This window comes from Flavobacterium luteum, assembly GCF_008806775.1.
Lineage (GTDB): Bacteria > Bacteroidota > Bacteroidia > Flavobacteriales > Flavobacteriaceae > Flavobacterium > Flavobacterium luteum.
On record NZ_WAEM01000002.1, the window covers coordinates 634,387 to 692,057 of the forward strand.

Annotated in this window: 56 protein-coding genes (1 of these 56 running past the window's edge); 15 read left to right on the top strand and 41 right to left on the bottom strand. The window is 32.3% G+C overall.

The window, feature by feature from the left end; all coding sequences use genetic code 11:
• From F6464_RS06570 to hemA, 8 genes are all read right to left on the bottom strand, one after another.
• Positions 1–97: the start of a methylated-DNA--[protein]-cysteine S-methyltransferase gene (locus F6464_RS06570; protein ID WP_151106997.1), read on the bottom strand. It extends 374 nt beyond the left edge of the window; the window shows 97 of its 471 coding nt (coding positions 1–97); it begins with the start codon at positions 95–97; the stop codon falls past the left edge of the window.
• Positions 98–159: 62 nt separating this feature from the next.
• Positions 160–534 carry a c-type cytochrome gene (locus F6464_RS06575; protein ID WP_151106998.1) on the bottom strand — a complete coding sequence of 125 codons (375 nt, stop codon included), beginning with the start codon at positions 532–534 and terminating at the stop codon, positions 160–162.
• Positions 535–537: 3 nt separating this feature from the next.
• Positions 538–1,527 carry a porphobilinogen synthase gene (hemB, locus tag F6464_RS06580; RefSeq protein WP_151106999.1) on the bottom strand — a complete coding sequence of 330 codons (990 nt, stop codon included), beginning with the start codon at positions 1,525–1,527 and terminating at the stop codon, positions 538–540.
• Between the two features lie 82 nt (positions 1,528–1,609).
• Positions 1,610–2,512: an oxygen-dependent coproporphyrinogen oxidase gene (hemF, locus tag F6464_RS06585; RefSeq protein WP_151107000.1), complete on the bottom strand. Its 903-nt coding sequence runs from the start codon at positions 2,510–2,512 to the stop codon at positions 1,610–1,612.
• A complete protein-coding gene (gene hemE, locus F6464_RS06590; protein ID WP_151107001.1) occupies positions 2,512–3,537 on the bottom strand; it encodes a uroporphyrinogen decarboxylase in 1,026 nt (341 codons plus the stop codon). The genes hemF and hemE overlap by 1 nt, the downstream gene beginning before the upstream one ends.
• 7 nt (positions 3,538–3,544) lie before the next feature.
• On the bottom strand, positions 3,545–4,222 hold the full coding sequence (locus F6464_RS06595) for a uroporphyrinogen-III synthase (RefSeq protein WP_151107002.1): 678 nt from the start codon (positions 4,220–4,222) through the stop codon (positions 3,545–3,547).
• A complete protein-coding gene (gene hemC, locus F6464_RS06600; protein ID WP_151107003.1) occupies positions 4,222–5,142 on the bottom strand; it encodes a hydroxymethylbilane synthase in 921 nt (306 codons plus the stop codon). The genes F6464_RS06595 and hemC overlap by 1 nt, the downstream gene beginning before the upstream one ends.
• The gene (gene hemA / locus F6464_RS06605; protein ID WP_151107004.1) at positions 5,139–6,395 is read right to left on the bottom strand and encodes a glutamyl-tRNA reductase; all 1,257 of its coding nucleotides are present in this window, start codon (positions 6,393–6,395) and stop codon (positions 5,139–5,141) included. The genes hemC and hemA overlap by 4 nt, the downstream gene beginning before the upstream one ends.
• 239 nt (positions 6,396–6,634) lie before the next feature.
• On the opposite strand from hemA, the gene F6464_RS06610 reads away from it, so the two are divergent.
• From F6464_RS06610 to F6464_RS06630, 5 genes are all read left to right on the top strand, one after another.
• On the top strand, positions 6,635–7,507 hold the full coding sequence (locus F6464_RS06610; RefSeq protein WP_151107005.1) for a helix-turn-helix transcriptional regulator: 873 nt from the start codon (positions 6,635–6,637) through the stop codon (positions 7,505–7,507).
• An 87-nt stretch (positions 7,508–7,594) separates the two neighbouring features.
• Complete coding sequence (hemH, locus tag F6464_RS06615) at positions 7,595–8,611, top strand: ferrochelatase (RefSeq protein WP_151107006.1); 1,017 nt, start codon at positions 7,595–7,597, stop codon at positions 8,609–8,611.
• A 3-nt stretch (positions 8,612–8,614) separates the two neighbouring features.
• Positions 8,615–9,160, top strand: coding sequence for a CopD family protein (locus F6464_RS06620; RefSeq protein WP_151107007.1), 546 nt, complete (start codon positions 8,615–8,617; stop codon positions 9,158–9,160).
• Between the two features lie 2 nt (positions 9,161–9,162).
• Positions 9,163–10,635 carry a sensor histidine kinase gene (locus F6464_RS06625; RefSeq protein WP_394349396.1) on the top strand — a complete coding sequence of 491 codons (1,473 nt, stop codon included), beginning with the start codon at positions 9,163–9,165 and terminating at the stop codon, positions 10,633–10,635.
• A gap of 9 nt (positions 10,636–10,644) precedes the next feature.
• Positions 10,645–11,427 carry an enoyl-CoA hydratase/isomerase family protein gene (locus F6464_RS06630; protein ID WP_151107008.1) on the top strand — a complete coding sequence of 261 codons (783 nt, stop codon included), beginning with the start codon at positions 10,645–10,647 and terminating at the stop codon, positions 11,425–11,427.
• Positions 11,428–11,456: 29 nt separating this feature from the next.
• Here the strand turns inward: F6464_RS06630 and F6464_RS06635 are convergent, their stop codons facing one another.
• The 4 genes from F6464_RS06635 to F6464_RS06650 form a co-directional block, all read right to left on the bottom strand.
• Entirely contained in the window at positions 11,457–12,110 is a 654-nt protein-coding gene (locus F6464_RS06635; RefSeq protein ID WP_151107009.1) for an HD domain-containing protein, read from the bottom strand.
• A gap of 96 nt (positions 12,111–12,206) precedes the next feature.
• Complete coding sequence (locus F6464_RS06640; protein WP_151107010.1) at positions 12,207–16,649, bottom strand: T9SS sorting signal type C domain-containing protein; 4,443 nt, start codon at positions 16,647–16,649, stop codon at positions 12,207–12,209.
• Between the two features lie 523 nt (positions 16,650–17,172).
• Positions 17,173–18,162: an acyl-ACP desaturase gene (locus tag F6464_RS06645; RefSeq protein WP_151107011.1), complete on the bottom strand. Its 990-nt coding sequence runs from the start codon at positions 18,160–18,162 to the stop codon at positions 17,173–17,175.
• A 9-nt stretch (positions 18,163–18,171) separates the two neighbouring features.
• The gene (locus tag F6464_RS06650) at positions 18,172–18,906 is read right to left on the bottom strand and encodes a lysophospholipid acyltransferase family protein (RefSeq protein WP_151107012.1); all 735 of its coding nucleotides are present in this window, start codon (positions 18,904–18,906) and stop codon (positions 18,172–18,174) included.
• A 139-nt stretch (positions 18,907–19,045) separates the two neighbouring features.
• Here F6464_RS06650 and recA point away from each other — a divergent pair, with 139 nt between their 5' ends.
• Entirely contained in the window at positions 19,046–20,077 is a 1,032-nt protein-coding gene (gene recA, locus F6464_RS06655) for a recombinase RecA (protein WP_151107013.1), read from the top strand.
• 35 nt (positions 20,078–20,112) lie between these two features.
• Here recA and F6464_RS06660 read toward each other — a convergent pair whose 3' ends face one another.
• On the bottom strand, positions 20,113–20,862 hold the full coding sequence (locus tag F6464_RS06660; protein WP_151107014.1) for a lysophospholipid acyltransferase family protein: 750 nt from the start codon (positions 20,860–20,862) through the stop codon (positions 20,113–20,115).
• Positions 20,863–20,932: 70 nt separating this feature from the next.
• On the opposite strand from F6464_RS06660, the gene trpS reads away from it, so the two are divergent.
• Positions 20,933–21,913, top strand: coding sequence for a tryptophan--tRNA ligase (gene trpS, locus F6464_RS06665; RefSeq protein ID WP_151107015.1), 981 nt, complete (start codon positions 20,933–20,935; stop codon positions 21,911–21,913).
• Here the strand turns inward: trpS and dprA are convergent.
• Positions 21,910–23,010: a DNA-processing protein DprA gene (gene dprA, locus F6464_RS06670; RefSeq protein WP_151107016.1), complete on the bottom strand. Its 1,101-nt coding sequence runs from the start codon at positions 23,008–23,010 to the stop codon at positions 21,910–21,912. The two genes, trpS and dprA, sit on opposite strands and share 4 nt — an antisense overlap.
• Positions 23,011–23,112: 102 nt before the next feature.
• Here dprA and F6464_RS06675 point away from each other — a divergent pair, with 102 nt between their 5' ends.
• Both F6464_RS06675 and F6464_RS06680 read left to right on the top strand, forming a co-directional pair.
• Complete coding sequence (locus tag F6464_RS06675; protein WP_151107017.1) at positions 23,113–24,054, top strand: HU domain-containing protein; 942 nt, start codon at positions 23,113–23,115, stop codon at positions 24,052–24,054.
• Between the two features lie 4 nt (positions 24,055–24,058).
• Positions 24,059–24,568 (top strand): acyl-CoA thioesterase, encoded by a 510-nt coding sequence (locus F6464_RS06680; protein ID WP_151107018.1) that lies wholly within the window; start codon positions 24,059–24,061, stop codon positions 24,566–24,568.
• Positions 24,569–24,580: 12 nt separating this feature from the next.
• Here the strand turns inward: F6464_RS06680 and F6464_RS06685 are convergent, their stop codons facing one another.
• The 18 genes from F6464_RS06685 to porW form a co-directional block, all read right to left on the bottom strand.
• Positions 24,581–25,885 (bottom strand): murein hydrolase activator EnvC family protein, encoded by a 1,305-nt coding sequence (locus F6464_RS06685; RefSeq protein ID WP_151107019.1) that lies wholly within the window; start codon positions 25,883–25,885, stop codon positions 24,581–24,583.
• 20 nt (positions 25,886–25,905) lie between these two features.
• Complete coding sequence (locus F6464_RS06690) at positions 25,906–26,697, bottom strand: DUF4292 domain-containing protein (RefSeq protein WP_151107020.1); 792 nt, start codon at positions 26,695–26,697, stop codon at positions 25,906–25,908.
• Between the two features lie 92 nt (positions 26,698–26,789).
• Entirely contained in the window at positions 26,790–28,133 is a 1,344-nt protein-coding gene (locus F6464_RS06695) for a tetratricopeptide repeat protein (RefSeq protein WP_151107021.1), read from the bottom strand.
• A gap of 46 nt (positions 28,134–28,179) precedes the next feature.
• Complete coding sequence (locus F6464_RS06700) at positions 28,180–29,190, bottom strand: sugar phosphate nucleotidyltransferase (RefSeq protein WP_151107022.1); 1,011 nt, start codon at positions 29,188–29,190, stop codon at positions 28,180–28,182.
• 40 nt (positions 29,191–29,230) lie between these two features.
• Positions 29,231–29,497, bottom strand: a complete 267-nt coding sequence (locus tag F6464_RS06705) for a GIY-YIG nuclease family protein (protein WP_225318043.1) — start codon at positions 29,495–29,497, stop codon at positions 29,231–29,233.
• Positions 29,498–29,641: 144 nt separating this feature from the next.
• Complete coding sequence (dut, locus tag F6464_RS06710) at positions 29,642–30,076, bottom strand: dUTP diphosphatase (protein ID WP_151107023.1); 435 nt, start codon at positions 30,074–30,076, stop codon at positions 29,642–29,644.
• A gap of 141 nt (positions 30,077–30,217) precedes the next feature.
• A complete protein-coding gene (locus tag F6464_RS06715; protein WP_151107024.1) occupies positions 30,218–31,684 on the bottom strand; it encodes a lipopolysaccharide biosynthesis protein in 1,467 nt (488 codons plus the stop codon).
• 258 nt (positions 31,685–31,942) lie between these two features.
• Positions 31,943–32,263 (bottom strand): heavy metal-binding domain-containing protein, encoded by a 321-nt coding sequence (locus F6464_RS06720; RefSeq protein ID WP_151107025.1) that lies wholly within the window; start codon positions 32,261–32,263, stop codon positions 31,943–31,945.
• A 26-nt stretch (positions 32,264–32,289) separates the two neighbouring features.
• Entirely contained in the window at positions 32,290–32,637 is a 348-nt protein-coding gene (locus F6464_RS06725) for a heavy metal-binding domain-containing protein (RefSeq protein ID WP_151107026.1), read from the bottom strand.
• 117 nt (positions 32,638–32,754) lie between these two features.
• A complete protein-coding gene (gene atpG, locus F6464_RS06730; protein ID WP_151107027.1) occupies positions 32,755–33,615 on the bottom strand; it encodes an ATP synthase F1 subunit gamma in 861 nt (286 codons plus the stop codon).
• A gap of 73 nt (positions 33,616–33,688) precedes the next feature.
• Positions 33,689–35,266: a F0F1 ATP synthase subunit alpha gene (atpA, locus tag F6464_RS06735; protein WP_151107028.1), complete on the bottom strand. Its 1,578-nt coding sequence runs from the start codon at positions 35,264–35,266 to the stop codon at positions 33,689–33,691.
• A 16-nt stretch (positions 35,267–35,282) separates the two neighbouring features.
• Entirely contained in the window at positions 35,283–35,816 is a 534-nt protein-coding gene (atpH, locus tag F6464_RS06740; RefSeq protein WP_151107029.1) for an ATP synthase F1 subunit delta, read from the bottom strand.
• Positions 35,817–35,818: 2 nt separating this feature from the next.
• A complete protein-coding gene (locus F6464_RS06745) occupies positions 35,819–36,319 on the bottom strand; it encodes a F0F1 ATP synthase subunit B (protein WP_151107030.1) in 501 nt (166 codons plus the stop codon).
• 78 nt (positions 36,320–36,397) lie between these two features.
• Positions 36,398–36,589, bottom strand: a complete 192-nt coding sequence (atpE, locus tag F6464_RS06750; RefSeq protein WP_151107031.1) for an ATP synthase F0 subunit C — start codon at positions 36,587–36,589, stop codon at positions 36,398–36,400.
• Between the two features lie 100 nt (positions 36,590–36,689).
• On the bottom strand, positions 36,690–37,838 hold the full coding sequence (gene atpB / locus F6464_RS06755) for a F0F1 ATP synthase subunit A (RefSeq protein WP_151107032.1): 1,149 nt from the start codon (positions 37,836–37,838) through the stop codon (positions 36,690–36,692).
• Positions 37,839–38,357: 519 nt separating this feature from the next.
• Positions 38,358–38,597, bottom strand: a complete 240-nt coding sequence (locus F6464_RS06760) for an AtpZ/AtpI family protein (protein ID WP_151107033.1) — start codon at positions 38,595–38,597, stop codon at positions 38,358–38,360.
• Positions 38,560–38,970 (bottom strand): bactofilin family protein, encoded by a 411-nt coding sequence (locus tag F6464_RS06765; protein ID WP_151107034.1) that lies wholly within the window; start codon positions 38,968–38,970, stop codon positions 38,560–38,562. Before F6464_RS06765 ends, F6464_RS06760 begins: the two co-directional genes overlap by 38 nt.
• Before the next feature lie 4 nt (positions 38,971–38,974).
• Positions 38,975–41,857: a type IX secretion system periplasmic lipoprotein PorW/SprE gene (gene porW, locus F6464_RS06770; protein WP_225318036.1), complete on the bottom strand. Its 2,883-nt coding sequence runs from the start codon at positions 41,855–41,857 to the stop codon at positions 38,975–38,977.
• Positions 41,858–42,066: 209 nt separating this feature from the next.
• Between porW and F6464_RS06775 the strand changes: the two genes are divergently transcribed.
• Positions 42,067–43,119, top strand: coding sequence for a 2Fe-2S iron-sulfur cluster-binding protein (locus tag F6464_RS06775; protein WP_151107035.1), 1,053 nt, complete (start codon positions 42,067–42,069; stop codon positions 43,117–43,119).
• 49 nt (positions 43,120–43,168) lie between these two features.
• Here F6464_RS06775 and F6464_RS06780 read toward each other — a convergent pair whose 3' ends face one another.
• Together F6464_RS06780 and F6464_RS06785 are read right to left on the bottom strand one after the other, a co-directional pair.
• Positions 43,169–44,179, bottom strand: a complete 1,011-nt coding sequence (locus F6464_RS06780) for a glycosyltransferase family 9 protein (RefSeq protein WP_151107036.1) — start codon at positions 44,177–44,179, stop codon at positions 43,169–43,171.
• Between the two features lie 48 nt (positions 44,180–44,227).
• Positions 44,228–44,833 (bottom strand): DUF4254 domain-containing protein, encoded by a 606-nt coding sequence (locus tag F6464_RS06785; protein ID WP_151107037.1) that lies wholly within the window; start codon positions 44,831–44,833, stop codon positions 44,228–44,230.
• 100 nt (positions 44,834–44,933) lie between these two features.
• On the opposite strand from F6464_RS06785, the gene upp reads away from it, so the two are divergent.
• Positions 44,934–45,587: a uracil phosphoribosyltransferase gene (upp, locus tag F6464_RS06790; RefSeq protein WP_151107038.1), complete on the top strand. Its 654-nt coding sequence runs from the start codon at positions 44,934–44,936 to the stop codon at positions 45,585–45,587.
• Here the strand turns inward: upp and F6464_RS06795 are convergent.
• Entirely contained in the window at positions 45,582–46,511 is a 930-nt protein-coding gene (locus tag F6464_RS06795; protein WP_151107039.1) for a DUF6427 family protein, read from the bottom strand. The two genes, upp and F6464_RS06795, sit on opposite strands and share 6 nt — an antisense overlap.
• Before the next feature lie 62 nt (positions 46,512–46,573).
• Between F6464_RS06795 and F6464_RS06800 the strand changes: the two genes are divergently transcribed.
• The gene (locus tag F6464_RS06800; RefSeq protein ID WP_151107040.1) at positions 46,574–46,804 is read left to right on the top strand and encodes a DUF6341 family protein; all 231 of its coding nucleotides are present in this window, start codon (positions 46,574–46,576) and stop codon (positions 46,802–46,804) included.
• Here F6464_RS06800 and purD read toward each other — a convergent pair.
• Complete coding sequence (purD, locus tag F6464_RS06805; RefSeq protein WP_151107041.1) at positions 46,796–48,070, bottom strand: phosphoribosylamine--glycine ligase; 1,275 nt, start codon at positions 48,068–48,070, stop codon at positions 46,796–46,798. The two genes, F6464_RS06800 and purD, sit on opposite strands and share 9 nt — an antisense overlap.
• Before the next feature lie 123 nt (positions 48,071–48,193).
• Between purD and F6464_RS06810 the strand changes: the two genes are divergently transcribed.
• The 3 genes from F6464_RS06810 to F6464_RS06820 are packed head-to-tail and all read left to right on the top strand — an operon-like array spanning position 48,194 to position 51,784.
• Positions 48,194–49,507: a phenylacetate--CoA ligase family protein gene (locus F6464_RS06810; protein WP_151107042.1), complete on the top strand. Its 1,314-nt coding sequence runs from the start codon at positions 48,194–48,196 to the stop codon at positions 49,505–49,507.
• A gap of 4 nt (positions 49,508–49,511) precedes the next feature.
• A complete protein-coding gene (gene wecB / locus F6464_RS06815) occupies positions 49,512–50,600 on the top strand; it encodes a non-hydrolyzing UDP-N-acetylglucosamine 2-epimerase (protein ID WP_151107043.1) in 1,089 nt (362 codons plus the stop codon).
• Positions 50,600–51,784, top strand: coding sequence for a glycosyltransferase family 4 protein (locus tag F6464_RS06820; protein WP_151107044.1), 1,185 nt, complete (start codon positions 50,600–50,602; stop codon positions 51,782–51,784). The genes wecB and F6464_RS06820 overlap by 1 nt, the downstream gene beginning before the upstream one ends.
• On the opposite strand, the gene F6464_RS06825 is transcribed toward F6464_RS06820, so the two are convergent.
• The 5 genes from F6464_RS06825 to F6464_RS06845 all read right to left on the bottom strand — a co-directional run bounded on the left by F6464_RS06825 (position 51,781) and on the right by F6464_RS06845 (position 57,610).
• The gene (locus tag F6464_RS06825) at positions 51,781–53,145 is read right to left on the bottom strand and encodes an undecaprenyl-phosphate glucose phosphotransferase (protein ID WP_151107045.1); all 1,365 of its coding nucleotides are present in this window, start codon (positions 53,143–53,145) and stop codon (positions 51,781–51,783) included. The genes F6464_RS06820 and F6464_RS06825 overlap by 4 nt on opposite strands.
• 1 nt (position 53,146) lies before the next feature.
• The gene (locus tag F6464_RS06830) at positions 53,147–54,130 is read right to left on the bottom strand and encodes a UDP-glucuronic acid decarboxylase family protein (protein WP_151107046.1); all 984 of its coding nucleotides are present in this window, start codon (positions 54,128–54,130) and stop codon (positions 53,147–53,149) included.
• A 450-nt stretch (positions 54,131–54,580) separates the two neighbouring features.
• Positions 54,581–55,726: a glycosyltransferase gene (locus F6464_RS06835; RefSeq protein ID WP_151107047.1), complete on the bottom strand. Its 1,146-nt coding sequence runs from the start codon at positions 55,724–55,726 to the stop codon at positions 54,581–54,583.
• On the bottom strand, positions 55,723–56,784 hold the full coding sequence (locus F6464_RS06840; protein WP_151107048.1) for a glycosyltransferase family 4 protein: 1,062 nt from the start codon (positions 56,782–56,784) through the stop codon (positions 55,723–55,725). The genes F6464_RS06835 and F6464_RS06840 overlap by 4 nt, the downstream gene beginning before the upstream one ends.
• The gene (locus F6464_RS06845) at positions 56,777–57,610 is read right to left on the bottom strand and encodes a hypothetical protein (RefSeq protein ID WP_151107049.1); all 834 of its coding nucleotides are present in this window, start codon (positions 57,608–57,610) and stop codon (positions 56,777–56,779) included. Before F6464_RS06845 ends, F6464_RS06840 begins: the two co-directional genes overlap by 8 nt.
• Positions 57,611–57,671 lie beyond the last annotated feature (61 nt).

Consider the following 57,671-nt stretch of genomic DNA (forward strand, 5'->3'; position numbering starts at 1 on the left):
TAATGCCTTCTTCTAAAATTGAAATTGCTGAAATACCGTTATCATCACCTACAATTTTGGTAATTCCAAGAGGTGAATTTATAAAACAGGTTTCCATGAATGTGAAAATTTAACCGCAAAGTTTGCAAAGTTTTTCGCAAAGAGCACCAAGAAATTATTTTATTTTGAATGCGAGTAAATGTACGTTTCAATGGCACTCAACTCCTCGTCTGACATTGCTTTGGTAATGGTAAAATTGGTTTTCATGACTTCATACTGACTTGGATCAACAATAGGTTTGGCATCATTTTTAAGAAAATCAATTATGTTACCCTTTTGATCTTTATATATTTTTGCAATTTCTTGAATACTTGGTCCAATTACTTTTTGATCTACTAAATGGCAGGCAACGCAATTCCCTTTTCCTTGAAAAAGTTCCTTACCTAAATCAACTGAATTTTGAGGAACTTTAGTTGCAGTTTCTTTCGTTTCTTCTTTTTTACAAGACACGAAAATTAGTGAACTGGTGAAGCAAATAAAAATAATTTTTTTCATTTTTTAAGAAATTAACTTCACCACATCTTTTGCAAAATAACTAGCTATTAAATCGGCACCAGCTCTTTTGATAGCCGTTACCTGTTCCATCATAACCGCATCGTGGTCAATCCATCCTTTTTCGGCGGCGGCTTTAATCATGCAATATTCTCCCGATACTTGGTAAACCGCAACTGGAACTTCTGACATGTTTTTCACTTCACGAACAATATCCAAATACGCGATTCCTGGCTTGACCATTACAATATCGGCACCTTCCTCTATATCCATTCGGGTTTCACGAATCGCTTCAAGTCTGTTATGATAATCCATTTGATAGGTTTTTTTATCTTTTGGAATGTTTTGCAAATCTACGGGAGCGCTGTCTAAAGCATCTCGAAAGGGACCATAATGTGCTGAAGCGTATTTAGCTGAATAGCTCATGATTCCGGTATTGCTAAAACCATTGTCTTCTAAAGCTTCGCGTATTTCCAGAATTCGGCCGTCCATCATATCACTTGGCGCTACAATATCTGCTCCAGCTTGAGCATGAGCAACACTCATCTCTGCTAAAAATAAGGATGTTGCATCGTTGGCTATTTGTCCGTTTTCGATAATTCCGTCATGACCATAAATTGAATAGGGGTCTAAAGCCACATCGGTCATCACAATCATTTCTGGACAAGCATTTTTTACGGTTTTGATGGCGCGTTGCATCAATCCATTGGGGTTCAAAGCTTCTTTTCCTTGATTGTCTTTTAAATTATCTGGAACTTTTACAAACAACAATACCGATTTTAAACCCAATTTCCATAATTCGTTGACTTCTTTTTCGAGTTTGTCTAAACTCAAACGGAAGTAATTTTGCATGGAAGGAATTTCTTCTCTAATATTTGAGCCCTCCACTACAAAAAGTGGCACGATAAAGTCGTTTGGCGAAATGATAGTTTCACGAATTAGACTTCTGATGCTTTCGTTGGCTCTTAATCTTCTGTTTCGTCTTAGTGGGAACATATTATTTAGTTTTTGAACCATTAACATATTAAGTTTTATGAAGAGTTTGTCTTATTATTTCTTACTGCCTTAATGGTTTAATTTATATCCAATCTATAGGATTTTCTAATACTTTAATTAATTTTTCTTCTTCGCTTCCTGCTTCTGGGTGATGGTCATAAACCCATTGCACATGTGGTGGCAAACTCATCAAAATGCTTTCGATTCGACCATTGGTTTTGAGTCCGAAAAGGGTGCCTTTGTCGTGAACCAAATTGAATTCGACATATCGCCCACGACGAATTTCTTGCCACATACGTTGCGCAGCTGTGTATTCTAAATTTTTTCTTTTCTCTACAATAGGAATATAAGCTTCCAGAAAACTGTTGCCCACTTCTGTTACAAAATTAAACCAATTTTCCATTGTTGTGTTTTCGTTTGCTTTGCAATAATCAAAGAACAATCCGCCGAGGCCACGAGCTTCATTTCGGTGTACATTCCAAAAATAGTCATCGCACTGCTTTTTAAATTTTGGATAAAACTCTGGATTGTGTTTGTCGCAAGCCGTTTTACAGGTTTGATGAAAATGTTTTCCGTCATCTTCAAACAAATAATAAGGTGTAAGATCTTGTCCACCTCCAAACCAACTGTTGATTACGTTTCCGTTATCATCATACATTTCAAAATAACGCCAATTAGCATGCACTGTAGGCACCATTGGGCTTTTAGGATGAATAACCAAACTCAATCCGCAAGCAAAAAAATCGGCTTCACCTACGTTAAACAATTTTTGCATACTGTCAGGCAATTTGCCATGAACGGCTGAAATGTTTACACCTCCTTTTTCAAAAACTTGACCGTTTTCAATCACACGCGTTCTTCCGCCACCACCTTCTGGTCGAGTCCAAATGTCTTCACGAAATTGGGCTACACCATCAACATCTTCCAATCCTTTACAGATTTGGTCCTGAAGATTTAGTATGTATTGGTAGAATTTATTTTTCATTATTGATTGTATTCTTTCACAGCGTCAATAAACGCTTTGGCATGATCCACAGGAATATTGGGTAAAATACCATGGCCTAAATTTACAATGTATTTGTCTTTTCCGAATTCGTCAATCATTTGATGCACCATTTTCTTAATGGTAGGAATTGGTGAAAGCAATCTTGACGGATCAAAATTCCCTTGCAAAGTGATATTTCCGCCAGATAAATAACGGGCGTTTCTTGGCGAGCATGTCCAATCTACTCCAAGAGCAGAAGCTTTGCTTTTTCCCATTTCGTTAAGTGCAAACCAACATCCTTTTCCGAAAACAATTACAGGAGTCATATCTGCCAAAGCTTCTACAATTTGATTGATGTATTTCCATGAAAACTCTTGATAATCTACTGGCGATAACATGCCTCCCCAAGAATCAAAAATTTGGATGGCATTGCAACCTGCTTTAACTTTTTCTTTCAAATATAAAATAGTGGTATCGGTGATTTTTTGCAATAAAACATGTGCTGCTTCTGGATGTGAAAAACAAAATCCTTTAGCCGTATCAAAGCTTTTAGAGCCTTTTCCTTCAACAGCATAACAAAAAATGGTCCATGGTGAACCTGCAAAACCAATTAATGGCACCTCATCATTCAACATTTGTTTGGTTAATTTGATGGCATCAAAAACATAACCCAAAGTCTCGTGAACATCGGGAACAACTACTCTTTCAACGTCTTGTATCGTACGAATAGGATTGGGTAAAAATGGCCCTACACTTTCTTTCATCAACACTTCAATCCCCATTGCTTGTGGCACAACAAGAATATCCGAAAACAAAATAGCCGCATCAGGAGCAATTCTTCGTATGGGTTGCACTGTTATTTCAGCGGCCAATTCTGGCGTTTGACAACGAGTGAAAAAATCATATTTGTCCCTCAATGCAATGAATTCTGGTAAATATCTACCTGCTTGACGCATCATCCAAACTGGTGGGCGTTGTACAGTTTCTCCTTTTAAGGCTTTTAGAAAAAGGTCGTTTTTGATCATTTTTGGCTTATTTAAATTCTTCAATTACTTCTAAAATCACGTCTTCAATTGAAGGGTTTTCAGCAATTCTTATATTTTTTGTTACTGTTGCTAATGCTTCCGCTGTGGTTTCGCCAATGCAAAAACAAACTTCTTTTTTTATTTTATTTTCAGATAAATAACTTTCAACTCCAGAAGGACTAAAAAACAGAAGTCCTTCAACTGGTACTTCTAATTTGTGTGGTGTCAAAGTAGTTTCGTACACTTGAATCTCATTGAGTTGAATATTGGCTTCTTTTAATGCTTTGGGTATAGTTTCTTTTCTCAAATTACCACTAAAAAAAGTATAACTCTCATTACTGTAAATTAAAGTGATTATCTCTGCTAAATCGGAAGCATAATCAACATACACAACAACATTAAATCCATTTTCTTCTAATAAAGCTTTGGTTTTTATCCCAACACAAAAAACATTTTTTTCCCGAAGCTTCGGGATTAAATCTTCGTGTTTTGAATGGAGCAAGACACTTTGAGCAGCATTTTGGCTTGTAAAAATCAAATTGTCATTAATAGTATTAAAATCAAAATCGATACTGGTAGTTCTGATAAAATCGGCTTCATAAACTTCAAAGTTAGTATTCAATAATTCCTCCCTTTGACTGCTAGAAAGTATTTTGGTGGAAGCTATTTTGATTGGATCGCTCATTATTTTTTCAGACTTTCTTTAATGTTTTTCATCAATTCAGCGCCACCATTATTCAAAATTTCTTGGGCTAAATGGTAACCCAATTTCTTCCATTCTTGAATAGGAACTGTTCTTTCGATTTCTATTTTTTGCTTTCCATCAATAGATAATAAAATTCCTTTAAACAAAATTTCATCTTCCCAAAATTTTGCTAGAGCCCCAATGGGTGCCGTACAACCGCCTTCAAGCGTTTTTAAAAATTGTCTTTCAATGTAGGTACAAATATCGGTTTCAAGATCGTTTAACTCTGCAATAGCTTCTTTACAAAATTCGTCATTTAACATAGCATGAACCACCATTGCCCCCTGAGCTGGCGCGGGAATCATCCAATCTAAATTCACAAAATTAGACGGTTTGATATTTATTCGTTCTAATCCTGCAGCCGCAAAAACGGCTCCATTCCAGTTATTTTCTTTTAATTTTTGCAGTCTTGTGTTTACATTGCCACGTAAATCTTCTACTTTGTGATTGGGGTATTTGCTTAACCAAAGCGCCTGGCGTCGCAAACTTCCTGTTGCTATTATTCCTTCCGTTTCCAGAAAATCGAGATTGTTATTATAAACTAAAATATCTTTTTCGTCGGCTCTTTGTAAAACTGCTGCTTGTACAATTCCAACAGGCAAGGCAGTTGGTACATCTTTCATAGAATGAACTGCAATGTCAATTTGCCCATTAATCATAGCAACATCAAGAGTTTTGGTAAAAATCCCTGTAATTCCTAATTCGTAAAGTGGTTTGTCAAGAATGATGTCTCCTTGTGATTTAACGGCAATAATTTGAGTTTTATACCCTAAATCATTGAGTTTTTTTTCGACATGATGCGCTTGCCAAAGTGCTAGTTCGCTATCACGAGTTCCAATGCGTATCGTTTTTTTCATTATTTGGCAGAAGCTTCAATTTGAAATATTTTTTCAATCCATTCAATACTTTCATCCACAATGGTATCATCCGCTTTGAGATGATTGGCAAAATGATTGGTGATTTTTTGGATGATACGATTGCTAATGATTTCAGCTTGTTCTTCATCAAAATTAGACAATTTTTTACGTTGAAAATTAAGCTCAGAATCTTTAATTGTATTGAGTTTTGCTTTGAGTGCATGAATTGTTGGTGCAAATTTTCTTCCTTGTGTCCAAGTTATAAACTCTTCTTTTAATTCATCGATAATCGCTTCTGCAGCCGGAATATGTAATTTTCTGTTTTCTAATGTTTCATCCGTAATTTGAGACAAATCATCTAAATGAACTAAAGTAACATTATTTAAATCTGTAACATTTTGATTGACATTCTTAGGAATTGACAAATCCAAAATCAACAATGGTTTTTTTAAATTCAAAATGGCTTTATCAATAGTTGGATTTTGAGCTCCAGTTGCCACAACAACAACATCTGTTTTTTGAAGTTCCAATTGCAAATCGGCATAATCTTTTACAATAAGATTTAACTTTCCTGCTAATTTTTCTGCTTTGTCTTTGGTTCTATTGATTAGGGTAATGTGTTCGTTTTTGGAATGTTTTACCAGGTTTTCGCAGGTATTTCTGCCTATTTTTCCAGTTCCAAAAAGCAAGATGTTTTTTTCTCCTATTTGTTCTACATTTTTCATGATGTATTGCACGGCAGCAAATGAAACTGATGTTGCTCCAGAAGAAATCTCAGTATCGGTTTTTATTTTTTTACTCGCCTGAATAACGACGTTTATTAAACGTTCTAGAAAACTATTTACTAAACCTAATGATTTACTTGCTACAAAAGCAGCTTTAAGTTGGCTAATAATTTCAAAATCTCCTAAAATTTGACTGTCTAAACCTGTTCCAACTCGAAACATGTGTGAAACGGCTTCTTTATTTTTGTATACATAAGCCACTTTTTGAAACTCTTCTACGGTGCCTTTACTATTTTCACATAGCAATTTTATGAGTTGAAATGGATGTTGGGCAAAACCATAAATTTCGGTTCTGTTACATGTAGAAGTAACAATCAAACATTCGATTCCTTCTTGTTTGGCTTGAAGCAATAACTGCGATTTAGCTTGAGTATCAACACTAAATTTTCCTCTTATATCAGCATCTGCTTTCTTATAACTCAAACCAATGGAGTAGAAAGTGGTATGCTTTGATATAATTCCGTTTTCCATAAAATTCTATTACTACTAATACAAGACAAAAGTATCGCTATCCTTTTTATAAAAGTAACGCTATAAGTTCTTTTTGTGTCGCTGTGAGATATTTTGTCAATAAATATGATTTCTATCGTTAAATATTTTATTTTTGTACTAAAATCAATGCTTATAAACTTTTTAGTTTAGATTAATTCTAAATAAATAGAAAATAAAAATTGGTTCTTTTCCGTATTCAACGTAAAAAAAATATCGCTATGAGTTCTCAAGAAGTAATAACAGTTGAAAATGATTTTACCCTAATTCGATTTCAAAACGACAGTGATGAAATGATTATTGTTGAACGTCAAGTAGATATTGGTTTGATTCAATTTCATTTTGGACTAAAAGGAAGTGCGAAATTTATTTTCAATCAAGGCAATTATACTTTGGAATTGAAAGAAGAAAAATCTTTGCTTTTTTACAATCCTCAAAAAGAATTACCATTGCACATAGAAATTGCTCCAAAATCTTGGTTGATTACTATTTTAGTTTCTATCAAAAAGTTTCATGGATTATTTTCTACACATTCCGATCATATTCCTTTTTTGAGTGCCGAAAACCGAGACAAAAAATATTATGGCGAAGAAAATATCAGTCCATCAATGGCAATTGTACTCAACCAAATGTTTCATTATAATTTAAATCCTTCTATAAAAAACCTTTACTATAAAGGAAAAGGGTATGAATTATTAAGTTTATTTTTCAACAGAAATGAAGATCCAAATGCAGAGCAATGTCCTTTTTTAATAGACGAAGAAAACGTATTAAAAATTAAAAAAGCCAAGGAAATTATAATTTCGAATATGGCTGAACCTCCGGGATTACAAGAATTAGCAGATCAAATTGGTCTGAATTTAAAAAAGCTAAAAATGGGATTCAAACAAATTTACGGCGATACTGTTTATGGCTTTTTGTTTGATTACAAAATGAATTATGCTAGACAATTATTGGATTCTGGGTCGTACAATGTAAATGAAGTTGGATTGAAAATAGGCTATAGCACCGGAAGTCATTTTATAGCGGCTTTCAAAAAGAAATTTGCGACAACACCAAAAAAATATTTGATGTCAATTAACCCAAACAATTAATACTATCATAAAACATTCAATAAAAAATTGTTAATTAAATAAAGAAAAAAGAAGTTTCAGTACATTTATAAAAATTAAAAAACACATATGAAAGGAGTATTATTAGTCAATCTAGGTTCGCCAGAAAGCCCAACTGCAAAAGATGTAAAGCCTTATTTAGATGAATTTTTAATGGACAAATACGTTATAGACGTTCCGTTTTTATTACGTGCCTTATTAGTTCGAGGTATTATTTTACAAACACGGCCAAAAAAATCGGCGGCGGCTTATGCTAAAATATGGTGGAAAGAAGGCTCCCCTTTGGTAGTGATTTCTCAAAGAATGCGAAAAAAGGTACAGGCTTTAACAAATATTCCTGTGGCTCTATCCATGCGTTATGGCACTATGACAATTTTAAAAGGATTGCAAGAACTAAAAGACAAGGGTGTAACCGAAGTAATGCTTTTCCCTTTGTATCCGCAACATGCTATGGCTTCAACAACTACGATTTTAGTTTTAGCAGAAGAATTGCGTCAGAAACATTTTCCTGAAATGACCTTTACAATCGTTCCTGCTTTTTACAACAAGCCAGGATATATTAAAGCCTTAGCAAACTCGATAAAAAAGCATTTAGACACTTTTGAATACGATCATTTATTGTTTTCATATCACGGAATTCCAAAACGTCATATTCGTAAAACCGATATCACTAAATCACATTGCACCATTGATGGTTCATGTTGCAACACGCCTTCACCAGCACACGAGTTTTGTTACCGCCATCAATGTTATGAAACTACAAAACAAGTAGTACAATATTTGGGAATTCCAGAAGGTAAATACAGTCAAACTTTCCAATCCCGATTGGCAGGCGACAAATGGCTAACACCATACACCGATGTTGAAGTAAATAAAATGCCGGAAAAAGGAATTAAAAAATTAGCGGTTGTAACGCCTGCTTTTGTCTCAGATTGTTTGGAAACTTTAGAAGAAATAGCCATGGAAGCCAATCATGAATTTAAAGTTCATGGAGGTGAGGAATTTATGGCAATTCCTTGTATGAATGATGATGATGAATGGTGTGCAATTGTTGCAGATTGGATTAAAGACTGGCAAAATACTTAAAAAATGGAATACTACAACTACATAAAATCACTTCACCTCATCTTTGTTATTACGTGGTTTGCTGGTTTGTTTTATATTGTACGATTGTTTGTATATCAAATTGAAGCTAACGATAAGATTTCGCCAGAGAAAGAAATTCTCCAAAAACAATACAAAATAATGACCTATCGGTTATGGTACATTATCACTTGGCCAAGTGCCATTTTAGCTTCACTATTTGCAATTTGGTTATTAATTTTAATGCCCGCTTGGTTACAAATGCCTTGGATGCATGTAAAACTGGGTTTTGTAGTTATATTAATTGCTTACCAACTCAAATGTCATCAAATCTATAATCAATTACAAAATAACATTTTCAATCATAGTTCTAACTTTATGCGATTATGGAATGAAGGCGCAACACTAATATTATTTGCAGTTGTGTTTTTAGTGATTCTAAAAAATGCTTTCAACTGGATTTATGGAGTACTAGGTATTTTTTTATTTTCAATAGTTATAATGTTGGGGTTTAAATTTTACAAACGAATTAGAGAAAACAACAAGTCCTAATTATGGCAAAAGGATTCAAAATGTCTATGCTTTCCCTTCGAATTAGGATTTTCCTTTCGATGATTGTATTGATTTTGATTGCCTCGCTTTTAATGGCTTCTATTTCTATTATTCAATTTAAAAACGAAGCTAAAGAATACCATCAAGAACGTTTAGAACGAAAAGAAACCGCCATAAAAGAGCATATAAACTATGTGCTTTCTACGACAACTTATCCGCTAACTTCAAATAACTTACCCTTTATTTTTAAAGATAAAATACATGAATTAGCACAAATTCATAATCTTGAAATTAATATATACAGTTTAAACGGAAAGCTTTTAAAATCATCTAAAGCTTCTTTTTCTATAGACAGTGTCTCTCCTCCTATTCCTAAGTACATTCTGAAACTCGTGCAATCATCTATTGAAAAAAGATACGTTGATATTAAGAATATTGATGGTGTAAAAAATCGTTCGGCTTACAGTCAAATAAAAGATGAAAAATTCAAACCTTTAGGGATTTTAAATTTACCTTATGTAGAAGACGATGGTTTTTATGACAAAGAATTACAAAGTTTTCTAATTCGATTAGGGCAAGTTTATTCCTTTATGTTAGTAATTGCTTTTGCTTTGGCTTATTTTCTTTCTACCTATATCACACAATCGCTAAAAACAATTTCTGACAAGTTAAGCGAAACAAGTCTAACCCAAAAAAACGAAAAAATTGTATTGGAAGCTAACAGTAAAGAAATTAATTTACTGATAAAAGCCTATAATATTATGGTTGACGAACTCGAACAAAGTGCTACAAAATTAGCACAAAGCGAACGAGAAGAAGCTTGGCGAGAAATGGCAAAACAAGTAGCTCATGAAATTAAAAATCCGTTAACGCCAATGCGATTAACGGTTCAAAGTTTTCAACGAAAGTTTGACGCCAATGATCTGGAATTAAAACAAAAGCTAAAAGATTATTCAGAAACTTTGATTCAGCAAATTGACACGATGAGTTCAGTAGCTTCTGCATTTTCGAACTTTGCCTCTATGCCAGCACAACAAAACGAAACTTTGAACGTAGTTGAAGTTGTAGAATTGGCTCTAGATATTTTTAACGAAGATTATATTGTTTTTGAAAGTCAAGAAAAAGAAATTATTTCTAAGATGGATCGAACACAATTAATTCGAATCATTACCAATTTGGCTAAGAATGCTATTCAAGCGATTCCGCAAGAACAAAAAGAAAAAAAGATTTTAGTTACCGTAAAAAGAGTTGTAAATGATGTTCAAATTTCAGTGAAAGACAACGGAATAGGAATTGAAGAATACAATATAGATAGAATTTTTGAGCCTAAATTTACTACAAAAAATAGCGGAATGGGGCTTGGATTGGGAATTATAAAAAATATTATAGAAAATTATAAAGGAACGATTACATTTGAAACTCAGTACGGAAAAGGAACTACTTTTACGGTTTCGCTTCCAATAATAAACACTTAAAATTTAAAAATGAATTATTCTAATATATTAGTTGCGTCAGATAATAATATTGCAACGATAACCGTAAATCGACCTACAAAATTAAATGCTCTCAATTCTGAAACCATTCAAGAATTACATGAAGCCTTCAAATCATTAGAAAACAATGACGATATTCGAGTAATCATTTTAACAGGAAGTGGCGAAAAAGCTTTTGTAGCTGGTGCCGATATTGCTGAATTTGCCAACTTTTCTATTGCTGAAGGAGAACAATTGGCAAAGCAAGGACAAGAACTTTTATTTGATTTTATTGAAAATTTGAAAAAACCAGTTATTGCAGCTATTAATGGTTTTGCTCTTGGCGGAGGTTTAGAACTAGCGATGTCTTGTCACTTTAGAATTGCTTCAGATAATGCTAAAATGGGGTTACCTGAAGTTACTTTAGGATTAATTCCTGGTTACGGAGGAACACAACGATTACCTCAATTGGTAGGCAAAGGTCGAGCAATGGAAATGATTATGACTGCAGAAATGATAGATGCTGCAGCCGCAAAAAATTATGGTTTAGTAAACCATGTAGTGACTCTGGCAGAACTTTTAGAATTTACAAAAAGTATTGCAACTAAAATTATGAGAAATTCTCCATTAGCCATCAGCAAAGCCATAAAAGCTATTAACGCCAATTATAAAGACGGAGTTAATGGTTTTGAAACCGAAGTTAGAAACTTTGGCAAATGCTTTGGAACCGAAGACTTTAAAGAGGGAACAACGGCTTTTTTAGAAAAAAGAAAGTCGGAATTTACAGGAAAATAATTTATACTTATTCCGTTAATTTTTGGTTTTTACTTTTCGCCATCCCATTCTGCATAAAATTGCGACATGAATAACTCCATAAAATGATGTCTGTCTTGGGCAATTCGCTTCCCTGTTTCTGTATTCATTTTGTCTTTTAATAAAAGTAATTTTTCGTAAAAATGATTCAGAGTTGGCGCTTCAGAATTTTTATATTCTTCCTTAGTCATATTTAAATTTGGAGCAATATCAGGATTGTATAAAGGTCTGTTTTTAAACCCTCCATAATTAAATGTTCTAGCAATGCCTATGGCTCCAACAGCATCTAATCTGTCGGCATCCTGAACAATATTTAACTCTATTGACTGAAATTTTTTTTCAAAATTACCTCCTTTATAGGAAATGTTTTTAATGATAGAAACAACATGAATAATGATTTCTTCGTGAACGTTTTCAGATTCTAAAAATTGACGGGCTTTTTCGGGTCCGATAGTTTCATCTCCGTTATGAAACTTGCTATCGGCAATATCGTGAAGTAAAGCGCCTAAAGCTACTACTGTTTCATCACAAGTTTCGTTTTTAGAAATAGATAGTGCATTTTTATAAACTCTTTCAATATGAAACCAATCGTGTCCGCCTTCGGAATCTTTTAATTCTTGTTTTACAAAAAGGATTGTCTTATTAATTAAATCAGTTGTATTCATATTTGGATTTCTTGATGCAAATATACTGTGTTTAAAAAAACAAAATCCGTATTGCTACGGATTTTAAAACTATTTAAAAAAAATACATTAACATCTTTAATTCATTATCTTTTGAGAAATTACCTTACCGTTTTCTAAAAAAATTTTAGCAATATAGATTCCGTTTGAGTAATTAAAATCACAAATAAATTTATTACTAGTAGCATTATTATTAACAATAGCTACCGTTCGACCTGAAATATCATAAATTGTTACTTTACTAATAGTTGAACTACTAGAAATATTTAACTTTCTATTTTTAATATATGCTATTGCATTTGTATTTTCAAAATCATCTGTTTTTAAAGATTGATTTATATATACTAATTTAAATCTTTCATTATCCTCGAGGGTAGAAGCTTTAAAGGTATACGATGACTCTTGAAGATTATGATACGTATTTAAAAATTTATCGTATAAATAAATTGGTGTTCCTTCTGCAAATATTCCTTCTTTATTTGACAATGTTATTGTTAAAACTTGAGGTGTAGTTGCTACTTGTTTAATTCCTAATGGAACCTCGTCTGATGAAACAAAAGGAACTCTACCGTTTATAGATAGTTTTTCTTTACCTAACAATGAATACAGTTCTATTGAAGTTTCTCCCATTCTGTGAGCATCGTACAATCTGTCAAAATCATTAGTTGCTTCGTCAAGATACCCGATCAAAGTTTGACTATTGAGCCTTAATCCGTCAGTTAGGTTTAACCAGTAGCGATCTGCAATATCTTTAGATTTTCTATAAAACATGGTGTTTTTGTCTGTAGCTCTCATATAGTTTTTAAAAACTGCAGTTCCATTAGTCATAACTCTAACGAAAAACCCTTGCCCCGATGGTATTTTTCCATCAGGAGTTTGTCCGTTTGCAGGAGTAGTAGAACCTGTAAGATTCCAAACAGCATAATCTGGATCTTGATAAGCACCTGTTCCTGGATATTGAGTCGCAGAGGTCCAAAAAAACAATGATCCTTCTAAATTTGAGTTGCTTGGATCAGTAAGAAATTTATAACCATCTACTGAACATGGGTATGGGTTCGCTAATAAAGCGCCATTATTATAATTTGTGGGGTTGGTAGCATAATTTTCCTGAGTAACTGGCACAGTTACAATCCCATTATTAGCAGTTCCATTTATTTGCCAACTTGTAGTACCTCCAACACCAACATTCCAAGGTCCTAAATTACCAACTCTAAGAATAAATCCTTTTCCTACACTCATATCTCCTGAAGTCAATGTTCTCCATCCTCCACCAGGACCTGATTGTCTCCAATATCCTATATCATAAGGAGAAGGCTTAGTACCAAACAAGTTTTCGTTTATAGGTGTCCCCCAATATTCATAATCCCATTTTCTTTTTAAGCCCGTTGTTTTTAAATGCTCTATGTAAGCTAACTCTGGTTTTTCATCACATCGCTGTACTAAATTTCCTGAATTAGCTATAACAATCTTCCCTGTGCCTAAAGTAATAACAGTATTTAATGCTTCAATATAATCATCTTCGCCAATAGTTACTGTAACTCCATTGTTTACTGTCATGTCATTACAATTTATATCTCCACTAGTTACTGTTGAATAATTTGCCTCAAACAAAATATCATTTTTCTTACTTGGGGGAGTAGTTATTGTCCAAAATGGTGATTTTCTCCAGTTTGTACCATCCCACTTTTTTAAACCATCCGAAGCTCCAATTTTAACACTAGAAACATAAAATAAATTGGTGCCTGGCAAACTGTTTTTAGATGAATTCCCTGGACTCGCAATTGGTGCATTGTTGTGGTTAGGATTCAGCAATACTCCAGAAGCAGTAACTTTATTTTTATTGATGTCTCTATGATAAATTAAACTAGATACATCCGAACAATTTCCTGTTGTACTTACCCATGCTAACATCGCTATAGCAACTCTATAATCACCAGAACACGTTGGGCATCCTATAGGATTTACAGGAGTATTTATTGAATTAACTGTTCCAGTAACTGGATCTGTATAATCTTTATATTTTGTAATAATATTAGGTGCAACATCTATACTTGAATTATAACCTCCGTCAGATGTTGACCCAGATGCATTACCACCAGAAGCTACAAATGGAATATTAGAACCTAAAGTTGCAGAAGAATTCACTAATGTAAACTTTCCATTTGTTTGTGAAGTAAATAGTGAACCCGAAGTTGGTAATGGAAAATCAGTTGCAATTGGATCTGTTGCAGTAGCGGCATTATACACATAACTCCAACTGCTACAACCACAAACCGTATGGGTGCCTCTTGTAAAAATTTTGGCTTCTGTTCCAACATTAAAAGTCAATCCTGGATCTTGAATACCAAAATCAAAATTAGATGCATTTGAACTTCCTAAAGCTCCATCCATATCAAAAACTCTATTTAAACCCAATATTGGAATGTTGTTTATATCCTTAACCAAAACCCCCATATACGATTCGAAAATTCCGCTCGTATTTGCTGCTGTTGGATCATAATTCCCGTCATTTGCATCTTTTTCTCCTCCTGGAGTAACTGTAACTACATTAAAAAAGGCAGAAAAAGCAGATGTTCCTGATTTGTACCAATCATAAGTAAATCCACCGCCAACAGCAGAATAATAAATTTGTACTACATAGGAGCCATCACCTTCTGTTATACCTAAACTATTTTGACCCGCAACTATTGTAGTTAATAACTCGCTTATTTCCCATTTTCTGTCAGCTCCATTACAACCGTTTCCTGGAGCTCCAATATTTACCAATACTTTAGTTGAAAATACTGGTGGTGTATTCCCACTTTTAAAGACTCGATAATACATTGTAGCATTAGTATATACAGTTCCTGATTGAAGTATGTTTCCTCCAAGTTGAAAATTTTGTCCTTGAGAAAGCGTCCCTACGATTGGTACTCCTCCTGCTAAATCTGAAGTTTGTCCTGGATCGCATGTTGTATTTAAACTACACCCAAAATATTGTGTGCCAGCACCATTTAATTTAAAAAAAGCTTTGCCAGAATAAGTCGGATTTATAATAACTGCAAGTGTTTGAGCAGCACTTGTACCAAAACCGTTTCCTGCTGTAACAGTAATGTTGCCACTTTGTCCAACTGCGCCAGTGGTAACCGTTATTGAATTTGTTCCTACTCCTGCAGTTATCGTCCACCCAACAGGAACCGTCCATGTATAAGTTGCTGCTCCGGCTACAGGTAGCACACTATAGACTTGTAAAGTTGTTGTAGGGCTTTGAGAAACTGTTCCTGATATTGCTAAAGGCATTGTTGGTGCTGCATTTACCACAGTTACTGCTAATGTTCTGGCAGAACTAATTCCGCAATTGCTTTGTGCCGTTACACTTATATTTCCGTTTTGTCCAGCTGTTCCAACAGTAACTAAAATTGAATTTGTAGTTCCTCCACCAGTTTGTGCCCATCCAAAAGGTAAAGTCCAATTATAGGAAGTTGCTCCTGCAACTGCAGCTACACTATAGGCTTGATTGGTTGCGCTATCAGATTGAACAGCAGTTCCTGTTATTGCTAAAGGAACTGTTGGTGTACTATTAATTGTAAAAAAAGAAGCACTTGAACGGGTTAAATCCATTTGTAATCTAGAAAATGAAGTGTTTCTATTTGGTGTAATATTTATACCATCAGCCATAATTCCTAATCGAATGGTTTTGCTAATGGCAGAAGCAGCCAAATAGGTTGCAGTTCCTCTAAGTACAACATAACATCTTAATCCTCCTGTTGTATTCTGTGGAATTGAAATGTTTAAAGCGTCATGACCATATTGATTGTTTGAAGTTGAATTCCCACCGTAATCTCCATAAAGCACAGTTGATGATTCAGATCCGTCAAAGACTTCCGTTCCTGTTGCTGGCTCGTAGTACAACATAAATGCCGCATTGTTTATATCTGTGCCTTCTAACGCTGAACCGTCATTGGAGAGCCACAACCTATTAAGTACTTGTCCCGCAGTGTTTTCATTAGAAACTGTAAATGTTAACACAACATTTGAATTTGCAGCGGAATAGCAAACATTATTGGTTAAAGCGTCTGTTTTAGGATCTACATCTACAACAAAAAAAGATCTTTCATTAAAACACTGAACCGTTGGAGTCATATTAGTATGAGAGTAAACTAGCCCACAATATTCAACAAACACTGAAGAATATAAAATATTCCCAGCGACCATTGCATTTGTTGAATTGTCATAATTGGTTGTAGAATCATCTCCTCTGGCACAACTTCCTGATGCCGAATAATTGTATTTAGTAACATTTGGACCTGTTAAATACGTCCGAACACCGTATTGAAAAATATTTCCATATCCACCATTTCCAACTAAAAAGTTTGTAGTTGTTGCATCTTTTTCTATGTATCCATATTGTCCATATCCTCCTGTAGTTCTAATTAGAGGCTGTGAAAATGATTTGCTCCCAATAAAAAAAAACGCAATTAAAACTAAATATAAACCACCGTTTTTTAAGACAAAAAGAGAGTTTAAAATAAATTTTTTCATATACTACGTTTTTATAAAATACTGTTTTTTTCGAATTTAAAAGGCTTAGCCTAATTCTCTTTAAATCTGTTATTATATAAAATAAGCGTCTAATATTTATTAATAAATAACCAAACAAGCTTGTTTTTAAATAATTACATATTTTTTGAGAATATAAATTTAAATTAAAAAATTTATATTTTATCTAAATTATAATTCAAACCCACTACGAAAACGTTTTCGTGTTGATAAGTTTCTATATATCATGGCTTTAATTGCTGAAATATGAAATTATTAATAAATAAAAATATCTTTTTTAGATGTTTTTTAAGTTCCTAAGAGTTCTAAATTGAGGAAGGTTTGATTTGTGAAAGAAAGATTTAAAATGTAAGTATTCAAAGAAAAGAGAAATATTTGTAAACTACCCATATTATAAAATTTGCATAAATTTTTCGTGGTTTGTTGCTGATTCTTCTTATGAAAACTAACCGCAAAAAAAATCCTTTCTTAATTAAGGAAAGGATTTAAAATATTTTTTTTAATGTTATCGGGCTACAGCTGGTTCAACCCATTTAAAAATGTATGACTCTGCAGGAATTATTAGCCTCTCTGAAACTTTTGCCATTCTTGCTGGTAGTTTCATCAAATAATCTCGAGCTTTTTCGGCTTCGTCAGTTAATCCAACTATTTTATCTATCTCCCATTTCTCTATTAACTTTTGCATAATATCGACGTAATCACTAGCAGTATAAACCCCTATACGTTGAGCTGAATCTGAAAATTGCTCGAAGGCGGTGCTTATTTTTTGTCCGGATTCTCTCAAAAAATGGGCTGGCATTACAATTTTTTGTTTCATCATATAATTGAAAGCCAGCATCATTTCACTTGGGTCTACTTTAAAAATCTGATTTACAAACTCACTATATGCATGGTGGTGGCGCATCTCGTCTCCAGCTATCATTTTGCACATTTTAGACAACTTATTATCTCCATAACTTTTTGCTAATTGCGAAACTCTGTTATGAGAGACATAGGTCGCTAATTCCTGAAAAGACGTGTAAACAAAATTCTTATAAGGATCCCTTCCAGTTCCTATGTCGAATCCATCATTAATTAAATGTTGTGTTGTCATTTCAACCTCGCGCATATTCACTCGCCCTGACAAATATAAATACTTGTTTAATAAATCGCCATGACGATTCTCCTCTCCTGTCCATTGTCGAACCCATTTTGACCAACCATTTCTCTCCACATTGTCAACTCCTTCAACATCCATCAACCAAGATTCATAAGTAGGTAGAGCTTCTTCAGTAATGGTGTCGCCAACCATAGCTACCCAAAAATCATAGGGTAAATCCTTTGCTATTTCTCGCAACTCTCTAACCTCTTCAAAAAAAGTATCACTTTCAGAATTAGGTAAAAAATCTGAAGGTTGCCAAATTTTTTCTACCGGAATTAGATATTGATCAACAAATCCGTCAACCTTATTTTCTAGAAATTGCATCACCTCTAGACGAATGTTTTTAATAGACATATAAATATTTTAAGTTTTTATTCCTTGAACAATACTTTGTTCGGTTTGTTTCATAAGTTCATCAAACGACAAATCTTTTACAGAGAGTGGTTTATGAACTACAAAGGTAAGATGATTTCCTAAACCAAGCGGAAAAAATCCGTATTTAAATATTTTCCAAGAGTTATTTATAGAAATTGGGACTACAAATGCCGAAGGTGCATACTTACATAATATCTTTAATCCTGTTTGCGAAAACTCTTTTGGAACTCCAGTCTTAGTCCTAGTTCCTTCAGGAAAAATAACAGCTGAACGTTTGTGAAATTCTATATATTCAGATAATTTTTTAATGTTTGGAACGGCTTGTTTAGGGTCTTTCCTATCTATAAGAACTGATCCTCCGTGACGTAAATTATAAGAAACACTAGGAACTCCTTTTCCTAGTTCTTTCTTACTTACAAATTTAGGATGAAATTTTCTAAAAAACCAAATTATAGCAATTATATCATATAAACTCTGATGATTTGCTACAAAAATAATTGGAACTCCATTTGGAATATCTTCTCGATTTTCTACTTTATAAGTGGTTCCAAGAATATGTCCAATTCTTATGAGCATAAAATTAAGATAATCCACACTTTTTTTATGTGCTTGATAACCAACTAAATTAAAACATATCCATTGTATGGGATGAAAAACCACCAATGTCATTAAAAACAAAAATAAGGCAATAAACGATATTGGATACGAAATAATTTTTTGCATCAAATGAAAATATATTGACAAAAATAAGAAATAAATTTTTGTTTGTTTACTATTTAAAAATTTGTCTATTCTTTATCTAACCACTTCTTGTAACTTCAAAAAAAATAAGTATTTTTACTCAAAATAATATTCTATATACATGGCAGCAAAAGACACTTTGGAAAAAGGAAATTCTGAAAAAGAAGCTAAATTAAAAGCATTACAACTAACACTTGACAAGCTTGACAAAACTTATGGAAAAGGAACTGTAATGAAAATGGGAGATAAAGCCGTTGAAGAGGTAGAGGTTATTTCATCAGGTTCATTAGGTTTAGACTTGGCATTAGGGGTAAACGGTTATCCAAAGGGGCGAGTTATTGAAATATATGGCCCTGAATCATCTGGTAAAACAACGTTAACCTTGCACGCTATAGCCGAGGCGCAAAAAGCAGGAGGAATTGCTGCTTTTATAGATGCTGAGCATGCTTTTGATAGAAATTATGCTGAAAAACTAGGTGTAGATATTGAAAATTTAATTATTTCTCAACCTGATAACGGAGAGCAAGCATTAGAGATTGCTGAAAATTTAATTCGTTCAGGAGCGATTGATATTGTTGTGATTGACTCGGTTGCTGCATTAACTCCTAAAAGTGAAATTGAAGGCGAAATGGGCGATTCTAAAATGGGATTACATGCAAGATTAATGTCTCAAGCGTTAAGAAAATTGACAGGAACTATTAGCAAAACTAATTGTACTGTATTTTTTATTAACCAATTAAGAGAAAAAATTGGTGTGATGTTTGGAAATCCAGAAACAACTACCGGTGGAAATGCATTGAAGTTTTACGCCTCTGTTCGTCTAGACATTCGTCGTTCAACACAAATAAAAGATGGTGATAACGTTTTAGGAAACAGAACTAAAGTAAAAGTGGTAAAAAATAAAGTAGCTCCACCATTTAAAGTTGCCGAATTTGACATTATGTATGGTGAAGGAATTTCAAAAACAGGCGAAATTCTAGACCTAGCTGTTGAATTTGAAATCATTAAAAAAGCGGGTTCATGGTTCAGTTATGGCGAAACCAAATTAGGTCAGGGTCGTGATGCTGTAAAAGCTCTAATAAAAGACAATCCCGAATTGGCGGACGAATTAGAGCAAAAAATTAAAGATCAAATTAAAACAAACAATGCATAAAAAAAAGCCCGAAATTTTAGATTTCGGGCTTTTTTTTATCTCATAAATTCAAGCAACTGATTGTGGATAACCCCCCAAACTTTTTCTTTTATTTCTTTAATGTCTTTTTTGTTTTCGATTGTTTTACCAATTGTAGGTATAAATGAATGAACTTTAACCCTCATTAATCCTGGACTGCCACTTAAAAAAGTATAAGAAAAGCGTTCTTTGTTATCTGCAAAAGTCATTGGAACTATAGGAACCTGATGTTCTATAGCCAAACGAAAGGCGCCGTCTTTAAAACCATCTAAAAGTATACTTTCATTAGCAGGGACACCGCCTTCAGGAAATATACAAATACTTAAACCTTGTTTTAATCTTCTTTCAGCACGATTAAAAACTTCCATTCTGCTTCTTTGGCTTCCTCTATCGACTAAAATACAGGTTCGTTTATAGAAGAATCCAAAAAGTGGAATTTTAGACAATTCCTTTTTACCAACAAAAACAAACGGATGTTTAACTACCGCAAGCATCAACATAATATCGGCCATTGAAGTGTGATTAGCGACAAACATATAACTCTTGTGAGATTCTAACTGTTGTTCGTTTTCAACTCTGTAATAAAATCCTGAGCCATAAAGAATCCATTTGGCCCAAATTCGTGCCATGATAAAAAAATAAGGATACCATTTTTCTTTAAGAATAGAAACCAACAAAAAAGGCAACATAATTATAATAGGAATGCCCATCATGATATAAAACCAAATGCGCCAAAGCGACCAAAAAATGATTTTTAGTATTTTCATGTTGTCAAAAGTAAGAATTCAATTTTTATTTTTATTAAAAGATTTACCTTTGTGAAAATTTAAGTTTATTATGTCCAAAATACTTACAGGCATTCAAAGCACAGGAACACCACATTTAGGAAATTTATTAGGTGCAATTATTCCAGCTATCGAATTATCAAATAAACCTGAAAATGAATCCTTTCTTTTTATTGCCGATTTGCATTCGGTAACACAAATAAAAGACGGTGCCACTTTAAGAGCAAATACATACAGTACGGCAGCAGCGTGGTTAGCTTGCGGATTAAACATTAATAAAGTAATTTTTTATCGTCAGTCTGATGTGCCGCAAACAGCTGAATTGTCTTGGTATTTAAGTTGTTTTTTTCCGTACCAACGGTTAACATTGGCTCATTCTTTTAAAGATAAATCGGATAGATTAGACGATGTAAATGCAGGATTATTCTCTTATCCAATGCTAATGGCAGCCGATATTTTGTTGTATGATGCGCAATTTGTTCCTGTGGGAAAAGATCAGTTGCAACATGTTGAAATTACCCGTGATGTGGCTGCAAGGTTTAATCATCAAATGGGTGAAACCTTTGTTTTACCAGAATCATACTTACAAGAAAATACTAAGTATGTTCCTGGAACCAATGGTGGAAAAATGAGCAAATCAGCCAATAATATCATCAATATCTTTTTAGACGATAAAACGTTGCGTAAGCAAATCATGTCTATAGAAACCGACAGCACGCCACTTGAAGAGCCAAAAAATACTAATACCTGTAAAATTTTTGCTATTTACAAGTTATTGGCAAACGACAGTCAAATAGAAACAATGACCGAAAAATATAAAAACACAAACCGAGATTTTGGTTACGGTCACGCCAAACAAGCTTTGTTTGAACTTATTCTAGAGACCTTTAAAACCGAAAGAGAAAAATATTCCTATTACATGAACAATCTACCCGAAATTGATCATGCTTTATTTTTAGGTGCTCAAAGAGCTAAAGTGATTGCTAATGGCGTTTTGAATAGAGTGAGAGAAAAGTTAGGATTTAGTTTTTAAATCGCCTCAAATAATTTTCCCGGCAAAGGACGAATTACTCCTTTTAATTCCATATTTAACAATAATCCAGAAATTCTATAAATAGGGAAATCACATTGCAAGGCAACTGTATCTAGTAATTCTTTTCCGTTTTTTTGGAGATAATCATACACTTTTTGTTCGTCTTGATCTAAAGTAACAAACAATTGTTTTTGAACTGGTTTAACTTTTTTTTCGATATCCCAATTCAAAATGTATAATATATCCGCAGCACTTGATAGTAGGTTCGCTTTTTGGGTTTTTATTAAATTATTACATCCTTGACTGTATTTATCTGAAGTTCGTCCTGGAACGGCAAACACGTCTCGGTTATAATCATTTGCTATATTTGCGGTAATCAGCGAGCCTCCTTTATCTGCAGATTCTATGACAATAGTCGCTTCTGAAATTCCTGCAACAATGCGGTTTCGTTTTACAAAGTTTTCTTTTTCAGGATTTGATGAACTCCAAAACTCAGTCATAAAACCACCATTTTCTTCTATTTTAGAAACATATTTTTTATGTGTTTTAGGATAAATTTGGTTTAAACCATGAGCTAAAACTCCAATGGTTTGTAAATTATGTTCTAAAGCAGCTTGATGCGCTACAATATCAACTCCATAGGCAAAACCGCTTACTATAATTGGATTTAATGGTGCTAAATCAGCAATTAGTTTTTTGCAAAATTCAGTACCATAAGAAGTAATTTGGCGAGTTCCTACTATACTGATTATTTTTCTGTTTTTAAAATCAATATTTCCATTTGAAAACAACAAAACAGGACCATCAATGCAATGTTTCAATCGATCTGGATATTTTTCATCCATAAAAAAAGCAACATCAATAGTATTTTCTTTGATGAATTTTAATTCCTGAATCGCTTTTTCAAAAATCGTTTTATCCTTCAGCTTTTTCAACAATACTGAACCAACGCCATCAATTGATGCCATTTGAGAAGCTTTGGCATTAAAAACTGCCGTTGCGGAACCAAAATGCGAAAGGAGTTTTTTTGCAATAATATCTCCAACTCCTTCTACTTTTAACAAGGCTAATACATGTAATAATTCTTCGTCGTTCATGATAACTATTTGAACCTGAAAAATATAAAATTTTATTAGAATTGTTAATAAAAATTGTGAATAAAATTTTGATACTTTATCGCATTGTATAACTTTGTTGCTATGAAGATAGAACAATACATTTCGCAACTTTTATACAGACATCAATGTGTAACTGTTCCTGGTTTTGGTGCTTTTTTGACTGAGATTCAGTCGGCACACATGCATGAAAACACCAATTCTTTTTATCCTCCAAAAAAATTAATTTCATTTAATTCTCATTTAAAAAACAATGACGGATTATTAGCCAATCATATTTCTAAATCGGAAAATACCAATTACGAAAATGCTGTTGCTTCAATAGAAAGTGAAGTTGTAATTTGGAAAAGTATTCTTGAAGTAAATCAAAAATTTACTTTGAAAAATATTGGAGAACTCTCATTTAATACAGAAAAGAATTTAGTTTTCACTCCTTCTGAAAACATCAATTATTTGACTGAATCTTTCGGACTGAATTCATTTGTTTCGCCTTCCATTAAAAGAGAGATTTCAATACCCGAAATAGAAAAAATTATTGTTGATGCAAAAGAGCCAATTGCTTTTATTCCTGAAGATAGAAAAACGCGGCCTTATCTTAAATACGCGGCCATACTTATTGTTGCGTTATCCGCTGCAGGGAGCATTGGTTATAAAATATTGCAAGACCATGTTGCCAAAGAAACCTTGTTAGTAGAAACTGCTGTTCAAAAGCAAGTTCAAAACAAAATTCAAGAAGCTACTTTCTTTATTGAAAACCCTATCCCTTCGGTAACTCTTATTGTAAAAGAGGAAAAATTATCCTATCATATAGTAGCTGGAGCCTTTAGAAATGAAAAAAATGCTCAAAAAGCATACGAAGAATTAACCGAGTCTGGCTTTAAAGCCAGGCGTATTGATGCTAATAAACACGGCTTGTTTCCTGTTCTATACGGAAGTTATGCTACCTACGCTGAAGCTCATCAAGCAATGGAAGAAATTCAAAAATCAGTAAATCCAAATGCTTGGTTACTCGTTAAAGAACTTTAAAAAAATGCTGCCGAAATCTCCTTCTGAATCCTTAACTGTGTTAACTGATTTGGTTCTGCCAAGTGAAACCAATCCCCTAAATAATCTTTTTGGCGGTGAATTATTAGCCCGAATGGATCGTGCTTCAAGCATTACAGCTCAAAGGCATTCGAGAAGAATTGCCGTTACGGCTTCCGTTAATCATGTTGCTTTTAATAGACCTATTCCCTTGGGAAGTGTTGTTACGATTGAAGCAAAAGTATCCAGAAGCTTTAAAAGTTCTATGGAAATTTATCTTGATGTTTGGATTGAAGATCGAAAAACTGGCAATAGAAGCAAAGCCAATGAAGCCATTTACACATTTGTTGCAGTTGACGATAATGGAAAACCAGTTGAAGTCGCGCCTATAATTCCTGAAACTGAACTTGAGAAAGAGCGTTTTGATGCCGCTTTGAGACGCAAACAGTTAAGCCTAGTTCTTGCCGGAAAAATGAATCCACATGATGCTACTGAACTGAAGGCTTTGTTTTCTTAGTCTAAATTATCTCTACATATTAAATAACCAACCCGCAGGATTGTTATACGTTGTATTCTGAGAAATTGTAAACTTTAGCACTGTTTTTCCAGAATCTCCATTAGTTCTAATTTTTCCTAGGGTTTGTTTTATAGAAACTTTATCGCCTTTGCTGACATTTACACTACTCAAATTTTGGTATACTGTAAAATAATCTCCATGCTGGATCATAACTGCTTTATTTACAGGCGAAAGTATCATTACACTTATCACTTCACCGCCAAAAACAGCTCTAGCGCTTGCACCTTGATCGGTAGCAATTTCAACACCACTATTATGAACAATTAATGTTTTATAAACGGGATGCGGTTGGTCTCCATAAGGCAAGGAAACGAATCCTTTTTCTACTGGCCATGGCAACCTGCCTTTATTGGCCTTAAAATTGTTGGCTATTATTTGTCCTTCTGTTGTTAAAACTATTTTTGTAGAAGTTTCTATTGCTTTAGATTCGGCTATTTCAGTTGCTTTTGAAACTACTTTTGTACTTGTTGGATCGGCTTTTCTGTTTGCAGCTACTGTTTTTCTATTAGCATCTGCGGCTTTTTTATTGGCTGCTGCAATTGCGGCTTTTATTAATTTTTCTATTTGATTATCGATTGCTCGTGTTTCTTGCTGCTTTTTCTTGATTTCAGCAGTAATTTGTTTTTTATCTTTTTTAATAGATTTTGCTATTTCTTGCTGTACTTGTTTTTCTTTTTCAAGCTCTGTCTTTTCTTTCTGTTTTTCTTCTAGTAGTTTTTCTTTTTCTTGTTTTTGAACTCCAATTTTATCGTTAAAAACCAATAACTCTTCCGATTTTTCTTGAATTTCTTGTCCTTGTGTTTTTCTATAACTAGCATATTGCTTCATATATTGTGCTCTTTTATAGGCTTGCAAAAAACTCTCCGACGACAATAAAAACATAGCTCGGCTTTGCTCTGAACGACTTTTATAGGATTTCAGAATCATCTTTGCATAATCTTCCTTCAAAACTACTAACTCTTTTTTGAGTCTATTGATATTGATTTGGTTAATATACATATCATTATTTAACAACTTTGTTTGTTTCTCAGTGGTGTTAATTAATTTTTCCTTTAATTTTATTTTCTCGGTTTGAAGTGCTAATTGGCTAACAACTGTTTTCTCTTTAGACTTAACATTTTGCAGTTGTTCTTCTTTTTCTCTAATCTCTTTAAGAATTTGGGCTTTACGCTGTTCTAATTTTTCCTGTGGCGTTAATTGACTCCATGAAAATGAAGTTATCATTAAAAATATTAGACTTAAAATAAATTTTGGCATACTATTTAATTTTTGCAAAGCTAATTAATAAAAATTCTTTGATATCCTTCAGGGACACTATATGGAAAAGAAAGTTCTTCATTAAACGATACTGTATTGTAATCTATTGTAATATTTGTTTTTTCGCTTTTTTGGTGCGCATCAATAACTAGTCCTATTGGGAATACTATATTATTGAATTCTGAATGATTGGGATAGCTGATTTTAACCATTCTTTCTTGGCTGTTTTGTGCTATTTCTTGTTTTTTGATTAAGAAGTTTTCGGCTTCAAAATAATAGGTTTTTTTTGTGTTAGAGTCTGAATTGTTTTCTAATTTATACCATTTATCTTCTATTGAAGTAGTATATTTTAATTCTTTTAAATTGTCTAAAGCTTCGCCAATAAGCATGTTTTGTACTTTTTGATAATCTAAATCGGTGCCTACAAGTTTGCTTAATATCGAGTAATTTCCGTCAAAAAATTTGCCTCCAATTTTCTCGTAATATTTTACTTCTGATGGAGTTATTAGTGCTTTTGCCATTGTTATTCCTAAAAACCGAATACTTATTAAAATCAATTCATCTTTCTTTATTTTTATCTCAGCGGTGACATTTTGCGATTGTTTTCCATCCTCATAATGCGCACTTGACTTTATGTAAACCGTAGAGAAATTTACTTTAGTGTCGTAATGCTTCTCAATAATTTTATCTGAAGACAAAGAATTACTAGCTGTTCCTGAAGCTAATACTGCTTTAGATTTACAGGAAAGAAGTGTTAGCGAACTTAAAAAAACGACCAAACTAAAATGCGCTATCCTTTTGTATTTTTTCATGTATGTAAAAGTAATTTTTAAATGGTTATATATGTTATCGCTTTTATTGCTATATTTTTGCTTGTGCAAAAGTTTTGCTAATTGCGATTTCATTAATTCTTTTCTTTTAATATTTTTTCTGCTTTAGAAAAATAACTTTCTTTCTTTACCACATCGCCTAAACCGCTATAAGCTTCTCCCAGCTGTATATAAAAATTAATTTGAAGCGCTTTGTCATTTACCAAATAATCCAATCCCATTTCGAGTAAACTTGACGCTTTTTTAAATTTTTGCAATTGATTATTGGCCAGTCCTGCAAAGTAATAAAATTGAGGTTGCAATGGAAAAATCTCTATTAAATCTTCTGCTTTCTTAGCTAAAATATCAAATTGCATTTTCTGAGTATACACTTCAAATAAAAGAATTTGGGTTGCAAAATCTTCTGAATTTGTATTTAAGTGCTTTTCATAATACTTGATGGCTTTGTCCCAATCTTTCTTATTGTGATAAAACTTTCCGATTTCTAAAGCTACTTTTACTGCTGTGTCAGTATCAAAATAAGCAATTGCTTTTTCTAAATCAGTATCGAATTGAGGTTTGTTATTTATGAAAATTAAAAACTCATTCAATATTCGATGTTTAATTTTCTGATCTATATTTTTACTTTCCAAAACAATATTCATAGCTTTAACGGCATTTGCACCATCATTATTGTTTAAATGAAATTTAAAAAGACTTACTTGTGCCCAACTCGATGTTGGAATTTCAGTTTCTAACTTTTTAGCAATTTCTAGTGCTTTTTCCTCCTGATTACTTTCTGAATATAAATAAATCAAAGCTATATAATTGGATTCTTCTTTTGGAAACTTCTTTATTTGAGCGATTAAATTGTCTTTTTCGGAATTTTGATACTTGGATTCTCTTAAAATTTGCAACTTATAATTGTCTCTCATTTCCGATTTTCCAACCGTTTCATTCAATTCATTTATCAAGTTTAAAGCCTTATCGAATTGTTGTGTATTCATATAAAGAGAAACCAAATCTTCTTTGTATTCTTTTTTAAATTCGATTAGTTTGGTTACGATAATTATAGCTTGACTGAAATCTTTTGTTTCATAACAAACGTCGTACATTCCTACCCAAAACCATTTGTTTTTCGGGTCGATTTGAGTAGCTTTTTCAAAAGAACTATATGCTTTTACGTATTGTTTTTGCGCCAAATAATTTTTTCCGAATTCAAAGAAAATCGTTGCATTGTTAGGTTGCAACTTTTGACATTTTTCTAGGGCTGTAATCGCTTTGTCGTAATTTTCAATTCCTTTTTGCAATAATGATTCATAAAACGAATCCTGGAATTCATCGTTTGCCAATGCAATATCGTTTGGCTCAGTTTGCGCCAAAAGTAGTACTGGAAAAAACATTCCGAAAAAAAAGAAAAGTAAGATACTTTTTTTCATTTTATTTACAAAAACCATTGTGTCTGATAAACACAATAATTAATTTTTATTCTAATACCGAATAATCGCCGATGCTAATACTTGTAAAATTACCATCGAAACTGGCATGACTTCCAATCATAGCATTGTCTAAGATCGCATTTTTAATATGAGAATGGTTTTGTACCAAACTGTTTTTAATAGTACTATCTACAACATGACATCCATTACCCAAAGACACATTTGGTCCAACTGTAGCATTTATTAAAATAACATCTTCTCCAATAAAACACGGCTGAATAATTGTAGAATGTTCACAAACAACCGAACTAGATACTAAATTTTGTCCATCAGCTTGTAGAAATCCTAATAATCTACCGTTGGTTTCTACGGTTACGTTTTTATTACCGCAATCCATCCATTCGTCTACTTCACCTGGTACAAATTTCATGCCTTTTGCCATCATTTGCTTAATTCCATCATTAATTTGATATTCTCCACCATTTATAATGTTGTTGTCTATTACTAATTGAAGTTCGTTTTTTAAAACTGCAACATCTTTAAAGTAATAAATCCCTATTACAGCAAGGTCTGACACAAAGTCTTTTGGCTTTTCTACTAACTCTATTATCTCATTGGCATCGTTTAGATTGACTACACCAAAAGCTTCAGGTTGATCTACTTGTTTAACCCAAATTACACTATCGGCGGTTTTGTCTAAATCAAAATTGGCACGAATTAAAGTATCAGCATAGGCAATAACGGCAGGTCCGCTTAAGGAATCTTTGGCACACATAATAGCATGACCTGTCCCTAAAGCTTCATTTTGATAGTATATGGTTCCTTTAGAACCTAATTTTTTTGCTATTGCTAGTAACTCTTCTTCAACTTTTTTGCCAAAACTTTCATGAATAATAAAAGCTACTTCTTCAATATCTTGATTCAATACACCAGCAATATCTTCAACTAATCGATGTACGATAGGTTTTCCAGCAATTGGAATTAAAGGTTTTGGAACTGTTAATGTGTGTGGTCTTAATCTGGATCCACGTCCAGCCATTGGTACTATTATTTTCATGTTAATTGCCCGCGAAAGGGGGTGTCTTTTAAATTAAACTTTATTTTCTTATAATATTAAAATTGAAATTCCAATTTAAACTAATATCCATCCAAGCTGGATTCATATCTTCAATTAAATTTACTTTCCAATCTCTTTTCCACTTTTTTAATTGTTTTTCTCGGACTGTAGCTTCAAATCCATCTTCCCATTCTTCAAAATAAATTAACTTATCACAATTATACTTTGCTGTAAATGAATTTAGATAAATTTTTAATTTATGTTCCTTAACTCGTTCTAAGAGATTATCAGTAACTACAACATAAATAAAACCTTAAGGGTTATTTGACATTATATAAACATACCATAATTTCATTTTCTTTATTCCTGCGCAAGCAGGAATCCTATTTACAATAATTATTACTATTCAAAAAAGATACTTCATTTCACAAGATTCCTGCCTTCGCAGGAATTATTTCACTCCCGTACTTCCAAAACCGCCCTCTCCTCTGGCGGTTTCGGATAGTTCTTGTACTGCTATCCATTCTGCTCGTTCGTGTTTAGCGATAATAAGTTGGGCAATTCTTTCACCGTTTTCAACGATGAATTCTTCATTGGATAAATTTACTAAAATCACTCCAATTTCTCCACGATAGTCAGCATCGACTGTTCCAGGGGAATTGAGAACTGTAATTCCTTTTTTTGCTGCCAAGCCACTTCTAGGTCGTACTTGCGCTTCGTAACCTATGGGTAATTCTATAAAAAGACCTGTTTTTACAATGGCTCTATCTAATGGTTTTAATAGTATAGATTCGGTTATATTGGCACGCAAATCCATTCCTGCTGAGGCATTGGTTTCATAATTTGGTAAAGCGTGTTGCGATTTGTTGATGATTTTAATGTTCATTATTTGTATTTATATTAGCCCTGATAGCATTGGAAATCCTTTTCCTTTTTTCTTTATAAAGGAAAAGATTACTTCACTAAACTTTTATTTTACATAGGAGTTCAGTGAACTTCGTTTGTAACGGATAGCAGGAAATAGCTCCTAATTGGTATTACGTTTTAAAATTCGGTTTAAGATTTCTTTTTCGTTGTGATATATGAAATACAAAAATAAAATTAATAATGGTATTCCAACAAAATAATTCTCCCTAAAAACATAAAATGAGAGCATTGAAAACCCTATTGAAACTATGAGATAGCCTCCAATTTTTTTGATATCATAAGGAATTGGATAGTATTTGTTTCCGAAATAATAAGAAATAAACATCATGCTTCCGTAGGCTATAATGGTTGCAATGGCAGAACCATAATAACCCATAGTTGGAATTAATAAAAAATTGAGTGCCAGCGTTACGATAGCCCCAATTATTGAGATGTAAGCTCCTATATAGGTTTTGTCGATGAGTTTGTACCAAACAGAAAGGTTGGTGTAAATTCCTAAGAAAAAATTGGCTAAAATTATTAACGGAACCACTTTCATGGCTTCCCAATAGGACGCATCACGAATCATTAATACCTTCAAGACATCGGCAAAAACGATTACAGCTAATAAAATGAAAGAGCCGAAAATAACAAAATACTTGGTTACAGTAGCATACGTTTGAGGCGCATTTTCGTTAGAAGCATGACTAAAGAAGAATGGTTCAATCCCTAAGGTATAAGCCGTCCTGTATAAAACCATGAATAAACCGAGTTTATAACAAGCAGAATAGACACCAACTTGAGCCTCTGCAATATTGGCGGGCAATAGTTTTCCTAATAAAATTTTATCGAACTGCTCGTTAATGGCGAAAGCTATTCCTGCAATCATAATAGGTAATCCGTAACGCATCATTTTTTTCCATAACCCAAAATCGAAATCCCAATTAATTTGTAAATAACTTGGTGAAAGCACTACAAATGTTGCCAAACTTGATAGTACATTAGCAATAAAAATATACCCTATTTGAAAGTTTTCGAGATAAAAAGTGCTTAAAAAACCATTCGGATTAGCAATTGCTGTTTTAGGTAAAAACAATAAAAAGAAAAGACTCAAAATAAGATTTAAAACTACATTTCCTATCTTAATTATCGCATAAATCATAGGTTTTTGAGTAGCTCTAAGTTTTGAAAAAGGAACAATTACTAAGGCGTCGAGAACTAAAATCCAAATGGTATAGATAATGTATTGTGCCTCTATTCCTGACCAATTGCTTAAAGTGTTTCTATATAACAATGCAACAATTAAAAAGAAAATTGTAGACCAGAAGATAGAAACTGTTGCGGTTTCTATAACCTTTTTTTTGTTGGTTTCATTATTATAAAATCGAAAAAAGGCCGTTTCCATTCCGTAGGAAAGAATTACATTAAAAAATATCATCCATGCAAAAATGATGGACACTTTTCCGTATTCGGCTTTTGGCAATAAATCGGTGTAGAGCGGTACCAATAAAAAACTAAACATTCTCGGCAATACAGTTGCGAGTCCGTAAATAGCAGTTTGTTTAAAAAGTTTTTTATATAATCCCAAAATTATTAACTTGTTGTTATTTACAAAAATAACCAATTCTTTGGTTATTGACCAAAATTGAGGCCCTAATCGTTCACTTTTATTTGTTTTTTTAATAGCAAAAAAAAGAGCTACATAATTTGTGTAGCTCTCAAATATTTTAATAAAAATAATACTTCTATCCTTTCAATGCTTTTGCTCCACCCACAATCTCTAAACTTTCGTTAGCTATAGAGGCTTAATGTGCTTTGTTATAAGTCATTTAAAAACAATAGAAAATTACTTAAACTTAATTGCAGTTCCATTTATACCACAAGTTTGAGTATAACTTGCAATTTTATCAAGATTTATGTCAATTACAGCATCAGCACCAAGTGCTGCGGCTTTCTTTTTTAGGACCTTAATCGCATGTTTTTGTCCTGACGCATGAACAGCTACACTTCCTATTACTTCGAACCGCTTTTCAGGAGTCCTTGAATAAATTAAAATACTCGTTGGTTCCGTTGGTTGATAAGTTTTACTGCCTGTTTGTACATAATGAGTTTTAATGCTACAACTTACAAACACAAATAAAATTGATAAATAAATAATATTTTTCATTTAGTTTTTTTTTAATTAAATTAGTATTAATTGTATTTTACAGCAGTCCCTGTGGCTTTTATACCATTAGACCAATATCCCATTGTAATAGAAAGTCGCAAATCTACTATTGCATCTGCTCCCAACAAAGAAGCTTGCTCTTTTAATAAATCTACAGCTATTTTTGAGTTTTTTCCTGCATCGGCACAAGCTAGAACTTGACCTATAATTTTATAGCTTTTAGGAGTAACTTTTGTTGAGTAAACCTCAACTTGATCTGAGGATGTTGGAACTATATCAGAAATTTCAGCGTCATCTGTTTGGATTTTTGATACTGTCGAACAGCTTGTAAAAAACACAATTAGCACCGATAAAACAAACCATTTTGTTTTCATAAATTTTAAGATTTAATTTTCATTTCAAATATAAATAATTAGAAACTTATATTTAACGACAGAATTAAAAAAAAGCCAACAAAATTTGCTGGCTTTATTTATAAATATATAATCCTATTATCCTTTCAATGCTTCTGCTCCGCCCACAATTTCTAATATTTCGTTAGTTATAGAGGCTTGACGTGCTTTGTTATACGTCAATTTCAATTGATCTCTCAATTCAGTGGCGTTGTCTGTCGCTTTGTGCATAGCCGTCATACGCGCTCCGTGTTCTGAAGCAAATGAATCTCGAATTCCTTTGTATAATTGTGTTCGTAATGATTTTGGAATTAAAGTCAGCAAGATATCCTCTTTTGATGGTTCAAAAATATAATCACCTGATGAAGTTACCTTATCAGAAACAATTGGCGCTAAAGGCAAAAACTGTTCCGTTTGAATAATTTGTGTAGCGGCATTTTTAAACTGATTGTAAACCAATTCGATTTTATCGTATTCGCCTGATACAAATTTTTGAGTCAATGCTTCCGCAATAATCGATACATTATCAAAAGTCAAATCATCAAAAACTGCGCTTTGATTATCTACTACTGATAGCGTTTTAGTTAAAATATCATTTCCTTTTTTACCTATTGCAAATACATCAACTTGTTTCTCTGCATAATATTCAGCACGGCTTTTTACTTCCTTAATTACATTAGAATTAAAAGCACCACACAAACCTCTGTTTGAAGTTATGGCAACAACCAAAACTTTTTTAATTTCCCTTTGGGTTGTAAAATCACCCCCAACATCACTATCGAGAGATGAGGAAAGATTTTGTAATAATTCCGTTAGTTTTTCGGCATAAGGACGCATGGCTGTAATTGCATCTTGTGCTTTCTTCAGTTTTGCTGCAGAAACCATTTTCATTGCCGATGTGATTTGCATCGTCGATGAAACGGAAGTAATTCTATTACGGATTTCCTTTAAGTTTGCCATTTTTTTTAGTATTAAGATTTAAGTATTAAGTATCAAGAAGTCTTAATTCTTGATACTTAATACTTAATACTTTTTAATTATATTTCGCTGAGATTTCTTTAGCTGCTGATTCAATTACATCTGTAATTTTATCATCTAATTTTCCTGCCTTCAAAGCATCAAGAGTATCTCTGTGTTTGTTGTTTAAGTATTCTAAGAAATCTTTCTCAAATTCTTTAACTTTATTTACAGGAACACTTTTCAATAAGTTTTTCGAACCCGCATAAATAATAGCAACTTGATCTTCAACTGTATAAGGAGAATTTAAACCTTGTTTCAAGATTTCAACATTTCTTCTTCCTTTTTCAATTACATTTAAAGTAACGGCATCCAAATCAGAACCAAATTTAGCAAACGCCTCCAATTCACGGAATTGTGCTTGATCTAATTTTAATGTACCTGCTACTTTTTTCATGGATTTAATTTGAGCGTTACCTCCAACACGAGATACTGAAATACCTACGTTAATCGCTGGACGAACTCCTGAATTAAATAAATCTCCATCCAAGAAAATTTGTCCGTCAGTAATCGAAATTACGTTTGTTGGAATATATGCAGAAACGTCACCCGCTTGAGTTTCGATGATTGGTAGCGCCGTTAATGAACCTCCACCTTTCACGATTCCTTTTAATGAATCAGGTAAATCATTCATGTTTTTAGCAATTCCATCATCGGCAATCACTTTACAGGCTCTTTCTAATAAACGAGAGTGTAAGTAAAAAACGTCTCCAGGATATGCCTCACGTCCCGGTGGTCTTCTTAATAAAAGAGAAACCTCACGATATGCTACCGCTTGCTTTGATAAATCATCATAAACAATTAACGCAGGACGACCTGAATCTCTAAAATATTCTCCAATTGCAGCACCTGCGAAAGGAGCATAAACTTGCATTGGAGCTGGATCAGAAGCATTAGCAGCAACAATAATGGTATAAGCCATTGCTCCTTTTTCTTCTAACATTTTTGCTATTCCTGCTACCGTTGAAGCTTTTTGTCCAATGGCAACATAAATACAGAATACTGGTTTTCCAGCATCATAAAATTCTTTTTGATTCAAAATGGTATCAATACAAACAGTTGATTTACCCGTTTGACGGTCACCAATAACTAACTCACGTTGTCCACGACCTACAGGAATCATAGCATCTACAGCTTTTACTCCTGTTTGTAATGGCTCAGTAACTGGTTGACGAAAGATAACTCCAGGAGCTTTTCTTTCTAATGGCATTTCGAATAATTCTCCAGCAATTGGTCCTTTTCCATCGATTGGAAAACCAAGAGTATTTACTACTCGACCTACCATTCCTTCACCTGTTTTAAGAGAAGCAATACGTTGTGTTCTTTTTGCAGTTGAACCTTCTTTGATTCCTGTTGATGGACCTAAAAGTACAACCCCAACATTGTCTTCTTCAAGATTCAAAACGATTCCTTCTAAACCGTTTTCAAACTCTACTAATTCACCATATTGAACATTTGATAACCCGTAAACACGAGCAATACCATCTCCAACGTTTAGAACTGATCCTACTTCTTCTAAAGTAGCACCAGATTCAAAACCTTCTACTTGCTTTCTTAATATTGCTGAAATTTCAGCAGGTTTAATATCCGCCATAATTATTTATAAATAACTAGTTACTTAATTCTCTTTTTAATACTTTTAATCGGTTAGCAACTGAAGCATTATACTGCTTGTCGCCTATTTTTAAAATAAATCCTCCAATAATTGAAGCATCTATGGTGTTTTCAATTGTAATTTTTTTATCTGAAAAGGTGGCTATTTTTGCTAAAACCTTAGCTTCTAAAGCTGCATCTAAAGCAATAGCTGTGGTAACTTGTGCCACTTCAACGCCATTCATCTCATCAAATAATTTGTTGTATTCTGTGGCAACAGCACCAAGAATTTCAAATCTTTTGTTTTCAAATAATAAGTGAAAAAGGCTCTTAGTTACTGCATTTGCACTTGCAAAAACTTCTAAAAGGGCGCTTTCTTTTACCTCAACTTTTATCGTTGGGCTTTGAATAAAAGAATCTAATTCGGCATTACTTTTTAATGTAGAAGCGATTAAAATCATATCACTATTCACCTTATCGGCAACCTTTTTTAAGTCTGCTATCTCTAAAATTGCTTTTGCGTAACGAATTGCTGCTCTTGTACTTGCCATAATTAGTTTAATTTAGCATCTCCTAACATCTTCTCTACTAATTTAGTTTGAGCTTCTTTGTTAGACAGTTCCTCTTTTAATACTTTTTCAGCAATTGCTAATGATAATGAAGAAACTTGCAATTTCAATTCAGCCATTGCAGCATTTTTTTCACTTTCGATAGACGCTTTAGCTTGTTCAATCATTTTTAGCCCTTGAGCCTGTGCTTCATTTTTAGCATCAGCAATCATTTTGTCTTTGATCTCACGTGCATCTTTTAGTAATGAATCACGCTCTAATCTTGCTTCTTGCAAAATACGTTGATTGTCAGCCTGAAGGTTTTGCATTTCTTTCTTAGCATTTTCAGCAGAAAGCAAGGCGTTTCTAATTCCTTCTTCTCTTTCGTTTACTGCATCAAGAATTGGTTTCCAGGCAAATTTTTTCAATAGGAAAATCAATCCTACAAAAATTAAAGTTTGCCAGAAGAACAGTCCGAACGAAAAATCATTTATTAACTTTTCCATAATATATAGCGTATGATGTAAATTTAAATTTTAAATAAAAACTGCAACCAACCGTTGCAGTTTTTAGATTTTTTTAGACTATGTTGCAAAAATTGCAGCAAATCCAATACCTTCAATAAGTGCAGCAGCAATAAGCATCGCTGTCTGGATTTTTCCAGTAGCTTCTGGTTGACGAGCGATAGCATCCATTGCAGAACCACCGATTCTACCAATACCAATACCTGCTCCGATAACTACTAATCCTGCTCCAACAATTCTAGGAATTTCCATAAAAATATGTATTAAAAATTAAACATTCAATTTGAGATTAAAGTTCAGAATTTAGAGGTTAAAAATGATTTCTAACTTCGTATTTCTAATTTCTAACTTTTTAATGATGTGCTTCATCATGATGGTGCTCCTCTACAGCAGAACCAAAATACAAAGCCGCTAACATGGTAAATATATAAGCTTGCAACAATGCAACTAATATTTCGATAACTGAAATGGCAAATGATAACATAAATGACAACGAACCACCTACCCAGTTTTTAAATATAAAAATCAAACCTATCAAACTCATTAAAACAATGTGTCCTGCAAACATGTTCGCATACAAACGAATCATTAATGCAAATGGTTTGATAAATACCCCTAAAAGTTCTATTGGCGCCAAAATTACTTTCATAGGTGTTGGCACGCCAGGCATCCAGAAAATGTGCCCCCAATAATTTTTATTAGCTGTAAGATTGGTAATTAAAAATGTTACAATTGCTAATCCAGCGGTTACTGCAATATTTCCTGTAACGTTGATACCTAGTGGTGTTAATCCGAAAATATTTAAAAACCAAATAAAGAAAAATACTGTCAACAAGAAACTCATGTACTTTTTGTAATGTTTCTCACCAATGTTTGGAATAGCAATTTCGTCTCTAACATACAAAACTATAGGTTCGAAGAAACGTCCTACTCCAGATGAAATTCCGCCGTTTTTAGCATAGGTTTTAGCCAAGCTTGAAAACACAAAAAACATTAAAAAAGCAACAATCATAATTGTTAAAACGCTTTTTGTAATAGAAAAATCTAATGGTTTAATGTTTGTAGGATGATGCTCATCTCCAGTTAATGTTCCGGAAGCATCCGTTTTATAAATTTTTTCGTCGTGGCCTAATTTATAATAATTTCCGTTTGACTCAGCAACTTCATGTCCGTGTTCGAACTTTGATGAAGAGAAAATTTGAACTCCGTTATCCCACAATATAATAGGAAGCGGAAAACCGTAATGAGCTCCTGTTGCTTCGTCTTCAAATAACGAAAATTCATGCGCATCCAAAACGTGATGTTGCTTGAAGGCATCAATTTTAGATTTTATATCTGTTGGTTCAGCATGCTCTTCATGATTAGCTTGAGTTGAGTGGGCATCAACTTGAATTTCAGATTTTACTGGTAAATCATCTGATTCGTTTGCAAATCCAAAAATTGGAGCAAAAACAAGTGTTAATAATAATATGAATTTTGTAGCTTTATTCGAAAACACCATAGTCAATCAATTAACTTAAATATTACTTTCTGAAATTTGGTGCAAAGGTACATCTTTTCTTATTATTGAAAAAGAGATAAAAGTTTTTTTTTGATGAAATTGATGATTTACAAGAGTTTTATCTATTATTATTTACTATTCTTATCGTTATTGTGGTTTCTATTGCTAAAAATAAAGCAAAAACGATAAAAAAATTAATTTTTTCTATTGTGACACTTTTTGGGTCGGCATTCAAAATAGGCAAAAGAACAATGTAGGCAATTACCATTTTAATACAAGTGATTAAGAGAAAGGTATATCCTACATTATCTATATTCTTAGACTTAACTATAATAAGAATAAAAAGTAATACAGTTGAACAAACTAAAAAAAATAAATAAATGGCTTCTATTGAGTAGTGAAAATTTTGAAACCCAAAACTGTTTCCTTTAATGAAAAAAAATAATTTGTGAATAAGATAAGCTATAAATGAGATAATTATTAACTCTAAAATGGGTTGGTGCTTTTTTAATTGTATCATTATTCATCAGAAGATTTATTGATATCCTTAAGTTGTCTGTTGATGTTATAAAAAGAAAGTGCAACTCCTACTAAAGTTAATATTTTAACATATATATTATGCGAATTGGAGTACTTCATATCTAGCCAGCTCCCTAAATAGGAAAACCCAAAAACTATTACCCCCATTTGTATTGGTATATTAATAAGAGCCAACCACTTATTATTGGATTTTTTCTTCGGGTCTTTGTTGAATGTCATTTGTAATTGGGGTTTTTACATTTGGTTTCATAACACAAGTTGCGCTAAATTCGGCTCCTGGTTCTACTGAAAGTTTTCCGCAAATTACTTCACCATGAATACTTGCTTTCGATTTTATATTTAGAATTTCTATTACTTGTATTTTTCCTTCAAATCGCCCTTCAATATCGGCATTTTTACAAATAATATCTCCCTTTATACTTCCTGCTGGCCCAATGACTATTTTGCCTTTCGATTGAAAATTTCCAACTAAATGACCGTCTAATCTAAAATCAGCTGGTGACAGGATGTCGCCATGAATGGTAGTTCCTTCCACGATTCTGTTGGTTTTTCCTAAGAGATCGGTATATGATTTCGGATTTTTATCAAACATTTTTTTACTTTTTTCCTTTTGGTATAACTGGTATTTCTTGGGTAGGATCTGTCTCGTCCTCTGGAGCACTAGGGGGAAGCATGTTTAAAATTGAATCATCGCCCTCTATAGAATCTGGCGCGCCCATTTGTGGTGTTGGAATATTGCCCTCGTCTGGATTAATTTGGTTTGAATCTGGATTTTGGATTAGGTTCAGGTTCGAATTTGGATTTGGATTTGAACTTTGGCTTTGCTCTACTGGAGCTGGAACTACTGGAGCTAAAGGATCTGTATTTAAATATTCTTCGAAATTTTTCTTAATTTGAACTATCTTATAATTATCACTTGAAATAATATAGGCTTTGTCTTGAACTTTATACTCTTTAAACTCTTTTAAAATAGAGGCAATTCCGTTAGCATATTCTTCAGTTTTCATGCCATGAATAACGATAAAATTTTTATCCATCGTATAAATATCGAATGACATTTTAATTTTCGCAAAATCTCTGTCGGTAATAAATTTTTTAATTTTATCTTTAAGTAGAACTGTATTTTTGTCGTCTGGACCAGCTGCCTTGTATATAATTTTCCAGCCCAAAGGTTTGGCTTGATAAAATCGTAAACTTTCAAATTTAGGAACATCTGTTGCTAATAACAATTCTGAACGCTTTCCTTCATCGTCATTTGGATAATTTAAAGCTACAAAATTTAATGCTTTTTTAAATTCTTCCAATCCTTTTATTCTACCTATCATGAATGCTCTTAACAATTCAAATTTGGGAACAACTTCTTCTCCAGTATACTGATTTATAGCTTTTTCAGATGCTGCTAAAATGGTTTTATAATCTCCTTTTTCTACTAATTTATATAATCTATTATAATTTTCTGAAGGCGTTTCAGTTAAATCGGCAGTTGATGCTTCCGTTTTTCCAATAATTTGAGCATATCTAGAATTTGGAAATTGAGAAATAATTCTGTTTTTCATAGCCAAAGCCTTCTCGCTATCGATTATTTCGTAAATTTTAAATAAATTATACATACTAGGAAGCACTAAACGTTCCTCTGGTTTGTTAACCAAAAGTTGCTCGTATTTATTCGCCGCTAATTTGTATTCTTTAAACTTTTCTTTGTAAATACTTCCTAATTGATAATAGGCAAAATTGCGTTCTTTAGCAATACTGTCAATTTCGATTTGCGTTTTCGGAAGTTGTTTGATATAAAATTCAGGATTGTATTTTTCCTCTATTTTATCTACTTTCGAATTTTCGGCAATACTGTCTTGAGCGACATCGGTCGTGTTTTCTTTAATTGCTACAGCCGATGATAATCGCCAATTTTCTTTTAGTGGACGATTGCCCCACTTTTTTCGAAACTCATTTTTACCAAATGCAACTGTCGTTGGATTATAAAAATAGAAATTACTTTGAGAAAATAATTTAGAAGCATTTCTATCAGTAGGAGGTGCTAAAGCATTTCTTTCTGGTTCAAATTTGTTTCTATTCAGTGACCTTCCATTAGAGTCTACAGGGTCTTGTCCTTCTAGACCTGCTTGATTTTCATTTTGTTTCTCTTCTTTTTCCTTTAAAAGTTTTTTAGCCTCTTCTTCTTTTTTTAATTGAATAATATAATTCTCGTAATAAGTAACTTTTTCTTTATCTGATAAAAAGTATACCTTTATAATACTGTCGTTTCGTGTCGCAACACCTTCATATTTTATTACATCAACTAAATTTTCTCTTTTCTTTTTTATCGCTTTATATTCTCTAGATCTAGCATTTAGTTGCACTAAAGTGCTATCAAAATATTTTCCTGCCGTTACGTATTTGGCTTTTTTAAAGTAAATATCCGCTATATTTCTATAATTTGAGGCAACAAGATATTGATCTTGCGATTTCGTTTTTAATGAACTATTATAATACTTTTTAGCAATGTCGTGTTTATTTCGTTTATCATAAAACAAAGCCATCTGATGATTTAAAACATCAAGAAAGGGTCTGTTTTCTCTGTCTTTTAGCAAATTGTTGAATTTTTTAAGAAAAGCTACTGTATCGCCTTTTTCAAAATCAAATTGTTGGGCTTGCTTGGCATGAGCTTGAATAACATATTGTTTGGCTGCTTTTCTTTTCATTTCGATAATGGATTGAAATTCTGCAAAAGCACTGTCTTTATAACCTAATTCTTCATATAATTGCCCTAAAATAAAATGATATCTTGCTTTTTCTTCTTTTTGTTTCGTAAACTCTTTCGCTAATTTTAATTTGGCTATTGCGCTGTCTTTTTGTTCAAGATTTAAAAAAGCTTGCGATAAAATGGCATTTGCATCGGCAAAAATTTGATCTTTAAATTTTATTTCTTTAAGTAGTTTGCTCAAATTTTTTACCGCTAAAGCATCATTATCCATTCGGATATTGGTTTTTTCTCTCCACACTTTTGCTTCATAAATTTTATCACTATTTGGGTATTTGTATAGAATATAATTGAAGGCTTCTAAAGCGGGAACAAATCTTTGATCATAATACCTCGCTTTTCCTAGCATTAAGTGCGCTTCATCTATTTGAGGATTTCTCTCTGAGCCAGCAATATTCATAGAGTGTTTTTGAATGGCTTTTATGGCTTTGGTTTCAGCTCGTTCAAAATTAGGATTTGCAGCGGTTTGCCCAGGAAGAATAGCCTCTTTGTTAATTTGCATTCTTTCTATTGGCAATCGTTCCCAAAAATTGTCTTTGTATTGTGCTTTTAAATCGAGGATTCCTTTATCTAAAGCTACTCCCCCGTTGTATAAAATATTATACTCTGTACTTAATGCATGCGAATTTCTAGATAAAAACGTGTCTTTTTTAGTAGAACATGCAATTAAAAGTACAATAACAATTATAACAGAACAATATTTTAGCGAAGTGGTTTTCAATTTGAAACGGTTTTAATCTTAAAACTTTTAAAAGGCAAATTTAGTATAATGACTGGTAAAAATACGTTTCTTTTTTACATGGCGAAAATTATACCCAAAAAGATTAAAACGTATAAAAATTACTTTTACTTAAGATAGCCCTAAAAACTTGACAAATATCTTTTTTAGAAATCTTTTCCATTTCGTACATTTGCCAAAAATTATTCTACATGTCATCATTTTATAAATTAAACATTAAAGAAGTTCGTCGCGAAACCCCATCTGCAGTATCTGTTTTATTTAATGTTCCGTTAGAATTTAAAGAATTTTATCGTTTTATTGCTGGTCAATACCTCAATTTAAAACTCACTCTTGACGGACAAGAAATTCGTCGTGCCTATTCTATTTGTTCTTCGCCAGAAAGTGGTGAACTAAGAATCGCTATAAAGGAAGTAAAAAACGGAGTTTTTTCAGCATTTGCTAACTCAAAATTAAAAGCAGGAGATACTCTCGAAGTGGGAACTCCTGAAGGAAAATTTACTTTTGAGCCCGATGCGAATCGTTTAAGAAACTATATGGCATTTGCAGCTGGTAGCGGAATCACTCCTGTATTCTCTATTATTCAAAATGTATTGAGCCAAGAGCCTAAAAGTACTTTTGTCTTGGTTTACGGTAATAAAAATCCTGAAGAAACTATTTTTCATCAACAATTGCACGATTTACATCTAAAATATGTTGGTCGCTTTTTTATTCATTATGTATACAGTCAGGCTAAAGTTGATAATGAGCTTTTTGGCCGTATTGATAAATCGACAGTGAATTTTGTCATGAATAACAAACACGCAGCTTTGCAATTTGATAAATTTTACTTGTGCGGTCCAGAAGAAATGATTAACACCGTTTCTACTGTTTTAAAAGAACGTAACATTAAAGAATCGGCAATAAAAATTGAATTATTTTCTACTTCAACTGGCGAAAACAAAATAGAGAAATCCTTAGGAGGCCATTCAAAAATCACGATTTTAGTAGATGGTGATGAAACATCATTCGAAATGTCGCAAAAACAAACCATTCTTGAAGCGGCTTTAAAACAAGGAATCGATGCTCCTTATTCCTGTCAAGGCGGGATTTGTAGCAGTTGTTTGGCCAGAATTACATCAGGAACTGCTGAAATGTCTAAAAACTCTATTCTTACTGATAGCGAAATCGCCGAAGGTTTAATTCTTACCTGCCAAGCACATCCTACTTCTGAAAGTATTGCTATAGATTATGATGATGTTTAACGGCGTTAAAAATATATGAATTGAAAACTTCTCTGAAAAGGGAAGTTTTTTATTTTAATGCACTCGTGATTTTTTCAACAATTGTTTCTGGCTTTATTGTTCTCATCGCTTCTTCATACCCTTCCACTTTTTTATTCCCATACACCGAAGTCGGTAATTTTGGAAATACATTTCTATCAGAAACCAAGGCGTTTTCGAAAGTTTGGTTGAACGGTGAAAAACCAGCAAAAGGATGTGTTGCTCCCCAAAGTGTAATAGTATTTACGCCAAGCATAGCGGCAATATGTGCGTTTCCAGAATCCATACTCAGCATAATTGATAAATTGGATATAAGCTGTAATTCTTGTTCCAATTTTATTTTTCCTGCAACAACAATAACATTCTGTTTGTTTTTTGAAAGCGAATTCAAAAGTTCAATTTCCTTTTTCCCACCACCAAAAAGCAATATCGAGTAGTTTTTATTTAATGCTAATTCATCAACAACTTTTTGCATTAAATCAATGGGATATACTTTAGAATCGTATTGTGCAAAAGGCGCAATCCCAATTAATTTTCCATGTTTTTCTCCAATTAAATGGATTGTTTCAGAATCTAAAGTTTGTTTTAGAGGAAATATTGGATTGGATAAATCTACTGTGAAACCAAGTATATTAAACACTTTCACATGCCTTTCGAATAGGGTTGGTAATGGCTTGAAAATCTTGTTTTTTGCACGCGTTAATGCTTTTTTTTCCGCTCTGCCTTTGTCAACTGTGGCGGTGATTTTTCCGCTCCAAGCAAATAAAGTTCTTATAACTTTAGAACGTAAAACATTGTGCAAATCGGCAAAAGCATCTATCTGTAAAACTCTTAAATCTTGGAATAATCTCAACAATCCAAAAAATCCTTTGTGTCGCTTTTTTTCATCAAAAGCAAAGAAAGAAACGTTGGGAATGCTGTCAAAAAAAGGTTTGAAAAATGGTCGTGAAATTACCGTGATTTTAATTTCAGGATGTTGCTGTACAAACGCTCTTAAAACAGGAACCGTCATGGCGACATCTCCCATTGCGGAAAGTCTCATAACGGCTATATGTTGGGGGGGGTTCGACAATTTAGATGTCAAATAAAATTATTTCTTACCCTGATACAAAACAGGATTCAACTCGTCATCATTGTACATTTTCATTTGCTTGTACACTTTCATGAATTTGTCACCGTTTTCAATATCATTTAATAAATCATCAATAGCTATAGACAAATCGGTTCTTTGCTCTAAAAGAATGTTTAATTTGGCTTGGCACTTGTCTCTATGATCTTGAGTAGCTTCTGCGCGAGTAGCTTCTTCTTTCATGTGGTAAATTTTTAAAGCCAATATCGATAATCTATCAAAGGCCCAAGCAGGACTTTCAGAATTGATTTTTGCAGTATCTCTTACATTTACTGTGCTGTATTTGTTAAGAAAATAACCATCTATATATTCAACCATATCTGTGCGTTCCTGATTGGATGCATCGATCTTTCTTTTCAAAGTTAATGCAACAACAGGATCGATATTTGGATCGCGAATAATATCCTCATAATGCCATTGGACAGTGTCTATCCAGTTTTTTAGATATAGTAAATGTTCGAACTTATCTTTCGGAAAAGGATTGTTAATGGGTTGGTTAACATCATCAAATTGATGATAATCTTGAATACTTTGTTCAAATACAGAATAAGCTAATTTTGAAAACATATCTTTAATTATTAAAAAGACAAAGATACTTTTTATACTTTTATGGTTTATAAAAAACTTTTACTATTAAAAAGTAAAAAAATAATCTTACATTCGAATTATGCAAATACATTACTTATCGGACGAAAACAGTATCCTCAATCATTTTTTGGGACAAATTAGAAATGTAAACATTCAAAATGACAGCATGCGTTTTCGAAGAAATGTAGAACGTATTGGTGAAGTGATGGCGTATGAACTTAGTAAAGATTTACATTATTCTGATGTAGAAATTCAAACACCGCTTGGAATTAAAAAAACCACTGAGATTTCAGACAAATTAGTGTTGTGTTCTATACTTAGAGCGGGATTGCCGTTGCATTTAGGTTTTTTAAATTATTTTGATGCTGCAGAAAACGGTTTTGTTTCTGCCTACAGGCATCATGCTAACAATGATGCTTCGTTTGATATTTTAGTAGAATATCAAGCCGTTCCAAACATCGAAAATAAAACATTATTATTGATAGACCCAATGTTAGCTACTGGGCAATCTATGGTTGCAGTTTATGAAAAACTAATGCAAAAAGGATTGCCCAAGGAAATCCACATTGCCGTTATTATAGCTGCTCCTGAGGGTATTGCTTATCTTAAAACCCATCTGCCAGACCACTGTCATTTATGGATCGCTACTCTAGATGAAAAACTAAATGATAAAAATTATATTATTCCTGGGTTAGGAGATGCAGGAGATTTAGCTTACGGAAATAAATTATAATTGGGAGAAAAAAGTAGTAAATCCGCTTAAAATTAAAAAAATTATAATAACTTCTTTTTGCCATTTTATTTGTGCCATTTCTACATAACTTGTTATCATAACGGCCAGAGGAGCAACTGTAAAAACTAATAAGTCATTGCTTTTATTTGAAGATATTACATAAACAGTTATGCCTATAAAAAAGGCCCAAAGCATCTTTTTATACGAAGTATGTAGCATTAAAGGTCTGTTAGACATTGACATTAAAAGCGAAATCACAAAAAACAAACCAATAGTTGCGTAAACCGACAAAGCCAAATTTTGTGACGTTTTTACAAAATAGTCAATTTTATAATTTACTGCCATTTCAGAAAGCAATTGACTAATCCAACTCTTATCAAAAATTAAAGCAAATAATAAAAAGAGAGAGGATGCTGTAAAGAAGGCTATAAAAGGTAAAAACCAATTTCTATAATCTCTAGCGGCGTGAAAAAGGATGGCAATAAATACCAAAATGATGTAAATAATACTCCAAAAATGAAACATTGCCGCAACAAAAACCCATAATGAAGCGTCGAAAATTTTTTCCTTTGGTGTTTTTAATGATTGTAATGAAACTAATCGTCGCAATGAAAGAAGAATGAAAAAATTAGAAATTAGTAAGCTAGTGTTATTCCATACATTTGGAAAAAACAATAGCAATAAAAGGTAAAAAAAAACGGTATAGGCACTGTCTTTACTCAATCCGTTTTTCTTAACAATGAAGTTTGTTGTAAAAATAGAACCAAAAATTATAGCTAACAAAACAACTTTTTCTATCGCATTTATACTTGTTAGATCATTAGTTACAAAGTGAATTTGAACCAAAAAATAGAATAAAATCACCCCTAAAATTACTATTGAATAATTTAATGGAGTAGATTTTCGAAAAAGACTTGTAAACATAAGGATATTTTATACTTTTGTAAATGTAAATATAATACTTGTTTAAAAATAATTTTAAATTTATGAGAGCATTTTTTGAAGGAATACAGTGGTTATTTGAGAATATCTTTTTTATTCCTCAAGACTATTTAAGAAAACTTGAACTAGAACATTGGTTTATAGCTAACGGTATCAATTGGATTTTTATGATTATTTGTTCAGTAGCGATGGTATATTGGATAAAACAATTGAAATTACACGAAGAAAACAACGAAGAAAACCAAGATACAACGGCACATTCTTTCTTAAAGTAAGTCAAAGCCAATATCTTTTCTAAAATACATCGTATCAAAATGTAGCTTATCTATACTTTGATACGATTTTTTTATGGCTTCTTGAAAATCATCCCCGTAAGAGGTAACCGCCAGTACCCTTCCTCCATTACTAACTACAAAATTATCTTCTAATTTTGTCCCTGCATGAAATACGATCGAATCTGTTACATTTTCGATACCTGAAATTACTTTGCCTTTTTCAAAATCTTCTGGATAACCGCCTGAAACTAAAACTATAGTTGTTGCGCTTCTCGAATCAATCTCTAGAGAAACTTCATCTAGTTTTTCATTGGCAACCGCAACAAACAATTCTACCAAATCCGATTTTAATCTTGGTATTACTACTTCTGTCTCTGGATCTCCCATTCTTACATTGTATTCAATAACAATTGGTTCGCCTTTTACATTTATAAGACCAATAAACACAAACCCTTTATAAACTATTCCGTCCTTTTGCAATCCCTCTATCGTGGGTTTCACAATTCGAGTTTCTATTTTTTCTAATAAGATGTCATCTACAAACGGCACGGGAGAAACAGCACCCATACCACCCGTATTTAACCCCGTATCGCCTTCACCTATGCGCTTATAATCTTTAGCAGTTGGTAAAATTTTATAGTTTTTCCCATCAGTCAATACAAAACAACTCAATTCTATTCCATCTAAAAATTCTTCAATTACCACTTTTGAACTTGCTTCTCCGAACTTTTCATTCACAAGCATATTTCTTAATTCATCCTTAGCTTCTGATAAATCCTGAATAATTAAAACGCCTTTTCCTGCAGCCAATCCATCAGCTTTTAAAACGTATGGAGGTTGTAATTTTTCTAGAAAACGACATCCATTTTCTACAGTTTCTTTAGTAAAACTATGATAAGCCGCTGTTGGAATTTGATGTCTTACTAAAAACTCTTTAGCAAATTCTTTGCTTCCTTCTAATTGTGCTCCTATTTTAGAAGGTCCAATAACAGGAATGTGTTTTAAATCGGTATCATTTTCGAAAAAATCAAAAATTCCTTTTACCAATGGATCTTCTGGACCAACAACTACCATTTCAATATTTTCCTGTAGTACAAATCTCTTTATAGATTCGAAATCAGTTGGACTAATATTTACATTTATTGCAATAGATTCTGTGCCAGCATTTCCAGGAGCAACAAATAGTTTTGTACAAAGTGAACTTTGAAGCATTTTCCAGGCAAAAGCATGTTCTCTTCCTCCTGAACCAAGTAATAAAATTGTCATTGTTTTGTAGTAAGTTGTGAAATGCAAAAATAATCGCTTTTAGATGTAATCAATAACATTTTTTAAAAATTTGTTGTTTGATAGTTGTAGCTATGTATTACTTTTGTATAAAAATTAACCTAGGTGTTTAAGCTTTTTACTCTTTCATTAAAATTAAATGGCTTTCCAATTGAGAAAGCAAAAGAAAAACTAAATGAAATTTTGGCTGTTTCAGAAGATGATTATGCTGATTTTTTATCGGCAAGAAAGTCTGATATTGTTAATTTCCATTTAGAAAACAATTCGTTTTACCAAAATTTTGTTGGAAAATCTACTTTCGAAAAATGGGAAGAAATTCCAATACTAAAAAAAATCGATTTTCAAAGGCCTTTAAAAGAAAGGCTTTCAAAAGGGTTTTCTAAAAGAAACATTTATATTAACTCAACATCGGGATCTAGTGGTGATCCTTTAGTTTTTGCCAAAGACAAATTATGCCACGCCATGATTTGGGCAAATATTATGAGACGCTTCGCTTGGTATAATATAGATTGCAACCGTTCCTTTCAAGCTCGATTTTATGGCATGCCGTTAAGTTTTATAGCCAATAAAAAATTGCGCATTAAGGACTTTTTCAGTAGAAGATATCGTTTTAATATATTTGATTTATCCTTTATAGGCTTAGAAGAAATTATTAAAGTTTTTAAGAAAAAGAAATTCGATTACATCAACGGATATACAAGTTCAATTGTTTTATTGGCTAAGCACTTAAAAAAAAGACGTCTTGTATTAACTAAAATATGCCCTACACTAAAAGCATGTATTGTCACTTCTGAAATGCTATTTGAAGAAGATAAACTTTTACTGGAAGAATATCTTGGCGTTCCAATAATAAACGAATATGGAGCCGCTGAATTGGATATTATCGCTTTTCAAAACCCCGAAAATAAATGGCAAGTAAATGCCGAAACTTTGTTTGTAGAAATATTAGACGAGAATGACCAACCTCTCCCTTACGGAAAAGAAGGTAGAATTGTGATAACAAGTCTTTATAATAAAGCACATCCTTTTATTCGTTATGAAGTAGGAGATTATGGTGTTTTAGACGAAAAGAGTACCCTTAAAAAACCTATCCTTAAAAAATTAATTGGACGTACTAATGATATTGCCATTCTACCAAGTGGCAAGACTTCTCCTGGTATGACATTCTATTCTATAACCAAAAAATTATTTGGAGATGACGGAAATGTAAAAGAATTTGTCATAATACAAACAAAAACAGATACTTTTGAAATTCAATATACTAGTGAAATGCCTTTAAAAAAAGCAGAAATTAAAACTATTGAAAAAGTGTTTTCAGACTATTTAGAACCTAATTTGAAGTATATTTTTACTCGAAAAGGAGTTTTAGAAAGAGGCGTTAGTGGAAAATTAAAACAGTTCGTTTCATTAGTAAATTAGAAATATGAAAATTACAATAGTTGCTGGCGCACGACCTAATTTTATTAAAATTGCTCCTATTATTAAAGCGATTGAGAAAAAGCAAAATGAAGGCGCAACTATTTCTTTTCGATTAGTACATACTGGTCAGCACTATGATAAAAACTTAAGCGCTACTTTTTTCGAAGAACTCAATATTCCTGAACCCAACTGCAATTTAGAAGTTAAAAGCGGATCACAATCTGTTCAAACGGCTGCAATTATGGTTGCTTTTGAAGAAGAATTATTAGAAAATCTTTGCGATTTAGTTCTTGTTGTTGGTGATGTCAATTCGACTATGGCTTGTGCTATCGTGGCTAAAAAACTAAACATTAAAGTCGCACACGTTGAAGCGGGAATCAGATCTGGCGATATGACAATGCCTGAAGAAATAAATCGAATCGTAACTGATAGTATTTCTGATTATTTTTTTACCACCTCAACTTGGGCTAGTGAAAATCTTATACAGTATGGTACCGATACATCTAAAATTCATTTTGTGGGTAATGTGATGATTGATACTTTATATCAAAATTTGCATAGGATTACAAAACCTAATTTTTGGGAAGAGTATCAATTAGAAACTGAAAATTATATTATCCTAACCTTACATCGCCCATCAAATGTAGATGAAGAACAATTTTTGAATAAATTATTGTTGGCAATTGATATTTTGGCTAAAGACAAAAAAGTAGTTTTCCCTATTCATCCACGAACAAAAGCAATACTTGGAACATCAGTTTTAGAGTTTAAAAATATACATTTTGTTGAACCTCAAGGGTATTTAGCATTTATGTACTTAGTTAAAAATTCATTTGCAGTCATTACAGATTCTGGAGGGATTTCTGAAGAAACGACCGTTTTGGGAATTCCTTGCTTTACATTAAGAGAAAATACCGAAAGACCCGAAACACAAACCATAGGAACAAACACTTTAGTTGGTGTTTCTATACAAAAGCTAGAAGATATTTATAGCTCATTTCTCGAAAACGGTAAACGAAAAAGCGGCATCCCTGAGCTATGGGACGGAAAAGCATCTGAACGAATTATTTCTATCATATTAGGAGAAAAGTAATGGAAGAAATACTAATAATATCTAATTATTATCCTCCAGAAAAAGGTGCCGCAGCCAACAGAATTGAGCAATTAGCACTAAAATTACATCAAAATAATTATGTGGTATCAGTACTTTGTCCGTTAGCAAATTACCCTAAGGGCGTTTTGTTTCCAGAATACAGAGGTAAGCTTTTTGTTGAAGAAAACCTGCAAAATATTCGAGTCAAACGACTTTGGATTTATCCGAGTAATAGTGCTGGGATTTTTGTTCGAATTCTGTCTGTTTTATCATTTTCTTTTGGACTGTTTTTTTACTTATTGTTAAAAAAAACACCAAAAAAAGTGGTAGTACAATCGCCACCGTTATTGCTTTCGTTTATTAGTGTTTTAATTTTATCTTTAAAGCGAAAAAAAATAATTCTAAATGTCTCTGATCTTTGGCCATTGGCAGCAATAGAATTAAAAGCTCTGAAAGTGAATTCATTTTCACATAAAATATCCCAGTTTTTGGAACGATTTATTTACAAAAAGGCTACCGTAATTTTAGGTCAATCTAATGAAATTATTACTCATATTCATCAATTTTTTCCTAATAAAGAATGTCATTTATATCGCAATTATCCCGATTTTGAATTACAAGATTTTGAATTAAAAACTACTGAAAACGCTACGATTAAATTATTTTATGCGGGATTATTAGGAATAGCTCAAGGCGTTTTAGAAGTCTGCGAGAAAATAAATTTAGAACATCTCAACATTGAATTTCACATTTTTGGAGAAGGTGCAGAAAAAACACAAATTGAAAAATACTTACAAAATAATTCATCCAAGAACATCTTTTTTCATGGAATGTTAGAAAGAAATGATTTAATAAATAAATTAAATTCGTTTGACGTTGCATTAGTTCCATTAAAAACAAGAATTTATGGTTCAGTACCGTCAAAAATATTTGAATATAGTGCTTTAGGAATTCCTATACTCTATTTTGGCGGAGGAGAGGGAGAAACAATTGTTAAAGAAAATGATTTAGGTTGGATTGCAGAAGTTATGCACTTTAACCCGCTAAATACTACTTTAAAAGAAATTTCAATGATAAAAAAATCAGAACTTCAATTGATAAAAAAAAGGGTTTTTGAACATTCTAAAACACATTTTAATCTTGATCTTCAAATTGAAAAATTGATTAAAACACAAGTGTTTTAATAGGCCTTCTCTTCGCCTTTAAAAATATTAAAAACGGTTTGAATAATTATTTTTATATCTAAAATTAAAGACCAATTTTCTATATAAAAAACATCATATTTTATACGGTTAATCATATCTTCATCTGTTTCGATTTCACCTCGAAATCCTCTTACTTGAGCCAATCCGGTAATTCCTGGTTTTACATAATGCCGCATCATGTATTTATTGATTCGATTACCATAGATTTTGTTTTGTGACCAAAGGTGAGGTCTTGGGCCTACAACGGACATTTCTCCAAGTAAAACATTCATAAATTGTGGCATTTCATCAATACTGGTTTTTCTTATAAATCGACCGATTTTGGTAACACGTGGGTCGTTTTTAGAAGCTTCCATTTCTGTTGTTTTATTAATTTTCATAGATCGAAATTTATAACAGAAAAATTCCTTTTCATCTATACCCGGTCTTCCTTGTTTAAAAAAAATAGGACCTCTTGATTCTAATTTAATTAAAATAGCAAGTAATGGAATAAGCCAAGACAATAAACCAAAAATTACTATTAATGAAAAGCAAATGTCGAATACTCTTTTAAATGCTTTGGTTATAGGATCGTGTAGGGTTGTTTTTTGTAAAGATAAAACGGGAAACATCTCATAATAATCTATTTTTAAATTCTTAGAGAAAATTTCTTTAGTGTCTGGAATAAACTTTATTGTTTTGCGGTTTTCATCGGCAAAATCTACCAAATCTTTTATTTGCTCGTTATTGATTTCATTCAAAGAACAATAAATTTCATTTACACCATTATCTAAAACAAAAGATTTTACATTCTCTAGTTTACCTTTAATGAAACTATTTGATTTTTTATCAGAAAAAAAACCCAAAAATCGGTATCCATAGTCGATTCGGGTTTCAAAAAGTTGTTTTAATCGAATCGATTCTGGAGTATACCCAATAATTATGGCACTTCTATAATTACTTCCTGTTACAACTCTATATTTCTTTAAATAATAAAAAAGTAAAAATTTAAAAATGGTAATCAAAATAAAACTAGACACCATAAAATAGGCTATTGCTTTACCACTAAACAACACTGTTTTTGAAAACGGAAAAAAAGCAATAATTACCAATAAAAATAACATGCCTTGCTTTAAAATTTTAGATGCAATTTCTACGGGAGTTGTAAATCGATAAATACCATAAAATTGTATTGAAAAGGCAATAATAGCCCAAACAAGGGTTTGATAAGCTAAATAATACAAACTATTTAAATTTAATTCTTTGAAGAAAAATAGACACAAAAAAGATAATACCAACAAGTCAAAAATAATACTTATTGGTCTAATATATTTAGAATATCTTCCTGTCCCTGCATTCATATTAATGAATAAATCCTGTAAAGTCTTTGTGTTCTTCTTTTAAAAGTGCTTCTGTTGACAATGATTTGAAATACTCATAGGTAATTTTCATTCCTTCACTTCTAGTTACTTTTGCCTCCCATCCCAATAGCGCTTTTGCTTTTGTAGTATCTGGTTGTCTTTGCAAAGGATCGTTTATTGGCAAAGGATGGTATACCACTTTTTGATTGGTTCCTGTTAATTTAATAATCTCTTCTGCAAAATCCTTAATGGTAATTTCATCTGGGTTTCCAATGTTAACAGGGAAAACATAATCAGAATGTAGTAATCTAAAAATACCTTCTACTTGATCGTTAACATAACAAAAAGATCGGGTTTGCATGCCATCACCAAAAATAGTTAAATCTTCTCCACGCAAAGCTTGTCCTATAAATGCTGGAATAACTCTACCGTCATTCAATCGCATTCTTGGCCCATAAGTATTGAAAATTCTAACGATTCTGGTTTCTACGCCATGAAAAGTGTGGTATGCCATAGTTATAGATTCCTGAAAACGTTTGGCTTCATCATAAACACCTCTTGGCCCTATAGTATTTACATTTCCGTAATACTCTTCGGTTTGCGGATGCACCAAGGGATCTCCGTAAACTTCAGAAGTTGATGCAATTAAGATTCTAGCTTTTTTTACCCGAGCTAAACCCAAAAGATTATGTGTTCCTAATGAACCTACCTTTAAGGTTTGAATTGGGATTTTTAAATAATCGATAGGGCTTGCTGGTGAAGCAAAATGCAGAATATAGTCTAATTCTCCTGGCACATGAACGAACTTGGTAATGTCATGATGATAAAACTCAAAATTCTTGAGTTTGAACAAATGCTCAATATTTTTCAAATCGCCCGTGATAAGATTGTCCATTCCTATAACAAAATATCCTTCGGCTATAAAACGGTCGCACAAATGTGATCCTAAAAAACCTGCTGCTCCAGTAATAAGTATTCTCTTCATCTTTGTTTGTTTGGCAATTAAAATAACGGAAAAATTGTGTTTTTATTATATAAATATTAACTTTTTATTTAGGTAAAAAATTGCTTTGTATTATGAGTTCGATTTGTTTTTTAAAGTTGTAAAAATCTATTTTTCCCTCAAGGAAAACCATTTATAACTTACATAAATATTTTGCCAAAAATAAACTTATGATTTACAATTTCAAAAGAAATGCGAGTAAAATCATTAATTATATTTGTAATACTATTTACGAGTTTCTTGAACCAAAGTGAATGAATTTAGTGTTTTTTTTGAATAATAAAACTATTCAAACGCCGACACTGTTTTAATAAACTAGGTATTTACAAAGTTTTTAAACTCTCGAATGCAATAGCTAACTGACGAAGCCAGTTATATATTTAGCTTATTTTTTCAATCAAATACTCCTTTCAAAGACAACAGAAAACATATTTAGAATTCATGTTTGCCAATAATATTCTCTATTGTTTCTTTTATTTCAGCTTCAAATCTTTTAGTGTCAAACTTTAATGCTTGATTTCTAATAGCTTCTTTGTTGAATTTTTCTATATTTTTTTCAAAATATAAAACTGCATTTATTAACGATTCAGCCGTTTGTTTTTCAAAAAAGACTCCGGTATCTCCCTCTTTTATATTTTGTTCTGTAGCAAATGTACCTACAATTGTTTCTAAAACACCTCCTTTTCCATAAGCTATTACTGGTACCCCACAGGCTTGGGCTTCTATAGGTACAATTCCAAAATCTTCTTGGGCGGCAAAGACAAATGCTTTTGCACTTTGCATTAAACTGAGCAGTTTATTTGATTCAACAAAACCTAGTATTTCAATGTTTGAAGTGGCCATTTTTTTGATTTTTTCAAATTCGGGGCCATTACCTCCTACAATTAATTTTTTTTCTGGCATTTTGGAAAACGCTTCAACTATAAGACTAATTTTTTTATAAGAAACCATTCTAGAACTTGTAAAATAATAGTCCGCTGTGGTATGTCCTAAGGTAAAATTAGAACAATTTACAGGCGGATATATGACAAGAGACTCTTTGTTGTACAATTTTTTTATTCTTTTTGCCACATATTTAGAATTTGCAATGTAATAATCCGGACGATTTGCTGTTCCTGCATCCCAGTTCCTTAAGTAGTGTAGCATCCATTTTATGGGAATACTTTTTAATCCTTTTTGTAAATTAGCTTCTTTGAGGTACTGGTGGTACAAATCCCAGGCATATCGAACTGGAGAATGGACATAAGCAATATGGATTTGATCTGGACGTGTTAATATTCCTTTGCAAACCGAAAAAGAAGAACTTATTATTACATCATATTCAGAGAAATCAAATTGCTCTATTGCATAAGGATAAAAAACAAAATAATGCCTGAACAGTTTTTTTGAAAAAGGAAGGTTTTGTAGGAATGATGTTTTGGATTGTTTTCCTTTTAACATTCGCTCTCTATCCTCTTTTGACAAATAATCTACCAAAGAATAAATATCAAAATCCTCCCAAATGTTTGTAAAACTTTCTAAACATTTTTCGGCGCCTCCGTTTTGAATCAAAATATCATGTATTAATGCTTTTTTCATAATTTTGATACACTTATTAAATATTCAATACATTTAATATAATCTTTTGATGTTTTTTCCCAAGTAAAATTTTGGGCTAACTGTGATGATTTTATACATAGACTTTCATAAATATTTGAATTTGTTAATTCTTCAATTTTTTGAGTCAATTGTATAGAATTTAATGGTTCAAAAAAAAATGCTGTTTGTCCGTATAATTCTTCATGAACTGGAATTTTTGATAATATACAGGGGGTATTTAAGCTCATTGCCTCTAAAGGAGGAAGTCCAAAACCTTCATAAACAGAAGCATTAATTACTGCCTTAGCTTCAGCTAATAATTGATATAATTCAATATCAGAAACATTACCTAAATACTCAATATTTAAATCATCAGAAGGCAAATCTACATCAAAAATTTTTTTATTTGTTCCTCCAACAATTTTTAAAAAATATTTATTAGGATTTAATTTTTTAAACGCTTTAATTATCGTTAAAAGGTTTTTCCTTTTACTAATTGAACCAATCGTTAAAAAATAATTTCTTTTGTCTGCTTTTTCTTCTTTTGGTTCTATGAAACTTGCTAAATAGATTACTTCTATTTTAGATTCAATTGTTTTTGGATAATATTTTAGTATTTCACTCTTTGAAAAATTACTAACAGTAATAATCTTTTTGGCAAATTTTGTATTAAAAAAAAACAAGAAATTGTATAATTTTACAAACTTCCAATCAAACCAATCGTGGCTTTGTTTAACCGCCATATCGTGAATTACAATTATATTCTTATTGAATAAAATTGGGGCTGTATTGCAAAAATTCAATAAAACATCTCCATGGTTTTTGTACATAAATAAGGGTAGTTCTATTTGCTCCCATAAATGTCCTTTCAAAAACCCTATTTTTACACATTGGAACTTTTTGGCATAACTATTTTTAATTTCTTCATTAGGATACAAAAAAATCAACCTTTCTTTATAATGTTTCTGAAGATGTAGACTTATTTCTGAAGCTACTCTTTGAACACCCGTCAGTTCCTGAGTTAAAAACCTTCCGTTTATATAAATTTTATTATTCATAAATAGAAAATTCTTTTTTTGAAAGCAATATATAACTAAACCATACAAATAAGTAGATTCCTAATTGCCTGCACAAAATATTTTCAAATACAGACTGAGAGAAAAAAACGAGAACAAACAACAATGAATAAAAATTTGCTCTCTTAAAATAGTTAAAAATTTGCAAAATAAATATTGACAGAAATAAACTTAATCCTATTATACCATAGCTAGTAAAAAACCAAAGAAACTGATTATGTGTATTATAATTAAATCTCTTTTTTCCAATCCACCAATAAGGTCCTTCGCTTACGGGTTTTGAATTATAACAAACAATTAATTTGTTATTGACTCTTTGACTGCTAAATTCGCCTACAAAATAATTGAACTCGTTTGACTTTATTATAGAGGCTACGCAATTCCAGATTGCAATTCTTGGTTCCCCATCTTTAAAAGTAATTCTTTCTAAAGCATGCTTTCCGAAAGTTAAAATAGAAATTATTATAATAACTAACAACAAAATATAATGTTTTATTCTTACTTTTTTCTCTTGAATTAAAATAATAAGAAAAATAATTACTGAAACTCCCATTGCTAGTCTTGCTGCTATTAAAAGCAAACTCAAGATAATAATTAGTGAAATGGTTAAAATTCCTAAAAAATTAATTTTTTTCTCATCATACAGATATTTTGAGCATATGATTGCCAACAGACAATTCAAAGCAAAATATGGTCTTTCAATAATAAATTTATTTTCAACAAGAGATATAAGACTTTCATAACTTTTAAGGTTGTCTATATAAATTCCTTTAATCATTATAAAATCTTCAAAAACAATATGAATCATTTGAAAAATCAAGAATGAATAGACAAAATATAAAATTTCACTTTTATTGAATTTTTTCACA

Excerpts from the sequence above, each read along its gene's own strand:
- F6464_RS06575 (WP_151106998.1), bottom strand. The coding sequence starts at position 534 with ATGAAAAAAATTATTTTTATTTGCTTCACCAGTTCACTAATTTTCGTG.
- hemB (WP_151106999.1), bottom strand. The coding sequence starts at position 1,527 with ATGTTCCCACTAAGACGAAACAGAAGATTAAGAGCCAACGAAAGCATC.
- hemF (WP_151107000.1), bottom strand. The coding sequence starts at position 2,512 with ATGAAAAATAAATTCTACCAATACATACTAAATCTTCAGGACCAAATC.
- hemE (WP_151107001.1), bottom strand. The coding sequence starts at position 3,537 with ATGATCAAAAACGACCTTTTTCTAAAAGCCTTAAAAGGAGAAACTGTA.
- F6464_RS06595 (WP_151107002.1), bottom strand. The coding sequence starts at position 4,222 with ATGAGCGATCCAATCAAAATAGCTTCCACCAAAATACTTTCTAGCAGT.
- hemA (WP_151107004.1), bottom strand. The coding sequence starts at position 6,395 with ATGGAAAACGGAATTATATCAAAGCATACCACTTTCTACTCCATTGGT.
- F6464_RS06610 (WP_151107005.1), top strand. The coding sequence starts at position 6,635 with ATGAGTTCTCAAGAAGTAATAACAGTTGAAAATGATTTTACCCTAATT.
- hemH (WP_151107006.1), top strand. The coding sequence starts at position 7,595 with ATGAAAGGAGTATTATTAGTCAATCTAGGTTCGCCAGAAAGCCCAACT.
- F6464_RS06620 (WP_151107007.1), top strand. The coding sequence starts at position 8,615 with ATGGAATACTACAACTACATAAAATCACTTCACCTCATCTTTGTTATT.
- F6464_RS06625 (WP_394349396.1), top strand. The coding sequence starts at position 9,163 with ATGGCAAAAGGATTCAAAATGTCTATGCTTTCCCTTCGAATTAGGATT.
- F6464_RS06630 (WP_151107008.1), top strand. The coding sequence starts at position 10,645 with ATGAATTATTCTAATATATTAGTTGCGTCAGATAATAATATTGCAACG.
- F6464_RS06635 (WP_151107009.1), bottom strand. The coding sequence starts at position 12,110 with ATGAATACAACTGATTTAATTAATAAGACAATCCTTTTTGTAAAACAA.
- F6464_RS06640 (WP_151107010.1), bottom strand. The coding sequence starts at position 16,649 with ATGAAAAAATTTATTTTAAACTCTCTTTTTGTCTTAAAAAACGGTGGT.
- F6464_RS06645 (WP_151107011.1), bottom strand. The coding sequence starts at position 18,162 with ATGTCTATTAAAAACATTCGTCTAGAGGTGATGCAATTTCTAGAAAAT.
- F6464_RS06650 (WP_151107012.1), bottom strand. The coding sequence starts at position 18,906 with ATGCAAAAAATTATTTCGTATCCAATATCGTTTATTGCCTTATTTTTG.
- recA (WP_151107013.1), top strand. The coding sequence starts at position 19,046 with ATGGCAGCAAAAGACACTTTGGAAAAAGGAAATTCTGAAAAAGAAGCT.
- F6464_RS06660 (WP_151107014.1), bottom strand. The coding sequence starts at position 20,862 with ATGAAAATACTAAAAATCATTTTTTGGTCGCTTTGGCGCATTTGGTTT.
- trpS (WP_151107015.1), top strand. The coding sequence starts at position 20,933 with ATGTCCAAAATACTTACAGGCATTCAAAGCACAGGAACACCACATTTA.
- dprA (WP_151107016.1), bottom strand. The coding sequence starts at position 23,010 with ATGAACGACGAAGAATTATTACATGTATTAGCCTTGTTAAAAGTAGAA.
- F6464_RS06675 (WP_151107017.1), top strand. The coding sequence starts at position 23,113 with ATGAAGATAGAACAATACATTTCGCAACTTTTATACAGACATCAATGT.
- F6464_RS06680 (WP_151107018.1), top strand. The coding sequence starts at position 24,059 with ATGCTGCCGAAATCTCCTTCTGAATCCTTAACTGTGTTAACTGATTTG.
- F6464_RS06685 (WP_151107019.1), bottom strand. The coding sequence starts at position 25,885 with ATGCCAAAATTTATTTTAAGTCTAATATTTTTAATGATAACTTCATTT.
- F6464_RS06690 (WP_151107020.1), bottom strand. The coding sequence starts at position 26,697 with ATGAAAAAATACAAAAGGATAGCGCATTTTAGTTTGGTCGTTTTTTTA.
- F6464_RS06695 (WP_151107021.1), bottom strand. The coding sequence starts at position 28,133 with ATGAAAAAAAGTATCTTACTTTTCTTTTTTTTCGGAATGTTTTTTCCA.
- F6464_RS06700 (WP_151107022.1), bottom strand. The coding sequence starts at position 29,190 with ATGAAAATAATAGTACCAATGGCTGGACGTGGATCCAGATTAAGACCA.
- dut (WP_151107023.1), bottom strand. The coding sequence starts at position 30,076 with ATGAACATTAAAATCATCAACAAATCGCAACACGCTTTACCAAATTAT.
- F6464_RS06720 (WP_151107025.1), bottom strand. The coding sequence starts at position 32,263 with ATGAAAAATATTATTTATTTATCAATTTTATTTGTGTTTGTAAGTTGT.
- F6464_RS06725 (WP_151107026.1), bottom strand. The coding sequence starts at position 32,637 with ATGAAAACAAAATGGTTTGTTTTATCGGTGCTAATTGTGTTTTTTACA.
- atpG (WP_151107027.1), bottom strand. The coding sequence starts at position 33,615 with ATGGCAAACTTAAAGGAAATCCGTAATAGAATTACTTCCGTTTCATCG.
- atpA (WP_151107028.1), bottom strand. The coding sequence starts at position 35,266 with ATGGCGGATATTAAACCTGCTGAAATTTCAGCAATATTAAGAAAGCAA.
- atpH (WP_151107029.1), bottom strand. The coding sequence starts at position 35,816 with ATGGCAAGTACAAGAGCAGCAATTCGTTACGCAAAAGCAATTTTAGAG.
- F6464_RS06745 (WP_151107030.1), bottom strand. The coding sequence starts at position 36,319 with ATGGAAAAGTTAATAAATGATTTTTCGTTCGGACTGTTCTTCTGGCAA.
- atpE (WP_151107031.1), bottom strand. The coding sequence starts at position 36,589 with ATGGAAATTCCTAGAATTGTTGGAGCAGGATTAGTAGTTATCGGAGCA.
- atpB (WP_151107032.1), bottom strand. The coding sequence starts at position 37,838 with ATGGTGTTTTCGAATAAAGCTACAAAATTCATATTATTATTAACACTT.
- F6464_RS06760 (WP_151107033.1), bottom strand. The coding sequence starts at position 38,597 with ATGACATTCAACAAAGACCCGAAGAAAAAATCCAATAATAAGTGGTTG.
- F6464_RS06765 (WP_151107034.1), bottom strand. The coding sequence starts at position 38,970 with ATGTTTGATAAAAATCCGAAATCATATACCGATCTCTTAGGAAAAACC.
- F6464_RS06775 (WP_151107035.1), top strand. The coding sequence starts at position 42,067 with ATGTCATCATTTTATAAATTAAACATTAAAGAAGTTCGTCGCGAAACC.
- F6464_RS06780 (WP_151107036.1), bottom strand. The coding sequence starts at position 44,179 with ATGAGACTTTCCGCAATGGGAGATGTCGCCATGACGGTTCCTGTTTTA.
- F6464_RS06785 (WP_151107037.1), bottom strand. The coding sequence starts at position 44,833 with ATGTTTTCAAAATTAGCTTATTCTGTATTTGAACAAAGTATTCAAGAT.
- upp (WP_151107038.1), top strand. The coding sequence starts at position 44,934 with ATGCAAATACATTACTTATCGGACGAAAACAGTATCCTCAATCATTTT.
- F6464_RS06795 (WP_151107039.1), bottom strand. The coding sequence starts at position 46,511 with ATGTTTACAAGTCTTTTTCGAAAATCTACTCCATTAAATTATTCAATA.
- F6464_RS06800 (WP_151107040.1), top strand. The coding sequence starts at position 46,574 with ATGAGAGCATTTTTTGAAGGAATACAGTGGTTATTTGAGAATATCTTT.
- purD (WP_151107041.1), bottom strand. The coding sequence starts at position 48,070 with ATGACAATTTTATTACTTGGTTCAGGAGGAAGAGAACATGCTTTTGCC.
- wecB (WP_151107043.1), top strand. The coding sequence starts at position 49,512 with ATGAAAATTACAATAGTTGCTGGCGCACGACCTAATTTTATTAAAATT.
- F6464_RS06820 (WP_151107044.1), top strand. The coding sequence starts at position 50,600 with ATGGAAGAAATACTAATAATATCTAATTATTATCCTCCAGAAAAAGGT.
- F6464_RS06825 (WP_151107045.1), bottom strand. The coding sequence starts at position 53,145 with ATGAATGCAGGGACAGGAAGATATTCTAAATATATTAGACCAATAAGT.
- F6464_RS06830 (WP_151107046.1), bottom strand. The coding sequence starts at position 54,130 with ATGAAGAGAATACTTATTACTGGAGCAGCAGGTTTTTTAGGATCACAT.
- F6464_RS06835 (WP_151107047.1), bottom strand. The coding sequence starts at position 55,726 with ATGAAAAAAGCATTAATACATGATATTTTGATTCAAAACGGAGGCGCC.
- F6464_RS06840 (WP_151107048.1), bottom strand. The coding sequence starts at position 56,784 with ATGAATAATAAAATTTATATAAACGGAAGGTTTTTAACTCAGGAACTG.
- F6464_RS06845 (WP_151107049.1), bottom strand. The coding sequence starts at position 57,610 with ATGATTCATATTGTTTTTGAAGATTTTATAATGATTAAAGGAATTTAT.